At 26.9% G+C, this 43,888-nt stretch carries 40 protein-coding genes and 1 pseudogene; 11 read left to right on the top strand and 30 right to left on the bottom strand.

Going from position 1 to position 43,888, the window contains the following annotated elements; translation table 11 throughout:
- The first annotated feature begins 177 nt into the window (after nt 1–177).
- Nucleotides 178–723: a phosphodiesterase gene (gene yfcE / locus ACYUEW_RS16970; protein ID WP_040109370.1), complete on the top strand. Its 546-nt coding sequence runs from the start codon at nt 178–180 to the stop codon at nt 721–723.
- Nucleotides 724–1,052: 329 nt separating this feature from the next.
- Here yfcE and ACYUEW_RS16965 read toward each other — a convergent pair whose 3' ends face one another.
- The 5 genes and pseudogenes from ACYUEW_RS16965 to ACYUEW_RS16945 form a co-directional block, all read right to left on the bottom strand.
- On the bottom strand, nt 1,053–1,868 hold the full coding sequence (locus tag ACYUEW_RS16965) for an alpha/beta fold hydrolase (protein WP_460277436.1): 816 nt from the start codon (nt 1,866–1,868) through the stop codon (nt 1,053–1,055).
- A gap of 27 nt (nt 1,869–1,895) precedes the next feature.
- The gene (locus tag ACYUEW_RS16960; RefSeq protein WP_040109366.1) at nt 1,896–3,686 is read right to left on the bottom strand and encodes a methyl-accepting chemotaxis protein; all 1,791 of its coding nucleotides are present in this window, start codon (nt 3,684–3,686) and stop codon (nt 1,896–1,898) included.
- A gap of 399 nt (nt 3,687–4,085) precedes the next feature.
- Nucleotides 4,086–4,517, bottom strand: coding sequence for a ferritin-like domain-containing protein (locus tag ACYUEW_RS16955; protein ID WP_003489320.1), 432 nt, complete (start codon nt 4,515–4,517; stop codon nt 4,086–4,088).
- A gap of 388 nt (nt 4,518–4,905) precedes the next feature.
- Nucleotides 4,906–7,035: a DNA helicase RecQ gene (gene recQ, locus ACYUEW_RS16950; RefSeq protein ID WP_460277433.1), complete on the bottom strand. Its 2,130-nt coding sequence runs from the start codon at nt 7,033–7,035 to the stop codon at nt 4,906–4,908.
- Nucleotides 7,036–7,310: 275 nt separating this feature from the next.
- Nucleotides 7,311–7,736: pseudogene (locus tag ACYUEW_RS16945) on the bottom strand (DUF4184 family protein); the annotation flags it as partial.
- Nucleotides 7,737–7,941: 205 nt separating this feature from the next.
- On the opposite strand from ACYUEW_RS16945, the gene ACYUEW_RS16940 reads away from it, so the two are divergent.
- Nucleotides 7,942–8,244, top strand: coding sequence for a hypothetical protein (locus ACYUEW_RS16940; protein WP_460277431.1), 303 nt, complete (start codon nt 7,942–7,944; stop codon nt 8,242–8,244).
- Between the two features lie 391 nt (nt 8,245–8,635).
- Here the strand turns inward: ACYUEW_RS16940 and ACYUEW_RS16935 are convergent, their stop codons facing one another.
- Nucleotides 8,636–10,795: a YhgE/Pip domain-containing protein gene (locus ACYUEW_RS16935; protein ID WP_003489316.1), complete on the bottom strand. Its 2,160-nt coding sequence runs from the start codon at nt 10,793–10,795 to the stop codon at nt 8,636–8,638.
- A 25-nt stretch (nt 10,796–10,820) separates the two neighbouring features.
- The gene (locus tag ACYUEW_RS16930) at nt 10,821–12,989 is read right to left on the bottom strand and encodes a YhgE/Pip domain-containing protein (protein WP_460277429.1); all 2,169 of its coding nucleotides are present in this window, start codon (nt 12,987–12,989) and stop codon (nt 10,821–10,823) included.
- Nucleotides 12,990–13,883: 894 nt separating this feature from the next.
- Here ACYUEW_RS16930 and add point away from each other — a divergent pair.
- A complete protein-coding gene (add, locus tag ACYUEW_RS16925; protein WP_042386368.1) occupies nt 13,884–14,891 on the top strand; it encodes an adenosine deaminase in 1,008 nt (335 codons plus the stop codon).
- Between the two features lie 427 nt (nt 14,892–15,318).
- On the opposite strand, the gene ACYUEW_RS16920 is transcribed toward add, so the two are convergent.
- The 15 genes from ACYUEW_RS16920 to ACYUEW_RS16850 form a co-directional block, all read right to left on the bottom strand.
- Nucleotides 15,319–15,810, bottom strand: a complete 492-nt coding sequence (locus ACYUEW_RS16920; RefSeq protein WP_265204255.1) for a hypothetical protein — start codon at nt 15,808–15,810, stop codon at nt 15,319–15,321.
- A gap of 35 nt (nt 15,811–15,845) precedes the next feature.
- Nucleotides 15,846–16,385: a signal peptidase II gene (locus ACYUEW_RS16915; protein ID WP_265204256.1), complete on the bottom strand. Its 540-nt coding sequence runs from the start codon at nt 16,383–16,385 to the stop codon at nt 15,846–15,848.
- A 55-nt stretch (nt 16,386–16,440) separates the two neighbouring features.
- Nucleotides 16,441–16,623, bottom strand: a complete 183-nt coding sequence (locus ACYUEW_RS16910; protein ID WP_003489304.1) for a hypothetical protein — start codon at nt 16,621–16,623, stop codon at nt 16,441–16,443.
- A gap of 141 nt (nt 16,624–16,764) precedes the next feature.
- Nucleotides 16,765–17,379, bottom strand: a complete 615-nt coding sequence (locus tag ACYUEW_RS16905) for a DUF2812 domain-containing protein (RefSeq protein WP_460277426.1) — start codon at nt 17,377–17,379, stop codon at nt 16,765–16,767.
- 1 nt (nt 17,380) lies between these two features.
- A complete protein-coding gene (locus ACYUEW_RS16900) occupies nt 17,381–17,698 on the bottom strand; it encodes a PadR family transcriptional regulator (protein WP_003492437.1) in 318 nt (105 codons plus the stop codon).
- Nucleotides 17,699–17,902: 204 nt separating this feature from the next.
- Nucleotides 17,903–18,757, bottom strand: a complete 855-nt coding sequence (locus tag ACYUEW_RS16895) for a GNAT family N-acetyltransferase (protein WP_163243761.1) — start codon at nt 18,755–18,757, stop codon at nt 17,903–17,905.
- A gap of 194 nt (nt 18,758–18,951) precedes the next feature.
- Nucleotides 18,952–19,284: a TfoX/Sxy family protein gene (locus tag ACYUEW_RS16890; RefSeq protein ID WP_003489295.1), complete on the bottom strand. Its 333-nt coding sequence runs from the start codon at nt 19,282–19,284 to the stop codon at nt 18,952–18,954.
- An 84-nt stretch (nt 19,285–19,368) separates the two neighbouring features.
- Nucleotides 19,369–20,211 (bottom strand): aldo/keto reductase, encoded by an 843-nt coding sequence (locus tag ACYUEW_RS16885; protein ID WP_460277422.1) that lies wholly within the window; start codon nt 20,209–20,211, stop codon nt 19,369–19,371.
- Between the two features lie 230 nt (nt 20,212–20,441).
- The gene (locus ACYUEW_RS16880) at nt 20,442–20,885 is read right to left on the bottom strand and encodes a DUF3788 domain-containing protein (RefSeq protein ID WP_460277420.1); all 444 of its coding nucleotides are present in this window, start codon (nt 20,883–20,885) and stop codon (nt 20,442–20,444) included.
- Between the two features lie 117 nt (nt 20,886–21,002).
- Nucleotides 21,003–21,596, bottom strand: a complete 594-nt coding sequence (locus tag ACYUEW_RS16875; RefSeq protein WP_460277418.1) for a DUF1349 domain-containing protein — start codon at nt 21,594–21,596, stop codon at nt 21,003–21,005.
- A gap of 168 nt (nt 21,597–21,764) precedes the next feature.
- A complete protein-coding gene (locus ACYUEW_RS16870) occupies nt 21,765–22,208 on the bottom strand; it encodes a GNAT family N-acetyltransferase (protein ID WP_434306537.1) in 444 nt (147 codons plus the stop codon).
- A 206-nt stretch (nt 22,209–22,414) separates the two neighbouring features.
- Nucleotides 22,415–22,879 carry a GNAT family N-acetyltransferase gene (locus ACYUEW_RS16865; RefSeq protein WP_257412152.1) on the bottom strand — a complete coding sequence of 155 codons (465 nt, stop codon included), beginning with the start codon at nt 22,877–22,879 and terminating at the stop codon, nt 22,415–22,417.
- Nucleotides 22,880–23,032: 153 nt separating this feature from the next.
- Complete coding sequence (locus ACYUEW_RS16860) at nt 23,033–23,191, bottom strand: hypothetical protein (protein WP_003360897.1); 159 nt, start codon at nt 23,189–23,191, stop codon at nt 23,033–23,035.
- A 156-nt stretch (nt 23,192–23,347) separates the two neighbouring features.
- Nucleotides 23,348–23,716 carry a hypothetical protein gene (locus tag ACYUEW_RS16855; protein WP_460277415.1) on the bottom strand — a complete coding sequence of 123 codons (369 nt, stop codon included), beginning with the start codon at nt 23,714–23,716 and terminating at the stop codon, nt 23,348–23,350.
- Nucleotides 23,717–23,781: 65 nt separating this feature from the next.
- Nucleotides 23,782–24,309 (bottom strand): GNAT family N-acetyltransferase, encoded by a 528-nt coding sequence (locus tag ACYUEW_RS16850; RefSeq protein ID WP_460277413.1) that lies wholly within the window; start codon nt 24,307–24,309, stop codon nt 23,782–23,784.
- A 366-nt stretch (nt 24,310–24,675) separates the two neighbouring features.
- On the opposite strand from ACYUEW_RS16850, the gene ACYUEW_RS16845 reads away from it, so the two are divergent.
- The 6 genes from ACYUEW_RS16845 to ACYUEW_RS16820 all read left to right on the top strand — a co-directional run bounded on the left by ACYUEW_RS16845 (nt 24,676) and on the right by ACYUEW_RS16820 (nt 32,560).
- The gene (locus ACYUEW_RS16845; protein ID WP_257412132.1) at nt 24,676–25,713 is read left to right on the top strand and encodes a PocR ligand-binding domain-containing protein; all 1,038 of its coding nucleotides are present in this window, start codon (nt 24,676–24,678) and stop codon (nt 25,711–25,713) included.
- Between the two features lie 508 nt (nt 25,714–26,221).
- Complete coding sequence (locus tag ACYUEW_RS16840) at nt 26,222–27,352, top strand: glycerol dehydrogenase (RefSeq protein ID WP_003489279.1); 1,131 nt, start codon at nt 26,222–26,224, stop codon at nt 27,350–27,352.
- Between the two features lie 10 nt (nt 27,353–27,362).
- Entirely contained in the window at nt 27,363–29,123 is a 1,761-nt protein-coding gene (gene dhaK, locus ACYUEW_RS16835; protein WP_265204262.1) for a dihydroxyacetone kinase subunit DhaK, read from the top strand.
- A gap of 563 nt (nt 29,124–29,686) precedes the next feature.
- Nucleotides 29,687–30,709 (top strand): ABC transporter substrate-binding protein, encoded by a 1,023-nt coding sequence (locus ACYUEW_RS16830; protein ID WP_085333198.1) that lies wholly within the window; start codon nt 29,687–29,689, stop codon nt 30,707–30,709.
- A gap of 12 nt (nt 30,710–30,721) precedes the next feature.
- Nucleotides 30,722–31,789, top strand: coding sequence for a FecCD family ABC transporter permease (locus ACYUEW_RS16825; protein ID WP_265204263.1), 1,068 nt, complete (start codon nt 30,722–30,724; stop codon nt 31,787–31,789).
- The gene (locus ACYUEW_RS16820) at nt 31,790–32,560 is read left to right on the top strand and encodes an ABC transporter ATP-binding protein (protein WP_265204264.1); all 771 of its coding nucleotides are present in this window, start codon (nt 31,790–31,792) and stop codon (nt 32,558–32,560) included.
- Nucleotides 32,561–32,772: 212 nt separating this feature from the next.
- On the opposite strand, the gene ACYUEW_RS16815 is transcribed toward ACYUEW_RS16820, so the two are convergent.
- The 5 genes from ACYUEW_RS16815 to ACYUEW_RS16795 form a co-directional block, all read right to left on the bottom strand.
- Nucleotides 32,773–34,194: a sensor histidine kinase gene (locus ACYUEW_RS16815; RefSeq protein ID WP_265204265.1), complete on the bottom strand. Its 1,422-nt coding sequence runs from the start codon at nt 34,192–34,194 to the stop codon at nt 32,773–32,775.
- On the bottom strand, nt 34,184–34,906 hold the full coding sequence (locus tag ACYUEW_RS16810; protein ID WP_003489267.1) for a response regulator transcription factor: 723 nt from the start codon (nt 34,904–34,906) through the stop codon (nt 34,184–34,186). The genes ACYUEW_RS16815 and ACYUEW_RS16810 overlap by 11 nt, the downstream gene beginning before the upstream one ends.
- Nucleotides 34,907–35,419: 513 nt before the next feature.
- Nucleotides 35,420–36,196: a hypothetical protein gene (locus tag ACYUEW_RS16805; RefSeq protein WP_265203639.1), complete on the bottom strand. Its 777-nt coding sequence runs from the start codon at nt 36,194–36,196 to the stop codon at nt 35,420–35,422.
- A gap of 3 nt (nt 36,197–36,199) precedes the next feature.
- Entirely contained in the window at nt 36,200–37,087 is an 888-nt protein-coding gene (locus tag ACYUEW_RS16800) for an ABC transporter ATP-binding protein (RefSeq protein ID WP_265203638.1), read from the bottom strand.
- A 20-nt stretch (nt 37,088–37,107) separates the two neighbouring features.
- Complete coding sequence (locus tag ACYUEW_RS16795) at nt 37,108–38,127, bottom strand: hypothetical protein (RefSeq protein WP_265203636.1); 1,020 nt, start codon at nt 38,125–38,127, stop codon at nt 37,108–37,110.
- A gap of 405 nt (nt 38,128–38,532) precedes the next feature.
- On the opposite strand from ACYUEW_RS16795, the gene ACYUEW_RS16790 reads away from it, so the two are divergent.
- Entirely contained in the window at nt 38,533–39,558 is a 1,026-nt protein-coding gene (locus ACYUEW_RS16790) for an ABC transporter substrate-binding protein (RefSeq protein ID WP_265203635.1), read from the top strand.
- 338 nt (nt 39,559–39,896) lie between these two features.
- Here the strand turns inward: ACYUEW_RS16790 and ACYUEW_RS16785 are convergent, their stop codons facing one another.
- Both ACYUEW_RS16785 and ACYUEW_RS16780 read right to left on the bottom strand, forming a co-directional pair.
- On the bottom strand, nt 39,897–40,925 hold the full coding sequence (locus ACYUEW_RS16785) for a hypothetical protein (protein WP_265203634.1): 1,029 nt from the start codon (nt 40,923–40,925) through the stop codon (nt 39,897–39,899).
- Between the two features lie 213 nt (nt 40,926–41,138).
- Complete coding sequence (locus ACYUEW_RS16780) at nt 41,139–41,891, bottom strand: YiiX/YebB-like N1pC/P60 family cysteine hydrolase (RefSeq protein ID WP_042386356.1); 753 nt, start codon at nt 41,889–41,891, stop codon at nt 41,139–41,141.
- Nucleotides 41,892–42,122: 231 nt separating this feature from the next.
- Here ACYUEW_RS16780 and ACYUEW_RS16775 point away from each other — a divergent pair, with 231 nt between their 5' ends.
- Complete coding sequence (locus ACYUEW_RS16775; RefSeq protein ID WP_003489249.1) at nt 42,123–42,470, top strand: hypothetical protein; 348 nt, start codon at nt 42,123–42,125, stop codon at nt 42,468–42,470.
- A 147-nt stretch (nt 42,471–42,617) separates the two neighbouring features.
- Here the strand turns inward: ACYUEW_RS16775 and ACYUEW_RS16770 are convergent, their stop codons facing one another.
- Nucleotides 42,618–43,640: a molybdopterin-binding protein gene (locus ACYUEW_RS16770; RefSeq protein ID WP_265203633.1), complete on the bottom strand. Its 1,023-nt coding sequence runs from the start codon at nt 43,638–43,640 to the stop codon at nt 42,618–42,620.
- Between the last annotated feature and the right edge of the window lie 248 nt (nt 43,641–43,888).

Genomic DNA, 43,888 nt, shown 5'->3' with positions numbered 1-43,888 from the left:
ACAATAAATTATATTTCTTATACTATACAATATAATAATTTTTTAAATACAAACTCTCTTATAAGTAATTACTACTTTTTTTCTTATTATATAAATTTTTCAACAATTACTTTTAATAAAAATAAAAAAAATATATAATTATATCTATACTTTGTTATTAAGAAAGGAGTTCTTTATATGAAATTATTTTTTATATCTGATATCCATGGTTCAGCCTATTATTTAGAAAAAGTTTTACATATATTTGAGGAAGAAAAAGCAGATTATCTAATTATATTGGGTGATGAACTTTATCATGGTGCTAGAAATCCCCTTCCTAAAGGATACGATCCTAAAAAGGTAGCAGAAATTTTAAATTCCTATAAGGATAAAATTATAGCTGTAAGAGGAAATTGTGAAAGCGAAGTAGACCAAATGGTTCTCAAGTATCCTATTATGAGTGATTATTCTATAGTTTTATATAATGGTAAAAGATTATTTTTAACTCATGGTCATATTTTTAATAAAGATAATATACCTAATATAAGTAATGGAGATGCTTTAATATATGGTCATACTCATATACCTTTAGTCGAAAAAACAAACAATATATTTATGATTAATCCTGGTTCCATTACATTTCCAAAGGAAAATACACCTCATTGCTATGGAATACTTAATGACAATCTATTTAAAATAAAAACCTTAGAAGGAGATATTTTTAAAGAGATTTCATTAATATAAATTCCTAAATGAAGTGATTTTTAAATTTAGTGAAAATTTATTTTAAAAAATTATATTTTTTATTGCTTCTTCTACCTTTAGGTTAAGAAGTTATCTAGTACCACAGAAATAGGATAAAATTTTTAAAATTTTAGATAGTACCTAGAAATAGAATAGATTTAATTTTAATACAATAAAAATAAAAAACATAAGCAATAAGCATATGAGTAAACTTTAGTAATTTTTAATATACCCACAGTAAAAATTACTAGGGAAATAAATTAATTTAAAAAGTATTTTTTATATCTTTAGATTAAAATTAAATCTATTTTTATACACAAACAATAATTTTACTTTTCAATAAATTCTACTATATCTTTATTAAATTTTTCTGCCTCTTCCATAAACAATATGTGACCACATTTTGAATAATCTATCCATTTTGCATTTTTAATTTCTTTTTTCATATACTCACAAGTTTCCTTTGTACAAAAAGCACTTTCTTCTCCTCTTGTTATTAACGTAGGTACTGTAATTTTTGAAAGTTCTTCTCTATAATCTTGATTTGACATGGACACCCAACAATCTACTACTACATGAGGAGTATTTTTTCTTACTTCTTCAAATACCCAATCCATATCTTCTTTTATTCTACAGCCTGAAGTTGCAAATAAAGATGGAACAAAACTTTCTATAACCTTTGGCCAATCTCCTGCTACATTAGCTATATGATTTAAATTATCTTTATGGCTAAACTCTCCGAAAAGCCCCATATGCCAATTTCCTTCTGCTACAACTTTTGGTGTCATATCTATAAAACATATATTAGATAGTTTATCACAAGCAAATTGTCTTACATATTCAAGTATTATAGTTGTTCCCATAGACCAACCTGCTAATGCTACATCAGAAAGATTTAAGTGTTCTATAAGATCTCTTACATCCTTTGCCATTCTATCCATAGTTAGACCATTTTCAGGTCTTTCTGATACTCCATGACCTCTTAGATCATAAGTTACAACTTTATAATTTTTACTTAATGTTTCTACTTGTTTTTTAAAAAAGCTATGATTACAAGTCCAACCATGTATAAATATTATTGGTTTTCCTTCCCCTTTTACTTCATAAAAAATTTTAACATTATCATTTGCTAAAAAATATGCCATAAAAAATCCCCCTTTAATATTTTTAAACTAATCTAAATTAAATTTATTTACTTCATCCTTTAAGTTTTTAGCTAACCTTTCTAATTTTGCCGACATTGTAGCTAAATCATTTATAGTAACTGTTTCTTGTTCAACTATAACACTTACTTCCTCAGTAGAGGATGCTGTTTCTTCGGATACACTGGATATATTCTCCACAAATGTATGTACACTATTTTTTTCTTCATCTATATTCTTTATACTTTCTATCAATACATAAGTTTCATTAATCATTTCATCTACAGATTTATTTATCACCTGAAATGAATTTATAGCTTCATTAGATGCTTCTGATGTATTTCTTATTATTATTTCTGATTTTTCTTCATTTTCTTCTGCTTTTGATATTTCTCCTTGCATTTCTTCTACTATAGTTTTTACATTTTTAGTAGCTACTTCTGTCTGTTCTGCTAATTTCTTTATTTGATCCGCAACTACAGAAAAACCCTTACCTGCTTCACCTGCTCTAGCTGCTTCTATACTTGCATTTAAAGCTAATAAATTTGTTTCATTTGCTATATTATTTATAGTAGCCACTATATCACCTATAGACGAGGATTTTAAAGCTAAATCTTTTATATTATTAGATATATATTTAGATACCCCTATATTTTCCTTTAGCCTTTCTACTAAGTTATCTATAGCACTTATACCACCTTTTGATGCTTGTCTAACTTCATTCATATAATTTCTTACATTATTAGAATTTTCACTTGTTTTATCTATTTCTTGTCCTAATGTAGACAATTTTTCTACAGCCTGCTGTGAGTCTTGTGCTTGGATAGAAGCCCCTTTAGCTAAATCTTCTACAGAAGTTGAGATTTCATTCATGGCATTAGTATTTTCTTCTGAAGTTTTAGTTAAATGCTGAACAAAATTAACTGTTTCTCCTGACTGTGTTAATATATTTTTTATAAAACCTTTAAGATTTTCTTTCATAACATCTATATCTCTATTTATATTTCCTATTTCATCTGAAGTTATTCTTGCCAGTTCTATAGATAAATCTTTATTTGATATTTTATTTATAGCTTTTTCCATTTGATTTATATTAGTTCTTATATTATTTGAAAATATATAAGAAAATACTGCTACCACATATATCATCATTGCTAAACAAGCGCAATAATAAACTAATGGACTAACTCTAATAGTGTTAATATATATGTTGTATGATGTATATAAATATGAAAAACTAACCAATATTAACATACTAAAAATAGCACCATATATTTTATTACCAATAGTAAATTTTATATAATTATTTTCATCTATTTTGTATGTATTTAATTTCTTTTCTATAAATATATCTATAAGTAATTTTTCTGAATTTAAATAATTAGTCATAAAACCTGTGAAAGATAAGCTCAAACCTATCAAGAAAGCTACAAAATACTGAGCTAAATCTATTTTCATAAATAAATTAGATATTAACATTATGCTAGGTACCCCTAGTAACCATCTAAAAAACATAGTTATTCCCTCTTTTAAAGGGAACTTTAATAAATCCTTCTTTATTCGCCCATATTCTTCTTCTGTAAGATTTTTTTCCCCATACAAGATTTTCAAATTATCATATAAAGTCTTTTTCCTTATATATATTCCTATAAGTATATTAATAATTATAGCTGATATTAAAGAAAAAACTCCTGACCAAAATCTTTGTCCATAAAATTTTCCTATATGCATAGTGCCTATAATTGCTACTGGCATAACTACTGCATAGGTTATACTCTCTAATTTTAGAGTTAAATTCCAAAATAACTTTTTAGCCCTCATTTTTTCGCCCCTTTAAACAATGTATTTTTTTCTAAATTATTTTTCTGTTTTAAAACACAATTTTAACTAAACCACGCTTAAACAAATAAACTTTTACAAAAAACTAATATTATTTTTATCTAGAGAAATGATTTTTATTTTTTGGCAATCAAACCTCAAAGTTACTTAATATATCCAAAAATCCTTTATTTAGTTATAACTTTACAATATGATTCAATTATTGTCAATATTTATATTTTTTTCTTAATAATTACTTATATTATTAAATTTTATATTTAATAGTTAAAGTAAGTAATCTAACTATATTTGCTTAATATTAGAGAAAGGACTCTATCAAATTTTCAAAAATAAATTTGATAAAGTCCTTTTTAATAATCATTATAATTTTTTATTCTTAATTTATTGAAAATATCTATCTAATAATCCCTTTAACATCTTTGCATGTCTTGCTTCATCTCTAGAAGCTTCATCTATAAAATCATGTACTTCATCTATATTTTCTTCTTTAGCCTTTACAGCTAAAGATTTCTTCATTTTGTTTGATCCTATCTCGCCCTGTAGCATTTTTTGTAAGTTTTCTTTTGTACAGTCAGAAATTTTTCCATTTAATTCTGCATATCTCGCTGCATGTTCTGCCTCTTCTGTAGCAATTACTTTTAATACCTCTGCTATTTCTGGGAACCCTTGTCTTTGAGCTACTCTTGCCATTGCTATATATAAACCAACTTCCCCAGTTTCAGCTCTAAATTGCCCTTCTAAATCAGTTTTAATATTTTCATTTTGAGCGGCTATACCTAATTGATTTTCATTTATTATGTCTAATTCATCCATTAAAATACCCCTTTCTCATTTAACTTTATTTACTAATTACTTTATAATCAAATATTAATTAGCAAATCTTTTACTAGTTTTTGAAAAAGGAGCTAAAATTATTCTACACTGTCATAAAAATAGATTTAATTTTAAAACCGCAAATATAAAAAATATATTCATAAACTAATTCATTTCATTAAGAAGTTCTAAATCTGGCTTCATTAAAAATTTTTTACCCAATGGAGGTACCCTCCTTGGTTTCATCATCGGCTCCTCACGTCCTGTGAGGAATTATAAAAATTTCAAATTCTGTCGGACTAAGAACTTCTAAAATTTATTCATATGTCTATTACATATATTTTTATATTTGCTATATTAAAATTAAATCTATTTTAAAAGCTTTGCTTTAAATTATATCTTTATATTTATACCATACGGATTTTATACACATATAATCCACTTCTGGTGGTAATTCATCTTTTACTGGTTTTAGCTTTGTTCCACCAACTTTTTTTATAGTGTCTAATATGAGCCTCTCATAATCTTTTTTTATAAAATTATCTAAATCAACTTCCATACCTTCTGACAGACACTTAAATAAATGCTCTTGTATAGTTATAGCCTTTAGGTTCCGCTCATCTGCAATTTCTTTTATGCTTTTTCCTTCTTTATATAGGTTATAGCTTAATACATGAGTCTTTATTTTAGACTCCTTATTACTTTTAGTACCTTCATAACTATCCATATTATTAATATCTATTCCCTTTTCATCCATATATTCTGTAATAGCTTTTATAAACCTTTCTCCATAAACCTCAGCTTTTCTTTCGCCTATACCTTTAATTTTTAATAAATCTTCCTCTTTAGTAGGCATGTATTCACTAAGCTCTTTTAAAGTAGCATCTGGGAATATCATAAATGGTGGTACAGATTCCTCTTGAGATATTGCTTTTCTTAACTGCTTTAGTCTATCTAGCAACTCATTGTCTGCTTTTACTTTCTTCTCTATTTTACTAACCTTTATAGCTACAGTTTCTTTTCCTTTTAACACATCATAGGATTTTGGTCTTAATCTTACAACGGGGAATTTATCATCTGTAGTTACCATATAATCATCTGCTATTAGTTTATTCATTAAAGACACTATATCCTTCTGAGTAAATTCCTCCATAATACCATAAGTGGATAAGCTATCTAAATCTAAGGATAAGAGCTTTTTATTTTTTGACCCTCTAAGTACATCTGCTACCATATTTACACCAAAACGTTCCTTCATTCTATAAACACAGGAAAATATCTTTTGTGCTTCTAAGGTTATATCCTTTTCTTCTCTATTGTCATTGCAAGTACTACAATTATTACATTTTTCTTCTAAAGGTTCTTCACCAAAATATTCTAATATATAGGACCTTAAGCATTTTGAGGTGTAGCAATAATCCACCATAGCTCTTAATTTATTATATTCATTATTTTTTCTTTCCGGAGATAAAAAGCTTTCATCTATAAAATATTTTTGAAGGCGAATATCATTAGGAGAGAATAATAATATACATTCACTTTCTTCTCCATCTCTCCCAGCACGACCCGCTTCTTGATAATAGGCTTCCATATTTTTAGGTATATTGTGATGTATAACAAATCTTACATTGGATTTGTCTATCCCCATACCAAATGCATTAGTAGCTACTATTATTTCTATATTATCAAAAGAAAAATCTTCTTGTGTTTTTTTTCTTTCTTCATCATTTAGCCCTGCATGATATACTCCTACTTTATAACCTTTTTTATTTATCTTATTATATAAACTTTCCGCTTCTTTTCTTGTAGATGTATATATTATACCTACCTTACCCATATTATTTTCCAAATAATCAAATATAAATTTTTCCTTGTCTTCTCCCTTTATAACAGAAAAGCTTAAATTTTCTCTATCAAAGCCTGTTACAAATACCTTAGGATTTTGAAGTTCTAAACTATTTAATATATCCCTTCTAACAGTTTCTGTGGCTGTAGCTGTAAAGGCTGCTACAATGGGTCTTTTAGATAATTTTCTTATAAAATTACTTATTTTTGTGTAACTAGGTCTAAAATCATGTCCCCACTGAGATACACAATGTGCCTCATCTACTGCTACCAAAGCTATATTTAAATTATTTAAACTTCTTACAAAACTATCAGATTCTAATCTTTCTGGAGCTATATAAATAAGCTTATAAAGTCCTTCCCTTGCATTAAATATTCTTTCTTCTATTTCTAAATTATTTAGAGAACTATTTATGTATGTAGCTTCTATTCCAACTTCTTTTAAGGAATCCACTTGGTCTTTCATAAGAGAAATAAGAGGAGATATTACTACCGTTACCCCTTCAAAAATCAATGCAGGTATTTGATAACATATAGATTTTCCTGCTCCCGTAGGCATAATAGCTACTGTATCTTCCTTTTTCAAAATACTTTCTATTACTTTTTCTTGAGCCTTCCTAAATTCATTATATCCAAAATGTTTTTTTAGTAAATTTTTAGCTCCCTCTAACATAAATTCACTTCCATTTCATATATTTATCCCATTTCAAATACTCACAGCTTTTATGAAATTGGGTGATGTTATAATTGTTTAATTGTTCAGTTTCAGTTATTTAGAATTCTTATACTGCAATAATCACTGCCAGAACATAGATAAGTTCTTCTTATAAAGTACAATTTTAGTATAAATTTATTAATAAGAAATTTATATTGTTCTACTTGTCTAAAATTATATCCAACTTTTTTTAAATATTTCTATAAAAAAATATTTTAAAATTTTCTATCTATTTTTTTTAATCCTTCAAATAGTATAACAAATTTTCCACCTTTGTGGGTAAAACTATCCCAAAGTACATGAGTAATCATACCTATAATAGCTGAGTAACTAAATACTAGAACTTGTGTTAAGAAATTTATTCTCCATGGTTTTAATGCAGTATTATAGTACCAACTATCTATTGGTTTTGGCATATGAACTATTAATGGTTTTTTTATTATTTTATGAAATAAATAAGCCAAAATAAAACATAAGGGTAAATTATATAAAAAGAAACCTATTAATCCATGTCCTATGGTAGCCATAGGTTTAAATCTTATAAAATATTCAAAATCAGGACTCATACTACCTAATATTAAAGCAGTAAAACTAAAATATTTATTCCATTTCTTTTCTAAGGGTAAAACTATTGCTGGATGTGAAAAAGTAAAGGGCATTATTTCTGTCCTCCTAAAATCTATATAATTATTTATTATAATTATTTTTATTAAGTCAACTAATTTTTAGCTTTTATAAATATAGTCTATTTTAACACATTATAAAAATATAATTTTATAAAATATAAAAATAAAATCTGGATTTTTAAACCATATATAATGTATAATTTAAATATAAATTAATAAATACAAGGAGTATAGTTATATGGAAAAAAAGCCTTCAGTTAAACGTTCCGCTACTCTACTTGCAATTGTTTCTTTAATTGTGTCTATAATTGTTATTTTACCAATATTAAATTGGCTTTTTAAAATAACTCCATGGCAAAAATGGGAAGGCCTCCCTTTGTTCTTTGGAATATTTATAAGTCCTCTTGGCTTTCTTTTGGGAATATCATCAGTAAGAATTGAAACTAATAAATGGGGTAAGCTAGGTATTGTTATTAACACTTTATTATTTCTATTACCTTTTATCTATATGACTTTAGGTGTTTTAATTTTCGGACCTTAATATATAATCAAAACTTAAAACTTTTCTATCTTGATTTTCCAACTCTAATCTATTTTTACATATTATAAGGAAAGTGCTACGCACTTTCCTTATTTAGAGTACAGAGTATAATGAACAGAGAACAGATTTAATTATGCTAACTTCTCTTGGTTTAAAAAATTAGGATATGTGGTGTAAAAGGTATTCGAGTAAGATTAGATCTTCTTATTTGTTTTTGCAAAATATATGTATGTTTCAAATTATTGTTCGAGCGTTCATTAAGTTTAATTTGAAACCATATATTTTAAGGAAAAACAAATTAGAAGTCTTTATGGTCACGAGTTACCTTTCTAGCCACATATCCTTTTTTTAACCCAAGGGTGATATAAGACCCTTTTAAGTCATAATTTCCTTATAATCCTGTTTCTATAAATTTATCATTCATATATTCAGTAACCTTATGTAAAGGCTTCTTAAGAACAACTAATAATAATGAACCTATAGAAAATATAAATAAAGCTCCTAAATTTTTAATTACAGCAGCTCGTACAGGCCCTGCTATAGCTTCTCTAAATCCTGCTATGGCATAAGTAAAAGGCCATAAAGGCTGTAATACACCAAATATTTTAGGATTAGTTTGTATTGGATATATTCCCCCTGCACCAGCTATTTGAAATACCATTATAACTACTGCAATAGCCTTTCCAAGGTTCCCAAAAATAGATACTAGAGTATATATTATAAAAGTAAAAGTTATAGCTGTTACTATAGTAAATACCATCAATAATCCCATACTTGCTGGTTTTATTCCTAAAATAAATACATCACCTAAAGTTACAATAACTCCTTGTATTATGGCTATTGATAAAAATAAAAGCAACTTTCCAAAATATACTTGAAGATGAGTAAGCTTTTTCTCTCCTTCAAATTCTTCTGCTTCTACAGATATCAATGAACTCATTAATAGAACCCCTACCCATATAGCTAAAACTGTATAAAATGGAGTTAGCCCTACTCCAAATATGCCTGTGTTATATATCTCCTCTTCTTTAATATTTATTGGAGAAGATATAAATGAGGCCATTTGTTCTGGATTTTTCTGAGTTAAATTTATTATTTTGTCTAAATTATCTTCAGTTAAAGAAGATGTTTTTTCCTGTAGTTTATTTATTGTTTTTTTAAATTCTGCTAATTTATCATTTATTTTTTTTCCATCCTTTAAAGCTGCATCACTAGTTCCTACTCCAAAATCACCCAAGGCCTTTAATTGAGGCATTACTAATTTGGTAGTATCTAATATGTCATTAGCTGTATCTAATCTATTGTCTAATCCTTTAGCAGTATTTTCTATTATCATAGTTGTTTGATTATAAAAAATATTGGATGTATTTCTCATATTTTTATTTATCTCATCATTTAATAGAAATATAGATTCTACAACCTGATTTATATTTTGTTTATTATTGTTTGAAGTAGAAACTTTATTCTTTAGTTCGCCTAATTTATTTTTTTCACTATTAACTTTTTCTTTTAAATTTTTTAAACTACTTATTAATTCCTCAATTTTTTTATTAGGTTTTAAAATATTTACTACTTCTAATGATTTTATAGTCCCATCTATATTAGTATTTATAGAATCACATAATTTTGATGCTTCATCTACAAGTTTAATCATTTCTGAATTATTACTAACATTGTTATACTCTTTTAAATTTGTTAATATGCTACTAATTTTATTATTTGTGCTTTCTCTATATATCATATCATTATTAATATTTTTTGCTATACCATTTAAATCTCGTTCCGTATCATTTACTAGGTTTTTGCTAGCTTCTGTTGCCTTCTGTAAATTATTTATTTGATCTGTTATAAGTGGTAGCTTGTCCTTTGTATCGTTAAAATACTGTTTCAAGTTTTCTGAATTTTTACTAGCATCATCTATTATATTTTTTACTTCTCCAATACTTTTATTTCCAAGCTCTAAAGTAGATTTTATGCCAAGTATCTTAGATTTATTCTTTTCTAATTGACCGCCTGTAGTATTCAATAATTTAAAAGCTTCTTTGTTTACTGTATAAACAAAATTAGTTTGAATTTCTTTAGCCAAGCTTCCTTTTGCTGCATTGGTTATTTTAGTTGCTATAGCATTTGATTTTTCATTAACTCTATATATAATATTTGGTTTTTGGGGATCTGTAGTTTTTAAACTTGCTAGTCCACTAGTAAAATTAGAAGGTATTTCTATAAGAGCATAATATTTACCTTCATTAAGTCCATAATTTGCTTGCCACTCATCTACAAAAACCCAGCCCATTTTTTTATTTCCCTTTAAATTTTGAACAATACCATTTCCTACATTTGTATATTTCCCCCTAACCATCATACCTTCATCCTTATTAACTATAGCTATAGGCAAATTTCCTGTGTTAGCATAGGGATCCCAACAAGCCTCTATATTAATCCATGCATACAAAGAAGGGATAAAGCATAATCCTAATACTACTATAATGGCTGCAGGATGTTTAACTATATTTGTTAGATCTCTTGAAAATATTCTAAATACCTTTTTCATATGCTCACCTCTTTATTTTCTCTATTTATTCTGATATTCCTGAAGCCTTAAAGTCTTCGTCAAACTTACTAATTTTATGATGTAATGGAGATTTTAAGAAAAATCCTATTAAAACAAATATGCCTCCCATTAATATAAGCATTATAAAATCTAATATTACACTAGATACAAGAGGTCCTCCTATTGCCTCTCTAAAACCCCCTATACTATAAGTAAATGGGAAAAATGGTTGCAGTATTCTAAATATTAACGGATCCACTTGTATTGGATAAGTTCCACCACTACCTGCTAATTGTAATATCATAAATACTATTGCTAGAGCATTACCAAACTTACCAAATATGGCCACCAAAGTGTACGTTATTATAACAAATATAATGGATGACACTACAGAAAACGCAAGCATAAGCGGAAAATTAACTGTATAAACTCCTAGTATAACCTTATTTCCCACAGCTACTATAAACCCTTGCATAGCAGCTAAAGTTATAAATGTAAGCATTTTACCAAAGTATTTTTGTCTTATAGTTATATTCTCACTACCTTCAAAATCCACCACCTCTGTTTTTAACAAAGATACCAGTATTAAAGTTCCAACCCAAAGGGCTAACACACTATATACTGGAGTCATTGCAGACCCATAATTAGGTATAGTATATACTGCTTCTTCCTTAATGTTAAAAGGATATGCTGCGGTCTGTGACATTAGCATAGGATTATTTTGAAGTACACTTATTATTTGTATTAAATCATCATTACTAACCAACTCTAATTTTTTACTTATTTCACCTATTACCCCTTTATATTCTGTTAGCTTATCAATTAATTCCTTGCTTAGCTTTGCTGATAAATCAGCTCCCTTTGTAGATGTAGCTAATAACTTTTCTATTTGTGTATTTAATCCATTACCTGCCTTTATAAGTTTACTAGCATCTTGAATAGAATTTTTGAAATTATTAATTATAGAACCTAATTCCTGTCTTATATTTGAATTAAAAACATTCATTACACTTTCAATTTGTTTATTTGTATTAGATATATTTCTTTTTAATTCATTTATTGAATTTTCATTTACTTTACTAGAATTTGAAGCAATTTCTTGTATCTTTAATAATTTTTGTTTTTCTTCATTTAAAGCTCCTTTAACATTATTAAGGGATACTATAAATTTTGACACTTCAGTATTTGGCTTTGTGTTGTTTATTTTTTCAAGGAATTCTATCATAGAATCAACATTTTTATTTGTACTATCTATATCCATAATTAAATTTGCTATAGAGCTATTTGCTTCGTTACTTGAAGATTCATTATTTAAAACTATTAAATTATCTAATACTGATTGAACACGATTATTAGTAGATATAGCCTGCCTTAATATAACGTTTATATTATTTAAGGAGTTATTAAATATATTATTAGTTTGATTTATTGTTTCATTTGTATTTGAAGATCTAGAATTAATATTTTCTAGCCCCTTAGTTATTTCTGGGAAAGTAGTTTTAACTACACTTAAATATTCATTTAGATTTTTAGAATTAGTATTTACACTTTCTAATCCTGTTAAAATTAAATCCATGTTTCGATTCATTGAAATAATAGATTCTTTAAGTTTTATTATTTCATTTTTGTTTTTTTCAAGATCTTTACCTATTCCATTTATAGAAGAAAATACAGTTTTATTTACAGTAGTAATAAAAGTGGTAGTTATCTCATTTATTAGTGTATTTTTAGCCATTCCAGTTATTTTCGCCGCAACAGGATTTTCTTTTGTATCAACTTTGTAAATTATTTCTGGATGTTTAGGATTATCTGATAAAACACTAACTATATCCGCTGAAAAATCCTCTGGTATTTCTATACTGGCATAATATGTACCATCTATAACACCCATATCCGCTTCCTTTTTATTAGTAAATTTCCATCCAATTTTATCATTACTCTTAAGTTTTTTCACCATCTCATTTCCTACATTTAGCTCTTTACCTTCAAAATCTGTACCTTTATCATTATTAATTACAGCTATAGGTACTGTACTTGTATTTTCATAAGGATCCCAACAAGCTTTAATATTGACCCAAGCGTAAAGTGATGGTAATACACAAACTCCTAATATTATGATTATTGCAATAAAATTCTTATTTAAACTTTTAATATCTCTCTTATATACCTTAATTATGTTTTTAAATCTATTCATTCCAAATTATTTCCTCCCAATTCTTTATAAAAACCAAAGTAGATGAATATATCATAGTTAATAAATTTTATATTTAAGTTATAAACAGCCGTGAAACGTATAGCTTGTTCACACATTTACTGACTGATTAATTAACCTTAATCTTAAAATAATCTTTTTTCTTATATAATTAATTATTATTCTTTGATTTAATCTTACTGTACTTACATAAATATTCTATCATTTCTTAGCTTATAGTATCTAATATTTTATTTATATATTTAAAATAATTTATGATACTTCCACATGCATTTTATATGTACTAAGCTCTAAGCCTTAAATTATTACCTTTACTTTATTTTTGATGGCTTCAATACTCATTAATTATATCAGAAATATGATATAATTGATTAAACTATTAATCACACCCTAATAGCTGTCATTTTTTTTGGATTTCATGTATTATTACACTGTAAACTTTCTAAAACAATAAATAATATTTTATTCTTTTTAATAGAATATCCGCTTCAATAGCATCATCTTTTTATAATATTACATATTTTTTCTTTATTCAACAGCCTATTGTTAACTTATATGATTAAATTCAAAATAAATGCCTATAACTATATATTTTTTATATTATAGTTTACTTATATGTAAATTATAACTATTTATGGATTATTTATTCCTAGCAGATTATAATAAATAGTATTTAGTTTCTTAACACAGATAAATTTAAAACTTCTTATAAAACTGAGTTATTTAATTAAGTATATTAGGCTTAAATTTAAATATATTTTATTTTGGAGAGCTATCCTTTACACAATTTCAATAATAAATTATAATTAAGCTTAACATTTTAATAGACTTATTATAAAAAATTACCTCAAAAGGTAATAGTAAGGAGTGACTAATTTGAATCTAAAAAAACTTCCTAAAATAGAGTTGCATTGCCATCTAGATGGTTCATTAAGAGTAGACACAATATTAGATATAGCTAAAAAAAATAATATTCCTCTTCCCAGCTATAATAGAGAAGAGCTTATAAATTATGTTTCTATAATGGATGATTGTAATTCCTTAGATGAATACTTAAATAAGTTTTTTATCCCTAATAAAGTTATGCAAACAAAGGAAAATTTAAAAAGAATAGCCTTTGAGTTATTAGAAGATGCTGCAAAAGATAATGTAAAATATATAGAAGTAAGATTTGCTCCTCTTTTACATGTTGAAAAAGGGTTAACTATTGAAGAAATTATAGAAAGTATATTAGAAGGAATTAAAGAGGCTGAAAAACTTTATGATATAAAAGGTAATCTAATATTAGGTTGTATGAGAAATATGGATATTCCCTCAGCCTTTGAAGTTGTAAAAAAAGGAGCTAAATTTATTGGCAAAGGTGTGGTTGCTATAGATCTTTGCGGTGGTGAAGAACCTCATTTCCCAGGAAAATATGTAGAGGTTTTAAAACTAGCAAAAGAATATGGATATAGAATAACTATACATGCCGGTGAAGCTGGTGTGGGGGAAAATGTTTTAGAGGCTATAAATCTTTTAAATGCTGAAAGAATAGGCCATGGAATATATATTAAAAATTCTCCTGAAGCTTATAAACTTGTAAAAGAAAAAAATATTCCACTGGAAGTGTGTCCAACAAGTAATCTTCATACTAAGGCTTCTGAAAACTATAAAGCCCATCCTTTTATGGATTTTCTAAAAGATGGCATTAAGGTTACTATAAATACAGATAATATGACTGTATCTAATACTACCATAACAAAGGAACTAGAAATGCTTAATAAATTTTGTGATTTATCTATAGAAGATTATAAAATACTATATCTAAATGCAGTGGAGGCATCCTTTGCATCCTATGAAACAAAACAACTGCTTAAATCATATTTTACAGAAATTACGGCTTAAAAGAAAGTTATACTACCCTTGGTTTAAAAAAGGAATATGCGGCGAGATCGGCAACTCACTTCAATAAGAGATTATAATTTGTTTTTTCTTAAAATATATGGTTCTAAATCATAACTCGCTGAAGGCTCAAACAATAATTTGAAACATACATATATTTTGCAAAAACAAATAGGAATCTCTAATCTTGCTTTAATGCCTTTTATACCACATATCCCCATTTTTCAAACCAAGGGAAGATAGAATAACTCCTTAAAATTTATATAAATTAAATTTGCGCCAAATCCATTTGCGTTAGCAACCAAATTTAATATAATAAAGCCAATAACCTCAGCAAGTTTTATTTTATATAAACTTACTGAGGTCATTATGTAATATATTATTTTTATTTTTGATTATTAATAAAATTTAAATAATACAACAAGTTAAATTAACTAAAAAAATCTATATGAGAAATATCTATATTTTTATCAGAATTTACACTTATATCAAATTTTCCTCCTGCATTTAAACCTACAATTCTAATAAAATATTTTCCATCTTTAGGTGTTGTAAAATTTATATCTCCTTTTTGATTTGTTTCATCTTTCTTGGTTATGATATTGTATTCTGAATCTAGAACTACAATAAAAAGTTTACCCTTAGTTATCTTTGTATTATCCTTAATATTTATTTTATTACCTTTATTGGATTTAACCTCCATCACAGACCACTTACCATCAAATTTCTTAAAATCAAAACTGTAGGCATTTTTGCTACTTATATCATTTTCTAGACTGTAAACATTTCTTTCAGACTCATCTCTAGTTGATAAATAGTTATTCGAATCAATATTAACAAAATAATTTTTATATACTGATCTTGATCCTGCAATTATTATAAATACTAAACAAGAGATAATTAGCTTGGTTCTTTTTTTCATTTTCTTTGCCTTCTTTCACGTATTTACAATTAAACTTAGTTTTTAAAACATCTTAATCTTATATATGATTTGAAATCATTATAAATAGTTTTTTCATTAATAGACTTTAATTTTTTATAATTTAATATGACACATAACATTGCTACAATCTGAAAAATACTAATATAAACATCTTTTAAATCAAATATGAAAAAATTTTTGAAGAAAATAAAATCTAAACTTCCTCCCCAAAAAACTTTATCTATTAAGGAACAAATTGATGCTGCACATACCAAAACAAATAAACAATACACTATTTTGTGAGCAGTATATCTTTCTTTAATAAAATCAAAGATTGCTATAAAAAGTAATAGTATTACTATATTTAAAACTATATGAGCAAATAAACTTATCCCCATATTACTAAAAGAATTAAAGTATGAATATTTTATATTAATAATTGGTTTAAATCCAAGTATGCTGCCAAATATATAAAATTCTTTATCCATAAAATTATTATGTATATAAATTTTTATACTTTGGTCAATTAAAACTAATGTTAACACTAGCAACATCACTCTTAGGCTTTTCTTCATATTCCTATTCCCCTACTTTTTAGTAATTAATAAACACTAATACTAAAATCACTACTTATTGTACAGCTGTCATTCCGTCTATAAAACCCCTTATAAAATCTGGAACAGCCATTGCTAAACAAACTAAGATAATAACTTTTCCTATAGAATTTACGTGCTTATATTTTTTTATTTTCTTACTTACAACAAGCATAACAACACCAATTATTAGTCCTGAACTTATGATAATATCTTTCATTTTCTACTCCCCCTAACATTGTAATATCTTGTAATTAACAGCTTAATTATATACATTACTACCTTTAATTTCAATATAATCTATATGTTTACTAATAAAAATATTATGAAAGGTATTACTAAATAATTAATTTTCTAATCTTTAATTAGATTTTTTCCCTTTGTTATATAGCATCCTAGCTTTAATTGCTAAATAAACATAGAAAACCGCTATTAGAGGAATTAAGAATACAATACTTCTTCCAAGTGCAAAGGGTGTTTCAAATAAGAAACCTCCCCAAAATGGTACACCAGTTCTTTCCCATAATCCTGGTGTATAATACAGTAATTTAGGATTAAGTATTAAATTAACATTAATATTCCCGTCGGATATGTAGGCTACAGACATCAATAAAAAACACACTGCTGATATAATGGACTTATTAGATAATCTTTTATATCTTGCTGCTTTGGATATATCATCTGAAAATATATCTTCTTGGCTGTTTTCATGAATTTTTTTGAAATATTGAACTCCTGAATTTTTACTACCAGCTAGATGTTTCCAACCACTATCTTCAAATAAAGTACAATAATCAATAAAGCTTTCTTTCTTATTAAAAATTATATAATCAATTCTAACTGTAGTATCTTGTGGTTCTATAGAATAAAATTTATACCCAAAAGATATATTTTCTAATTCATAACCCTTTTTATACATTTCATTTAACCACTTTTCTTCTCTATTATAATCAGCAAAAATCCTAAATTTCCTCATATTAATTCCCCCCAAATTTACTTTCTGCTATGTTAATCATATGATGCATTCTTTCAATGTCCAAAAGCAAAATTTCTTTTCCCTTTTCAGTAATCACATAAACTTTTCGCCTATTATCTTCTGTACCTACAAATTTTATTAGTTTTTGTTTCAACAAATTTTCAATGGCTCCATAAAGAGTTCCCGCTGCTATCTTAACTTGATAGTTACTTAATTCTTCAACTTTTTCCATTATAATATAGCCATAACCAGGCTCTAATAATGCTAAAAGAATATAATATGTTGTTTCTGTTAGTGGTAAATTTTTATTTCTATTCATAAATTCCTCCAATTATACATTTTACAGGTGTACAGTTGAACTATATACTTTTACTATATACAGTTTAACTGTATATGTCAATATTAAAAAAGCTTTATGACTTTTTCGTCATAAAGCTAATATAAATATTACTCTATTTTATAAAAATCTCGATACACTTTGAAAAGGCTATTTTTAGCTTTTCAATAAAGACTTTAATAAAAGTTATAATTTTAAAATCATTTCATATTGACTAACTCCACATTCAAATCCTAATTTCAGTAAAAAATCTTTCATAGATCTAGATTCTCCATCTACATTTATAACATTAATATTATATGATTCTGTATTTTTCATTAAATCTGTAAGGATACTCCTTGCAATTCCTTTACGTCTGTAATTTTTGTTTACTGCTATTTGTGGAATATCTCCTGTTTTCTTATCAATAACTCCGTAGCCAACAATATTATCATCCAACCGTACAATAGAATATATGAATGCATCTGATACAACATTAATGGAATCAATAGAGTTCTGCCAAGATGGTACGAAGTCCCAAAACTCTGTTAGTTCTCTCCAATCATTTGAATTAATCGTATTAACATGTTCAACCTTATAAGTTGTTATAGGATTATATTTATTTTTATCTAAATGAAAACATTCAAAATCCCTTAAAATCTTAAAGCCTTGTTTTTTATAAAGTTGAAGTGCAGATGTATTTGATTGAATTACTTCAAGTAAATACTGCTCTACTCCCATTTCTTTAAATAATTGTCTTACATTTAGTAGCATATTACTTGTTATGCCTTGTTTTCTATAAGTTTCTATAACACCTGTTCCTGTATCATAAGCAGTTAATTTCCCATCCCAATTTCTCACTCCATTTAAAACGAATCCAACTAATGTCTCATCATTAAATGCCCCTATAGAGGCTTTAGCAACATAACCTCTTCGTTGAAGCATATATTGAAATTTTAAAATAGGTAAATCCATTTTTACTTGATAATCAGAAAATGCATTTAAAAATGTCTCGTGCAACTTTTCAATACCTATATTTTCCAGGGTATCATAACTAAACATTTCTTATTCTCTCCTATCTAAAAATTATTATATAAACATGGTTCTTAATGCTTCTTTCTTAAGCACCTAAAATATATAATTATTCTTTTATATCCAGACTCTATTCTCTTTAGATATATAATTATAAAATATTATATTATTGATAAGAAATTATGCTAAATAATACTATAATTGTTTAAATTGTAAATTTTAATTTAACTATTTTTAATTCTTTTCTTTTTAGATTTTGGCATAGGAAGTTCTTTATAAGTTGCAAACACAATTTTATTTAAATATTCCCTATTATCTAAGGATTCAATAAGAAATGAGGGCTTGGCACCTTCATAAGCAGGTGCTTCTATGACTTCATTTAATAAATCTCTACCTGCCTTTGTTATCCTTAAGAAAAATTGATTATCGCATATTAATCCTATTATTTTGTTATTACAATAAACTCCGTAATCACCAAACATTTTCTTATAAGTTATATTCCCAGCGTCACCTATTTGATCACAAACGTATTCTACAAATTCTATATTCGAAGCCATATTCATCCCCCTATTATCTAAAACTTTTTCATAGTATAACTTTTATTCATTATATAGACTAAAAATATTAATTTTATACAATATTTATTTAGATATATTGGAACATGGGAAAACTTTATTAGGATCTGATCCTGCCCTTAATCCCTTGTCTAATTGTTGAATTCTATCCATATCTTCTTTACTTATTTCAAAATCAAATATATCTGCATTCTCTTTTATTCTTGATGGAGTTACTGATTTAGGAATAGTAACTACACTCATTTGTAAATCCCATCTTAGTACAATTTGAGATATTGTTTTCTCATATTTTTTAGCAAGATCCTGTAAAAGTTCAATTTCGAATACTTTACCTCTCATTAATGGGGACCATGCTTCTAACTGTATATTATTTTTGCTGCAGAATTCCATTAGCTCCTTTTGAATAAGCTGAGGATGGAATTCTACCTGATTTACCATTGGCATAATTTCAACATCTTCTAATAACCACTTTAAGTGATCAACTAAAAAATTACTTACTCCAATAGCTTTTACACGTCCTTCTTTATAAAGTTTTTCTAAAGCCTTCCATGTTTCTTTAGTCAAAGATTGAGGCCAATGAACTAAATATAGATCAAGATAGTCTGTGCCAAGTTTTTTTATAGAATTTTCGAAGGATCTTAAAGTTTTTTCATAACCTTGATCTGAGTTCCAAACTTTACTTACTAAAAATATCTCTTCTCTAGGAATTCCACTTTCTTTTATTGCGGTGCCAACTCCCTCTTCATTACCATAATAAGAAGCAGTATCTATATGACGGTATCCAATTCTAAGTGCTTCTTTTACTGACTGAATAACTATATTTCCATTTTCAGCCTTATAAGTACCAAATCCAAGCCATGGCATTTTTACTCCGTTATTTAAAATTGTATAACTTTTTATATCTTGCATTAAATCACTCCTTACAATTTTTATATTTCTGTTTTCTCAACCTATCGAAATATAATAGTTTCAGCAAAAATCATTACTTCCCAGAAATAAGAGAAAAATCAATATCAAAAACTTACAAATAGTAATTGTATGATTTTTAAAGCTATTTTTTCATAATTACTTAACACAACTTAATAGCCTGCATAAGTTAGTTTGTATACTACAATTCTATTTCAAAAGCATACTCTCACTTATTCAATATGTTTTTTCTTTGGTTTTTTCTTAATTTTTATCATTTCTATTAATTCATTTATATATTTATCATCTTGAATCCTTATTAATAACCATTTCCCATCATGATAATGCTTAGTATCATTAAAAATTCGCTTCATATAATCACTAAATTCATCTCTTCTACTTTCAAATTGTTCAATCTCTTTTTTACCATATACAAGAACACAAGAAAAACCATTTTTTTCTGGGAATAATGATAACAGTGTTTTGCCACTTCTCCTAAACCTTATCAGTACTCCATAATTTTTTCCACCATAATGTATTTCTTTATTAAAGTCATAATTTTCCTCAATAAAGGTAACTATTTTATCAAAGTTTTTTACTGCACTATTACCAATAAAACATCTCATTTCATCATAGGTTGGTAATGGTTCTTTATTATACATTCTTTCAATATCCATTTTTGTATTGCCCCCTTAATATTATAATTTTCTTGTTTATATAATATCAAATCAATTATGACAACATTATGTCATATAAGGAGCAGTATTATATGTTCATATCATCCCTTCCTAAAATTATGCTTTGTGTTCTCCCCATAGACAATCTGTTACTTTTATTTCAGTAAATGTAGCTTTAAAAGAATTTTTGCTTGGCGAACATGCAAGCAAACCAAAATTAATTTCTTTTGCTCCTTCAAATAAGTGAAAAATTCTCATTTGCTTAAAGTTTACACCATCAAAGGAATTTTCAAAACAGTAATCACTTCCTCTCCTACTTAACCTATACCACATAGATTTTACAGATGATCCAATATCCATAGTTGCCCAATCAGAATATCCTTGATTAGTTACAACACTTCCAAGCCATGAAGTATTATTATCATGAAATTCAATGCATGCCTTTGCCCAATTTTCGCTATTTTGATAAATGGCAAGTCCACATTGATCAAACAATGCTGTGCTATTAAAATCTGTCTTTACTGTAAAGGAAAAATATTTTTCATCTGTTGTAACATAAAGAATATGAGCATTATCATTTCTAAATCCATAATAAGTTCTTTGCCAAAAATCAGTGTTAGGCTCTGTTATTATTTCAACCTTATCCTCTTCAATTAAATAATTCTTAGGTTCAAAAAACCATTTGGCTTCTTTCGTATTAAATCTAAACATAATTTATCTTTAGTTAGAGAGTGTATTACAAGTACACAACCCTACTAAATACTCACTTCCTTTCTTTTTACACTATTTTATGTATATAGCCTATTGTTATAACTTTGTCCATAATTATAAAAATAAGAACAATGAACACAAATTTAATAAGGATTATTCTCAAAATCTTTAGAAATCTTTTTTTAAATAAACCATATCAATTAGTTGAACTCCATTTTCATAAATAGGATGATCATAATTATCAATAAAAAAATTTTTAACTCTATGAGAAATTTTAAATCCACAATGCTTATAAAAGGGAATCGTCAATGGGCTATCTCCAGTCCCTACAAGCATTATTTTGCATTTATCCTTATGATATTCAAATACATACTTAATTAACTGGCTTCCATACCCTTGTCCCTGATATTTTTCATATGTTGCTAAATTCTTTATCTCATATATGCCTTCCTCTTCATTGGTTACTACACAAATACTTTTTAAATCTCCATCATATAAAGCAAACATTTCCCCACGGTTTAAATATTTATCAATCATACTTTCTTGCTCATCTGCTAAAAGTAATAAATCTAAAAAACTCTTTTTATTCTCTTTTATTATTTTAATTTCCATGGTATCCCCCTATTACGTAGATAAACTTTACTTCTTTTTATTTTACAAGTACATCTTAATCGCCTAAAAAACTAATTATTTCATCCATAAATAAATCTACATTTTCAAAATATCTTGTTTGTATTTATTCCATTTTTATCTTCATGAATATATTTATAATTAAACACAAATATGTACTAAATCCTAATTTTATTATACTATGATCATTATCTTAAGACCTTCTTCATAATAAAATTTTTTAAAAATTGTCCATTCCGTTGAACATATTGTTCTTTTACAACCTCATAACCTCGTTTCTTGAAAAAAGGTTTGGCTGTAATAGAGGCATTAGTTGTTACAATACTGATATGATTTTCCTGTGCATAACTTTCTAACTCACTAGCAATTGTAGTTGCTACACCAATACCTTGATAATCCTTATGAACATATAGTCTATCAAGATATCCAGTTGCATCTAAATCTCCAAATCCTATGATAACACCGTTTTCCTCAGCCACAATAGAATAATGTTGTGAAAGAGATTTATCCCATAAAGCAATATCAATTTCTTTAGGTGCCCATACATCAAGTTGTTCAAGGCTATAATCCCTTGAATTTATTGAATGAACAGTATTATAAAATAATTCTACGATTTCTCTACAATCCTCTGATTTATACATTCTTATGTTCATTGTAAGTTCCTCCTTACTTTTCAAAAACATATTGTTTGCAATCATTTTAGCCCTCACTAGCATGCCTCTTGTGCCAATTAACTTTTAAATAAGTCATAACTTAAGAATGTTCCCGTCACAACTATAAATGAATGTTATGCTGTTATTCAACGCTCAATCATTCATTCTAACACCCCGTATACATTGAGCAAGTCCTATTATCAAAACAATTAATTCACCATATCCACCCAAACTACTATCTTCACTTATAATAAAAAAGCCTCCAATTAAAATTATTGCAATTCCTAATAAAATGTTCTTAATTCCCTTCAAAAGTTTCACCCCCGATAATTATAAAATAACCTTTCAATTACTCTATTAAACTTGCTACGCATTTATCTACAAATATATACTAGATGGTAGTTTAAATTTATGCAGGTTCTTCTTCAATGATATACCAACTATCTCCTGTGACTTTAACAGTAAGAGTTATTGGTATATATCCCTTGGGCCTCCTATCACTTTATTTTGTGAATCTTTTATTTCAACTGAATAGTTCATTTTTACATAAACTTTATTATTTATTTTCTTTTGAGAGTCCTCTCTTAATTTGAAATCTACTTTAAAAGGCTTCTTATATTCAGGATCATTTACATCATAAGTATCATATATATTTATATATTCAAACACTTCCTTTGATATATGCTTGGACAATTTATCAGAATACCCTCCATCTGTTAGAAAGGCTTCTTTTACTACATCATAGACATGTATATATTTATTAATGTTATTAACTTTATTATTAACTTTTTGGTAATATATAAATGATATAGGTATTATTAAGATAAGTATAATCAAATATATCTTTCTTTTCTTTTTAATAACAAACACAACCTTTCATATATATATTTATGCTCATTATCTCACAGCATTTTTTCGTATAATCTAAACCAGTTTAACCCATAGTTTCCAAGTCCTAAGTCAACTGTATCAATATATTTAAAACCACATTTTTCATATAGCTTAATGGCAGGTATATTGCCTTCGTAAACATCCAACCTAATTGATTTAGCTCCTAACTTAATACTGTGTTCAATAGAAAAATCCATTAATGATTTTCCTACACCACATTTCAAAAATTTAGGATGCACTACAAATGTATATACAACGAAAACATCTGAATAGTCAAACTCAAATTCCCATTTAGCTTTATGATATGCAGATTCAGGCTCATGGCTCAAGATAACAGAACCAATAATTTTTCTATTATATTTTAATACATATAGATTACCATGTTTAATTCCATCAATTGCATTTTGCCTAACTGGATATATACCCTTTATCCATCCAGGATAGTTTACTCCTTTTTCTAAATAGTCGTTCAAATCGTTATAAAGCTGTTCTAATTCATCAATATCATTTACTTTTCCTAGCTCAAAAATCATATCCATATGTATATCTCTCCAATCAACGTAGAATATAAATAACCCTTGCACTATTTTACAAATATGTATTAAATCATAGCTTAATTGTATACATTATAAATATTAATTTCAATATAATGTATATATTTACTCATAAAAGCATTTAATCCACAATTAATTACTTTAAGTATTTTTAAAATTAATTGATTTTAAACTATAAATCTATAATTAAAACACACATAATATATAAATATAATTTTATGATTTATAATGTTATGATAAAATATAATACAATGATACATTCATTACAAAAAAGTACTTTATATAATTAAAATAATTAATTATATAGAGTTATTTTGTTAATATATAATGAGTTTATGGGAGCAAATAAAATTGATTAAGGAAAATTTGAATTTAGATAAGGTCATAGATCTAAAAAAATGGGTTAAACTACAGGACTCTTTATCATTAGTTACTAAGGCAGCTATAATAATCGTGGATTATAAGGGAAATCCAGTTACAAAACATAGTGGTTGTAATAGGTTTTGCAGCGCAGTAAGATCAAATCCACATCTTGTCAAGTATTGTCAAAAATGTGATTCAAGGGGTGGATTAGAAGCAGTTCGTTTAAATAAACCATACATATATTTATGTCATTATAATATAGTGGATATAGCAATTCCAATAATTGTAGATGGCAAATATATTGGAGCAATTATGGCTGGGCAAATAAAACTATCTGATTATAATGCTTCAGATTTTTTAGAACAAATAGTTATAACACCTAAAAATTCTATAGCTAGACACGCCTTAGAAGAATTTAAAGAATATTATGATGAAATTCCTGTTTTATCATTAAAAGAAGTGAAAGAAATAGCTAATATGTTATTTTCTTTATGCAATTATTTAGTAGAAGAAGCTTTAAATAAAAATTTAATTTCAGAAATATATCAAAAAACTGTAACGTCTGAATCAAAAATAGATTCAAACACCTTAACAGGATATACAATGAAAAATATTGAACATGCAAAAAAAGAAATATCTAATGCTTTACTAAATTCTTATGTAAAAGAAAATCTTTCAAGTGATAATTTAGATATTTCAGTAAGCAATACATTAAAGCCTGCTATTGAGTATATCTATAATCATAAAAGCGAAAATATTACTGCAAAAAAAATGGCAGAGGTTTGCCATATAAGTCCTAGTTATTTTAGTAGGCTATTTGCAAAAGAAACAGGAAAAAGCTTTTCAAGCTTTGTTTCTAATCTAAAAATAGATTGGGCAAAAAACTTATTAGAAGAAACAGATATGCATGTAAATGAAATCAGTGATGAACTTGGCTTTAACGAAACAGGCTATTTTATAAAAATATTCAAAAAATATGAAGGTGTAACCCCTTTTGTATATAGAAAATACTGTAAAAAAAATTAAAAAATATTAATATGTAACACTTTCTATATACAAATTACTATAAGAATTAAAAAGTATTAAAATATCCTATTTATATTTATATATATAAATCATTGAAAAAGCAAAAAAATATTCTTCATACATTACCTATAATAGATTTAATTTTAATATATAAAATACATTTAATGAACCTACTAATTTAGAATTTCTTAACAAACTAAAGTAGTTTATAAATGTATTTTTTGTCTTTAAAATTAAGTCTTTTTTATTTTTTCCCTTTTTTATATATTCTGAATATTTCCTCTCAATTGTAACCTTTTACATATTTACCCTTTAATATTTTTACATATATCCCATTTTAAACAATGAAAAGATATGAAATTACAACAAATTTACTCAACCACAAAAAAATACGATTTTTAATCATAATTTTTTGTCATGTAAGTCCAATGCATATTTATGTAAACGATATTACAATAAAGACAAGTTAAAAAATAAAAATATTTTTACAAATTAAGGGGAGATTATAATGAGAAAAGCATTTATTTGTCCAACTAAATATGTTCAAGGTGAAGATGAATTATTAAACTTAGGTTATTTTGTAAAGAGCTTTGGGGAATCAGCTCTATTAATAGCTCACAAAGATGATATAAAGCGTGTTAAAGATAAATTAGATTCAACTGCCAAAAAATTTGGAATTACTTTTGTAGAAAGTGAATTCTGTGGAGAATGTTCAAGAGAAGAAGTTGCAAGATTACAAGAAATTGCAAAAAATAATAAATGTGCATGCACTATAGGACTTGGTGGTGGTAAAGCTATCGATACAGCAAAATGTGTTGCTAAAGGTAATTCACTAATAATTGTTCCAACAATAGCAGCTACAGATGCCCCAACTAGTCACTCTGCTGTACTTTACACACCAGACGGTTCCTTTGATGATTACGCTTATTTCTGGCAAAGTCCAACTGTAATTTTAATAGATACTACAGTTATTGCAAATGCTCCAACAAGATTCTTAGTTTCAGGAATGGGTGATGCATTATCAACATATTTCGAAGCAAGAGCAACTTCAAATTCTTTTTCAAATGTTAATGCAGGTTTACCTTGTGGTGTTAGAGAAGGATTATGTCCACCAGCAAAAGGAACTAACACAGCATTAACACTTGCAAAAGCTTGTTATAAAACATTACTAGAAGATGGTGTAAAAGCAAAAATAGCATCAGATTGTAATTTAGTAACACAAGCATTAGAAAACATAATAGAAACAAATATTCTTTTATCAGGCCTAGGTTTTGAAAGTGCTGGTTTAGCAGCTGCTCATGCAATCCATGATGGATTAACTATACTAGAGGGAACTCATAAATACTTTCATGGAGAAAAAGTTGCCTTTGGAACAATTGCTCAATTAGTTCTTGAAAATGCACCAAAAGAAGAAATCGACGAAGTAATAAACTTCTGCTTAGAAATTGGACTTCCTGTTTGTTTAGAAGATATTGGTGTAGACAGTATTACTGATGAAGAACTTATGGAAGTAGCTAAAAAATCTTGTATAGAAGAAGAATCAATGCACTCTATGCCGTTTAAGGTAACTCCAGAAGCAGTGGCCGCAGCAATAATAACAGCAGATACATTAGGTAAAAAATATAAATCAAATAAATAGAGGTGTAAATATGAAAAAAATAATAAATAAACCTGAAACTGTAGTTATGGAAATGTGTAATGGAATAGCTATGGCACATCCAGAATTAGAGTTTGTTAGAAAATATAAAATAATGAAAAAAAAGAATATAAACAAAAATAAAGTTAGCTTAATTAGTGGTGGTGGAAGTGGTCACGAACCAGCTCATGCCGGATTTATTGGAAAAGGAATGCTGGATGCAGCAGTATGCGGAGATGTGTTTGCTTCTCCATCCCAAATTCAAGTGTATAAAGCTATAAAAGCTACAGCCAGTGAAAAAGGAACTTTATTAATCATAAAAAATTATAGTGGAGACATTATGAACTTTAAAAATGCCGCACATTTAGCTAGTGAAGATGGTATTAAAGTTGATTATGTAAAAGTTGATGATGATATAGCTGTTGAGGATAGTTTATATACTGTAGGACGCAGAGGGGTTGCTGGTACCGTACTAGTGCATAAAATAGCCGGTGCAGCTGCCGAATTAGGTTTATCTTTAGAAGAAGTTAAATCAATTGCCGAAAAAGCCATAGCTAATGTTAGAAGTTTAGGTTTTGCATTATCATCTTGTACAGTTCCTGCTAAAAGAACTCCAACTTTTCAATTAGCAGAAGATGAGATGGAATTCGGTGTTGGAATCCACGGTGAACCTGGAATAGTGAGAGAAAAGATTGCTACAGCAGATGAATTAGCTAAAAAAATTGTTGATTCCATATTAAAAGACATGAAAATAGATGGATCAAATAATGAAGAAGTCGCATTATTAATTAATGGTTTTGGTGCTACCCCTCTACAAGAATTATATCTTTTTAATAATTCAGTTACTGCTGAGCTTGCAAAGAGAAATATAAAGATAAATAGAATATTTGTAGGAAACTATATGACTAGTATAGATATGGAAGGTGCTTCAGTATCTATTATGAAACTAGATAAAGAGCTTAAAGAGTTATTATCAAAAGAAAGTGACACTCCTGCATTTAAAGTTTCAGGACCAGTTGAACCGGTTGAATATATAGCTTTAGAAAACAATAATGATGCTATAAAAGAAGTTACTTTTGATTTAGAAACATGTGATTGTCACAGTGAAATTAAAGATGAAAAAATCACTTTAGATAATATGATTTATATTATAGATAAGATGAGTGAAGTAATAATAGCAAATGAAGTTCATTTCTGTGAATTAGATTCTCATGCTGGTGATGGTGATTTTGGTATGAGTGTAGCAAAAGGCTTTAAACAATTAAAAAGAGAATGGAAAGCTATACTTAAAGAAGATAATATGACTATTGGTAAATTCTTAAACGAATGCTCTTTAATAATTATGGAGCATTGTGGTGGAGCATCAGGTCCAATATGGGGATCAGCATTTAGATCCGCTGGAAAAAAGGTCGGAGATAAAAAAGAATTATCAGTTTCAGATTTTGCTGAAATGATGCAAGCAGCAGTAAAAGGAATACAAGCTACAGGAGAACGTTCTTTTGGAAGAGGAGCAGTAGTTGGAGATAAAACTTTAATTGATGCATTAGTTCCTTGTGCTGATTTGTGGAGTGAAAGTGCTAATAACAATACTTCTATCCATGAAGCCTTCCAAAAAGGTGCCGCTGCAGCAGTTAAAGGTGCAAAAATGACTGAAGAAATAGTAGCACGTATGGGTAGAGCAGGCACAGTTGGTGAAAGAAGTATTGGTTACCCAGATGCAGGTGCTTATGGATTAGGAGTTATATTTACAGAAATATCAAATTCATTAAAATAAGCCTTCTAATATTATAATAACTCATACAATTATTATAATTTAAAATTTAACCTAAAGACTCCAGTAAATACCTTATTTTTACTGGAGTTTTTATTTTTACCCTTTTTTAAAATATTTCATTTATTTGATGACTGATTACTAGTCACTCTAATACTTCCATCCTCTTAAAAGTATAAGTATTAAAGTGGGCTATCATTTTCTAAGCTTTACTGGAAGTAAAAATTCTATCTGAAACTTAGAGGTCCTTTTATTTATACTATTTCAAGCTGTTATTTTTCAACAATAACTTTACTAATTAATTTAAAAATATTTCATATTTTATTTACTATCACTATGACAAATTTAAGTTAAAATAAGTTAGGATAACTTATTAAATTATTTTAATAACCCATTGCTTTCCTATGATAAAGCAATGGGTTGATACTTCTTATCTGCTATGATAAAATTATTTTTGGCAATGTAAAATTCCTGTCATTTATTGACGATTAATTATATTTTATGCACACATTTTATGATTGATTGTTAATCAAAAAACAAAGTAAAGGTTTTTGGGAGGAATTTTTATGAACAAAAAATTAATTGCTATCACATTATCTACATTAGTATTGGTAGGAGGTATTACTGGTTGCTCTAATAAAAGTACTAGCACAAATAGTGACAGTACTAAAACTGAACAATCTGCTGATAAGCCACTAAAACTAGATTTTGTACAAACTAGTAGACATGATGATAGTGCAAACAAATTTTCAATGGTTTATGATAAAAAACCAGAAAAATCTTTAGCGGTAACAAATTGTATGATCGAAATGATGTTATCTATGGGATTACAAGACAAAATGGCTGGTACTGCATACGCAGAAAACAATATACTACCAGATTTAAAACCTGCCTATGATAAGGTACCCGTTATGAGTAAAACTTATCCATCTAAAGAACAAATACTATCAAATGGAGTTGACTTTATAATAGGTTGGGGTGGCGACTTCAATGATAAAGGTGTTGGTAGTATAGACTGGTTAAACGAAAATAAAATAAAAGCTTATATTCCAAGATCTGTAAGTCCAGATGCAACGGTTGATTCTATCTATGAAGATTTTAAAAATCTTGGAATAATCTTTGGCAAGGAAGATAAAGCTAAAGAATTAACAGAAAAAATGAAATCAGAACTAAAAGAAACTACGGACAAAATTAAAAACGTTGATAAAAAAGTAAAAGTTTTAGGATATGACTCTGGAAAAGATAAAGCTGTAGTTGTTGGAAAAGGTATAAATAACGAAATAATTAAACTTGCACAGGGTGAAAATGTCTTCGGCGATATGAAAAAAGATTACCCTGAAGTATCTATGGAAGAAATAATAAAAAGAAATCCAGATGTAATAATGGTTTTAGAGTATTCTGTTGGAAACGGTGGAGATACCTTTGAAAACAAGGTTAAAGCTCTTAAAGCAAATCCTGCTTTAAAGGATGTAAATGCTATAAAAAACAACAAGTTTATAAAAGTTGAATTAACTGAATTATATCCTGGTGTAAGAGTTCCTAAAACTGTAAATAAATTAGCTAAAGAATTCTACCCAGATAAATTTTAGTTGGTGATAAAAATGAATAATAATAAAAAAACTTTAAAGTGCAAAAATAATTGCACTTTAAAATTTATTCTATTAATTATAGCCTTGTTTATAATAACTACTGTTTGTATAACCTTTGGTTCTGTAAAAATAGATGTAGGTGTAACCTTTAAATCCCTTATAAATAACATATTAAACAAAGAAATTTTTGCTAAAGATTGGCCAAATAATATTGATAATATAGTTTTTAAATTAAGACTTCCAAGATTGCTTCTAGCTATAGTTTCTGGTGGTGCTTTAGCCCTTGTGGGAATTTTAATGCAAACTTTAACTAGAAACTCACTGGCAGATCCATACATATTAGGTATATCCTCTGGAGCATCTGCAGGGGCTACACTATCTATAATATTAGGTGTTTTAAGTTCTTTTGGACATCTTGGAATAGCCTTGGGAGCATTTTTAGGTGCTCTAATCGCATCTATTATGGTATTTAAAATATCCGGAGTAAGTAAAGTATATTCTAAAACTAAATTGATATTAACTGGAGTTGCTGTATCTTCTATATTTACTGCAGTAACAAACTTTATAATAACATTTGCCAAAAATGATAGCTTAGTTAAAAGCGCAGTATTTTGGACTATTGGTAGTTTAGCAGGAGCAAACTATAATCAGGTAAAGTTTTCTCTTGTAATAATGGTTATAACCGCTATTTTAAGTATGTTATTATATAAAGATTTAGATGCTATGCTGTTAGGTGAAGCCGTAGCAAAAAATATAGGTATAAATACTAAATTTATAATTAGATTTATAATGATAGCTTCTACACTTTTAACAGGTACTATAGTAGCTTTTACAGGAGTAATTGGATTTGTAGGCCTTATAGTTCCTCATATAGCAAGACAAATGGTTGGCTCCTCTCATAAAAAATTAATACCTTTTGGTATTGTAATAGGATCAATATTAATGGTAATTACAGATACTATAGCTAGAACCGTATTATCTCCAGAAGAAATTCCTATAGGAGTAATAACTGCATTTCTAGGAGGTCCTTTCTTCCTATATTTAATGCAAAAGAGCACCTATAGATTTGGAGGTAAGTAAATGAAACTAAAATTAGAAGGTATAAAATATGATATAGGTTCGAAAGAACTTTTACGTGGAATAGATTTAAATGTAGAGAAGAACCATTTTGTTGGATTAATAGGCCCAAATGGCTGCGGAAAAACTACATTATTAAAAAATATATACAGATATTTAACTCCTAAAGAAGGATCTGTGTATATAGATGATAAAAATATCTATGGAATGAAAAATAAAGAACTTTCTAGACTTATGGCTGTAGTTATGCAAGAACATTCATTAGAGTTTGATTTTAGTGTGAAAGAAATAGTAGCTATGGGAAGATTTTCTTCCAACAATCGATTTGCCAGTGTAGATGAAGAAGATGAAAAATTTATAGAAAAATCTCTAAAAAATGTAGGCCTTGAGGAATGCACCAATAGAAGTTTTTTAAGTTTATCTGGTGGTGAAAAACAAAGGGTTATGATAGCTATGGCTTTGTGCCAAAATACAGAGCTTATAGTTTTAGATGAACCTACTAACCATTTAGATATAAAATATCAACTTCAAATAATTCATATGTTAAGACATTTGGATATTACAACTTTTACAACCCTTCATGATATGAATATGGCCGCTACTTTTTGTGATTATATATATGTAATGAAAAATGGTAGTATAGTTGCAAAGGGCTCTGTAGAAGAAATATTTACAGAGGAAATGTTTAGAGAAGTTTTTGAAGTAGAAGCTCATATATATAGAAATCCATATAATAACAAATTAAATGTAAGCTATTTAACTTGTTGTAAATAAAGCTTAACTCAATTAAAATAAAAAGCATTTTTAATCAATAAATAGCTATAAAAATAAAGAATACTAATATTTGTGCCCTAATATTTAAGCTAACGCTCTAATGCCACGTCCTGTAGCAACAGAGCTAAATAAACTTCCTGTTTATTTCACGCTTAAATATTAGTTCACAAATAAAGTATTCTAATTATTTTTCTATATATTTATTTTCTTAATTATATTAATATATTTACTTTGGTTCCTTTGCCTAGTTCACTTTCGATTGTTATATCCCCCCCATGGGCAACAATTGTTTCTTTTGATATAGCCATTCCTAATCCAGAACCTTTATGTCTCTCTCCTGTATTAGTTCCTCTATAATATCTATCAAAAATTCTATTTAACTCTTCTCCTTTTATTCCCCTACCATTGTCTTCAATAATTATACTTATCTTATCCCGTTTTTTTAGTGTAACATCTATCTTTACATCTTCACTATTGTGCACAATAGCATTAAATAAAATATTAATTATAGCCCTTCTTATAAGAATTTTGTCTCCATTTATTTCAATATTGTCATTCTCACAGTGAAAATCTATTTCCCTATTTTCATATCTAGTATCATTTAATATATCTATTATAATATCCTTTATCAAATTAGCTAAATTAATCTTTTCCTTATTTAAATTTAAAGTATTATTTTTTAGTCTAGTAGATAGATTTAAATCTTCTACTAATTCTTTAATATATTTAGATTTATTTTCTATTATTTCAGCATACTCTCCTATTTCCTCTTTTGTAAAATCATAATCTTCATCTTTTATTATTTCTGCATAGCCTTGAATAGAAGCTAATGGGGTTTTTATATCATGAGAAATGTTTGAGATCCATTCTTCTCTCATATTATCTAGCTTTTTTCTATTCCTTTTATTCTCTTGTAATCTATCTGATAAATTATTTAAACTATAATATAAATCATTATACATTCCTTTAGGCTCATAATATAAATCATATTCTTCATTTTCTAATTTTTTTACGCCCAGCAATATCTCCCCTAAGGGATTAGTTAATTTTCTAATAAAAAGGTATCCAAAAATTAAGGCTATAATTCCATCTACAATAATAATTATTATTGTAGCAGATTTTATAAGTTGGATTACTTCTGAGTTCCTAGTAGTAATTACATATTTGGTTATGTCATTATCCTGAAATCCTATAATATAAGTTAATCTTTTATTTCCTATATCTTTTTCAGCTACAAAATTAGTAGACAATTCATTTTGTTTATCAGAAGTTTTATATTTATGTAAATTTACTATTTCTGCAGCAGTTGGTTTATTTTTTATATAAGAAGGCTTTTTATAACTATAAACTTCATTATTGTTAGCATCTACAATCTGTATCCAACCATTGTTACTATCTAATATAGCTTTGCCTTTATCATCAATATATATTTTATTATCTGCTTCTTTAATATTCGAAGAAAAATTTCTAACTGAATCTTCAATTTTATATTTTTTAGAGCTAATCTCATTAGCATTTCTATAAATTGCGAGTCCAATTAAAGATACAATATTTATTATGACTACAGTTATAACTACGCAAATAACTGTTACTAAAAATCTGCCTGTAATTCTCCACTTCATATTATTTTTCATTTTTTATCACCAATTTGTATCCTAATCCTTTAACATTTATTAAATATTCTGGTCTTGATGGCTCTTTTTCAATTTTTTCTCTAAGTCTTCTAATGTGGACCATTATTGTATTGTCAAATCCATAATAATCTTCCCCCCAAACATTATCACAAATTTTTTCTTTACTTATTATTTGATTTGGATGTTTTGCAAAAAAAGTTATTAATGCTAGTTCTTTAGGTTTTAATTCTATAATTTCCCCATCTCTTTTAAATTCTGCCTTACTTATATTTAGCTCAAAGGGCCCAAAGGATAAAATATTTTTTTCTTCCTTAACTTCATCTACATAAGAATATCTTCTTAAATGGGCTTTTACTCTATAAGCTAATTCCTTTGTACTGAAAGGCTTAGTTATATAATCATCTCCCCCTATAGCAAATCCTAATATTTTATCTATTTCTTCACCCTTAGCAGATAAAAATAATATAGGTACCTTAGATTTAGCTCTTATGGTTTTACATAATTCATACCCTTCCCCATCTGGTAGCATAACATCTAAAATTAAAATATCTGGTTCTACTTTATTAAACTCTTTTAACCCATCTTCTAAGTTTGTAGCATAATATATATTTTGGAATCCTTCTTTTTTAAGTACTGTTCTTATTAATCTAACTATATCCTCTTCGTCATCAATTATTAGTATTTTTTTATTATTTAGAGATATTGTATCCATGTAACTCCCTCTTTTTCTTTTTAAATTTAGTATAAATTTAAATTTTTATTAGCTTAAATTTATTATAACAAACTTATTTTTAGTATAACAAAATTTTAAACATTATATCAATTATATTAAACCGTAACAACATATTTTTATAAAATCTGCAACAAATAATCCTTATGTTGAATTGGAATTTGTTTAAAATAATTCCTTGTCTCCATATGAATTTTATAAACAAAGCTTTTAGAAACTTTGTTTCTTTTTATTGTAGTTCTTATCCTTTAAGCGAAATCCTTATTTTTTAGGATAAAAATTTACTACGATCCATAGCAGTGCTTATGCACAGTATAAAAATTATAAATCTCTGTTACACTAAAATAGATTTAATTTTAATGTAAGAAAAGATAAAAAAATACACGTAATAAACATATGAGTAAGCCTTTTAACTGCTTAGGGAAAGGAGTCTGTTTATTAGTGTATTTTTATTTTTACAATATTAAAATTAAATATTTTTTAAAACATAATTTTTTATTTTGAAAAGGCCTTATTACTTGCTTTTGATAATACAGTCATAACAATTACAAATATTAATGCTAAAGTTCCTAATGCCATACCCATAGAAGCGTTATGTCTTACAATTTGAGAAGAATACATTCCCCAAAGTGGTGTATAAGGTAAAAAACTCCCCTTATTACCTGCGCGTACAAGAAATCCTTCTAATAAGTAAGGTACTCCCATTATTAATCCACCGAATATAAATGGTATAACTGCTGATTTACTTATTGATGACAAATACAATCCAATTTGTGCAAATATAAAAGATCCTACTATTATAGTTAAAATCATAAGAATCATCATTTGATAAACTTTAATATTTGATCCGCTCTTCTCAAAATACCATAATGATTTTAATGGAAGATCTAATCCATTTCCACCAGTTTTTCTTAAGGCACTTAAATATATTATTAAAATAATTGATAGATTAACTATAGAAGTAGATATTCCAGCTGCTATTGCTTTAGCTTTTACTATATTCCTCTTACCATTCTCTGTACTATTTATAAGTCCTACCATATTATTATCATATTCTTTAGTATAGGATCCTGAAACAATTGTAAAAGTTAATAACCCTATTAATGGAGCTATACCATAACTTTTATCAAATACACTTGCATAAATTTCAACAACATCATTTCCTGCAGTACCCAATAAAATTGTTGAAAGCATGGCTACTAAAATCCAAGGAATTATAACTCCTAATCTTAATAACATTTTTTTCATTTCAAATTTTATAATTCTTCCCATGAATTAAACCTCCTTAGTATCTTCTAAATCAAAGTAAAACATATATACATCTTCAAATTTTGGAGTAGCAATATCTACATCCTTAAAACTAGGTATTGTTTCTGACACGACTCTAACTTCAGTATGGTCTATTCCCCTTTGGAAATTAACTATTTTATATTTTTGTTGTATTTGTGCAATTTCTCTTTCATCTTTAGTTCTTATTACATATACCCTATTTTTCATACCTCGTAATATATCTTCATGGGTTCCTTGCATTAAAAGTGCACCATTTTTTATCATTATTGTCTCTTTAGCTACAGATTCAATATCTGAAATTATGTGAGTAGATAAAATTATTATTTTATCTCTTGATATATCTGCTATAAGATTTCTAAATCTGCTTCTTTCTTGTGGATCTAATCCTGCTGTAGGTTCATCTAATACCATTATTTTAGGATCATTTAATAAAACCTGTGCAATTCCAACTCTTCTTTTCATACCACCTGAAAATTTTCCTACTTTTTTATTTCTAACATCATATAATCCAACTAAGTGTAAAAGTTCATCAATTTTATCCTTAGCTTGTCTTTTATCTAATCCCTTTAATGCTGCCATATAATTTAAAAATTCTTTAGCTGAAAAATTCTTATATGCTTCGAAATCCTGTGGTAGGTATCCTATATATCCTCTATATTCATCTTCATTTTCTTTAACATTTTTCCCATTGAAAATTATTTCTCCGCTATCTGGTGTTAATAAAGTTGTTATTTGTTTCATTAAAGTTGTTTTTCCTGCTCCATTAGGTCCTAATAATCCATAAACTCCATTTTCTAAAGTTATTGTTATATCATCAGTAGCCTTTTTTACTCCAAATCTTTTATTTAAATTTTTTATTTCTAATTTATTCATTTTTCATTCCTCCATACAATTTAATTAGTTATAAATTTTTTAAAGTTTATTATTATTAATAAAATACTAAGTAATATTATTAAACCAACTATTCCTATTGAAAAATTTATGAGATCAAAATTATTACCCATTATAGATATATTGCCCCAGTTCATTCCTATATTTATATCAAAATAACTAAGCATATCAATATAATTAACTTTGTCTAATATCATTAATAGCTTTTTAGGTAAGAACTTTAACAACATGCATACTTTACCCAATACAATAAATACAGCTCCACTACTTATTACTGCTAAAGAATTATTTAATGTAGATGAAAATAAGAATATAACTAAAGATATACTTATTAATACTAAATACATTACAGAAATTTTTGATAAAACATAATTTACTATTGTTGGGTCACCCTTTAGAAGAATAAAATTATCCACTATTCTAAAGGCTTGCAAATTTCCATTTACTGGTGTACCATATTGAATTACACTTATTAAAAATTCTAATCCTAAATATACTGAATAAAATATAACAGGTATTAATATAGCTAAAAACATTTTTGAGTATAAGCATTTAAATTTATTTTTAGATGATAAAATCAAATTATCTACGGATGATATCTTTTCATTAATATAAATATTACTAACAATTAACATAATCATTATTAATATAAAGAAACTAGCAACTGAATGAGTACTTCTATAGCTAAAAACTTTCCAAAAATTAACCTCTTTATATTCATTATCTTTTATATTTTCTATTTTCTTTTTAGAATCCTCTGCCATCCTTTTTTCCATAGAATCTTTTCCTTTAGATTTAGAGGCTTCTACTAACCCATCAATTTTTTTATTAAAATTTTCTTTACCAATTACAATAGGTGATCTTTTATCTACAACTGTTTCATGTTGTTCATTTACATGCTTTATTTCATCCTCCAAAGTTGGTTTTACTATTGCCATTATGGATGTTAAAAGAATAAAGATTGCCATTGCAATTAAAGCAATTTTTGATTTTGCTATTTTTTTTATCTCCCAACCAATCATACTTTTTCCTCCTAATTTATTAAGTTCATTATATTTTATAATTTTTTATCTTTTTCCCTCGGAACAATTATTATTATAGTTTCACTAACTTACAGCTTATTAAATCTAATCTTAAATAAACCTTACAAATAAAAAATTAGGATTTTAAAGAGAGTTATTCTACCCTTGTTTTAAAAAGAGATATGTTGTTGAAAAGGCGACTCAATTTGATGAAAGATTCTAATTTGTTTTTTCTAAAAATACTTTTATTTATCAGTAATGATTTGCCTTTTTTTACAGTGCATGTTAGAATCGGTATTGTCATGTGATATTTCTTTCTTTAGTTAACAATTAACTATATTTTATGCACACTTTATAATTGATTGTTAATGTAAAACAAAGTAAAGAATTTAGGAGGATTTATTTATGAACAAAAAGTTAATTGCTATAACATTATCAACATTAATATTAGTAGGAGGTGTTACTGGTTGTTCTAATTCAAAAAGTACTAGCACAAATAAAGAAAGTAGTAAAAATGAACAATCTGCTAATAAACCACTAAAACTAGATTTTGTACAAACTAGCAGACATGATGACAGTGTTAGCAAATTTTCAATGACTTATGACAAAAAACCTAAAAAAGCTTTAGCTATAACAAATTGCATGATAGAAATGATGTTATCTATGGGACTACAGGACCAAATGGCTGGTACAGCTTATGCTGAAAACAATATACTACCATCTTTAAAACCTGCTTATGATAAGGTGACCGTTATGAGTAAAACTCACCCATCTAAAGAGCAACTACTATCAAATGGTGTGGATTTTATAATAAGTTGGGGTAGCAGCTTTAACGATAAAGGTGTTGGTACTATAGATTGGTTAAATGAAAATAAGATAAAAGCTTATATTCCAAGATCTGGCGAAGCGAATGCAACAATAGATTCTATATATGAAGACTTTAATAATCTCGGAATAATATTTGGAAAAGAAGATAAGGCAAAAGAAGTAAATAATAAAATAAAAGCAGACTTAAAAGAAACTACAGATAAGATTAAAGATGTTGATAAAAAAGTTAAAGTCTTAGGATATGATTCTGGAACAGATAAAGCTGTAGTAATTGGAAAAGGTATAAGTAATGAAATAATTTCATTGGCTCAAGGTGAAAACATATTCGGAAATATAGATAAAACTTATCCTGAAGTATCTATGGAAGAGATAATAAAGAAAAATCCTGACATAATAATGGTTTTAGAATATTCTGTTGGGAACGGCGGAGAAACTTTTGAAAACAAAGTTAAAGCCCTTAAAGCAAACCCTGCTTTAAAGGATGTAAATGCTATAAAAAACAATAAATTTATAAAAGTTGAATTAACTGAATTATATCCTGGTGAAAGAGTTCCTCAAACTGTAAAGAAATTAGCTAAAGAATTCTACCCTGATAAATTTTAATTGATACTAATATATAATAAATAATCAGTACTTTTAAAAATTGTGCAACCCCTGATTTTTAAAAAGAATGTATTGTCATAAAGGCATTGAATAAGAAGTTCTTATTCAATGCCTTTTACGCCGTATCTCTCTATGTTTTAAACCAAAGGAAGCCAGTTTAAGTTTTAAAAAGTATAATTTTTATTAATATTTATTCCATGTTTTAAAAGTAATAAGAAAAAAGATAATATCAATATTACCTTATTATCTTTTAAAAATTTTATTGATTTGGTTTTAATATAAAAATTTATATTTAATTTAGATCATTTCCCTTTTCCTTAAAAGCAATAAGAACATACTTATTTATAAATGAAAATATCTTGAGGCATAGTATTTCTTATAGGTCCTACTGATATTTCTTTTATTTGTTTTAAAGTACTTGCATCAAGCACATTTACTCTAGCAACTTTTCTATTTTCCTCATCTTTATTTAATAGGTATAGTTTATTATCTTTTATATCCGCACCGATTATTCTTCTGTTATATAGAGTTTTAACATCAATTATAAGAAGTTTTTTTCTATCTAATTTGACAATATCGCCTGTAAGGGAAACTAAAAATATATTATTGTCATCATAAACTATTTTACTTATGTCTAAATTATTTTTAATTAATTTATTATAATTAATTTTTTTTATTTTTTTATCTAAAATATCATAATATAAAAAATAATCTACTTTTGTATCAACACTGATAAATAATTTATTGTCTATTAGTTCTGTTGAAATTACTCTCACATTAGTAGGCATTTTCTTTTCCTCTACCAATTTAAAATTAGATCTATCTATAATAAATAGATATGTTTCTGTATCCGTATCACTATCAAATTTTGCACCTACAACATATATATATTTATTATCAAAATCTCCACATAATAATAGGGAATTTTTAATATCAAGTGCATTCTTTTTATTATTGCAAGAAAAATACACTCTATTATTATCCCCATTGATTTTATTTCTTGGAAGATTAAATAATATAAGTTGTCCATCTTTTTTAGTTCTAACAAAGCTTGCTCCATCATCTACTTTTTCTTCAGATACTTTTAAATTATTATCTATATAAAACAATTTATTATCAAGAGAAGTGGGAATATATACTGAATTGTTAATATATGATACCATAGGAGCATCCATAGCATTTAATTTGATACTTTTTTTATTATGGAAATTCTCATTTAAAATTTTTAGTTCACTGTCTTTAGTTGATGCATCAGAAAAAAGTATGCCAATAAAAGCTTTATTATTCTTATAATAATGTATTCCTAAACTTGATAATAATATTAATATTCCTAATAAAACTAATATGCATATCTGCTTTTTTTTCATAATGTTTCACCTCTTTTAAGCATATTCTTTACTAATATTAAACTACAATATTTTTTATAAAAAATATTTATAAAGGCTGATTTAACAAACTTTTTATAGATTTAATAAAAAAAGAAGATGTCCCAAATAGATTTAATATCTATTTTATTTTAAGACATCCTCTTTTAATAACAAAAATAAGTCTAAAGAAACTCATAAGTTAAATATTTATTTTTACTTAGATGCTTTTAATATTTGTAATTTATCACTTATTAGATCGTTAGGAAGAACAGCACTTCCGCCATCTTTATCTAAATCAAATCCTTGTTCCATCCAAGCTCTCCAAACAATTTGTGAGCAATAAAATCTATTTGTGGTCCATTTATTTAATATATTATAATTATATCCAAGGCCTATTTTTTCTTCTGCATATTTTATAGCATTTCTATAATGAGGCTCATCTGCCCCATTAACCCCAGCAAGTATAACTTTATCATATCTATCTTTCCAATTATTTACCCTTCGTTGAACTCCTTCTACTTGTTTTCCTATAGGGTAAGCTTCAATAGTATATTGATTATCAACACACACTATTCCAGCATGTCCTGTAAAACTATCATATTTTCCCATAGGAGTAATCAAAATATCTCCGTATCCACCTAAAAAATCTTCATAATCTCTAAGATATTCTTCTTGAGTCCTATTAGTATTATCTCCTGCACTAAAGGATCTTACATTATTAGGTTTAAACTTTGATTTCTTTTCTTTTTCTATTTTAATAAATTCTTCTGGTGTAGCTTCTTTTATTTTATCCCAGTTATTAATTAATTCTTTCATTTCTTTATCGTTTTTTTCTATAACTTGTTTTTCTTCAATAGTATATTTCTGCTTTCCTTCCATATTATTTTCAGCAGCCTTAACATTACTACTTGATATGGCAAAAATGGAAATTGCTAATAATATAATACCAATATTTTTTTTATTCATACCAAAACCCCTTTTATTCTTCATAGTAATGAAATATTCAGATTAATTAGTGCACATAATTAATTGTATTTTATTACAATTTATATATTATCATATTAAATAGTAATAATTTGTATTATTTTGCAACTGAATTACAATAAAATTCCGCCATATTTCTTATCCCTTACCTTATTATGTATTAAATGGTATAATTATTATATGAAAACATTTACTTCATAGGGGGATCATTAAATGAACTTTGAAATTAATAAAAAAAATTTAACTAAGGATGGTATATTTTTAATTCTCTCATTTATTTCTCTAACTTTACCAATAACTATTATATTAAATTTAAATAATAAACCAGATAATCCTTCACTTTTATCACTACTTTTTTTGGGATATCCAATAATATGTCTTATTCTAGGTTTTATATCTGGAATATTAAAAGTTAATTTATTGGTCGAATTAATATTATTATTTTTAAGTTTACTTGTTATAATGTTATTTTTTCTTAATGTTTCAGCATTAATTTATACACCCTTTTATATTTTTTTAAATATAATCGCAGTATTATTAATGAAAAATTTAACTACTTAATAAAAAAGTATATATACCTTAAACAATAATTATAAATCTTCCTAAACATTATAATATTTAGGAAGATTTTTCCCTCTAATGGTGACTTAATAAAAATACTATTATAGCAAAATTATTTCTTTATTTTCATATTTTAAAATAACTATATTACCATCCTTTACCAAAGCTGCAGTTGGGATATCTACAGACTTCACATTCTGCACAAAATCCTCCATGTCCATATGCTGCTAATTCTCTTTTTGTTACTCTTTCTCCAGCAATTACTCTTGGAAGAATTAAATCAAAAATAGTTGTTTTAGCATACATTACACAACCAGGTAATCCTAAAATGGGAATATCATCCTTATATGCAACTAAAAACATTGCTCCTGGAAGCACTGGTGCTCCATAGGATATTATTTCTCCCCCAGTATTTTTAATAGCTGTTGGAGTAGTATCATCTGGATCTACGGACATGCCACCTGTGCAAAGTATAAGATCTGCTCCTTTATCTATATAATTTTCTATAGTTTCAGTTATGATTTTTGGATTATCTGATAATATAACCTTGTCTATTATGTCGCAATTAAATTTAGATATCTTTTCTTCTATTACTGGTGAAAAAGCATCTTTTATTCTTCCATAATAAACCTCATTTCCTGTAATAACTAATCCTACTTTTAATTTTTTATATGGCTTAACACTTACTATTTTTTTACCTTTGGTCAGCTTTTCTGCTTCCAATATTTTTTTTTCATCAATTACAAGTGGAATTACTCTTGTGCCAGCTACTTTTTCCCCTTTTTTAACTGGCATATTGTTATGTCTTGTAGCTAACATAATCTCATCTATTAGATTTAATTCCATTAAAAGTTCTTTATCTATTTTTAAAATTCCATCTCTATTTGCAATAAAATTTATTTTTCCCTCTTTTACTTCTGAAAAGGCTAGTCCATCCCCTGCTGATAAATTTTTAAGTCTTTCTGCTGCCTCATTTTCATGTAAATATCCTTCTTTTTTCTCCCATATGTATATGTGATCTTTTCCTAAAGATAGTAATACAGGCACATCTTCTTCTCTAATTATATGCCCCTTTTTAAAAGCTCTATCCTTTATTTTCCCTGGAATTATCTGCGTTATATCATGACATAATACACATCCTACTGCTTCTTTTACAGGTATTTTTTTCATATAAACTCCCCCATTTTTAAACCTTATTAATTAATTCTCAATCATTAAACATTAACTGTTTTTTATAAAATCCTATACTACTTTTTTGTGTTCTTTATAATTTATCCGATGACTACCCGCTCTAATACTCCCATCTTCTTCAAAGTGGGAGTAAAGAGCGGCTATGTCCCTGGATAACGATTTCCCCTAAAGGATAACGACTTCTAAGGAGTAAAACTCCTAAGAATTCTGTTAATAAGCTTTAGTGG

The sequence above is a fragment of the Clostridium sp. CTA-1 genome (assembly GCF_054768215.1).
Note: the sequence above shows the minus strand (reverse complement) of the source record. Positions and strands in the feature narration are given on the sequence as shown.

Coding starts and splice junctions, on each gene's coding strand:
- yfcE (WP_040109370.1), top strand. CDS start 178: ATGAAATTATTTTTTATATCTGATATCCATGGTTCAGCCTATTATTTA.
- ACYUEW_RS16965 (WP_460277436.1), bottom strand. CDS start 1,868: ATGGCATATTTTTTAGCAAATGATAATGTTAAAATTTTTTATGAAGTA.
- ACYUEW_RS16960 (WP_040109366.1), bottom strand. CDS start 3,686: ATGAGGGCTAAAAAGTTATTTTGGAATTTAACTCTAAAATTAGAGAGT.
- ACYUEW_RS16955 (WP_003489320.1), bottom strand. CDS start 4,517: ATGGATGAATTAGACATAATAAATGAAAATCAATTAGGTATAGCCGCT.
- recQ (WP_460277433.1), bottom strand. CDS start 7,035: ATGTTAGAGGGAGCTAAAAATTTACTAAAAAAACATTTTGGATATAAT.
- ACYUEW_RS16940 (WP_460277431.1), top strand. CDS start 7,942: ATGGAAAAAAAGCCTTCAGTTAAACGTTCCGCTACTCTACTTGCAATT.
- ACYUEW_RS16935 (WP_003489316.1), bottom strand. CDS start 10,795: ATGAAAAAGGTATTTAGAATATTTTCAAGAGATCTAACAAATATAGTT.
- ACYUEW_RS16930 (WP_460277429.1), bottom strand. CDS start 12,989: ATGAATAGATTTAAAAACATAATTAAGGTATATAAGAGAGATATTAAA.
- ACYUEW_RS16920 (WP_265204255.1), bottom strand. CDS start 15,810: ATGAAAAAAAGAACCAAGCTAATTATCTCTTGTTTAGTATTTATAATA.
- ACYUEW_RS16915 (WP_265204256.1), bottom strand. CDS start 16,385: ATGAAGAAAAGCCTAAGAGTGATGTTGCTAGTGTTAACATTAGTTTTA.
- ACYUEW_RS16910 (WP_003489304.1), bottom strand. CDS start 16,623: ATGAAAGATATTATCATAAGTTCAGGACTAATAATTGGTGTTGTTATG.
- ACYUEW_RS16905 (WP_460277426.1), bottom strand. CDS start 17,379: ATGAGGAAATTTAGGATTTTTGCTGATTATAATAGAGAAGAAAAGTGG.
- ACYUEW_RS16900 (WP_003492437.1), bottom strand. CDS start 17,698: ATGAATAGAAATAAAAATTTACCACTAACAGAAACAACATATTATATT.
- ACYUEW_RS16895 (WP_163243761.1), bottom strand. CDS start 18,757: ATGTTTAGTTATGATACCCTGGAAAATATAGGTATTGAAAAGTTGCAC.
- ACYUEW_RS16890 (WP_003489295.1), bottom strand. CDS start 19,284: ATGGCTTCGAATATAGAATTTGTAGAATACGTTTGTGATCAAATAGGT.
- ACYUEW_RS16885 (WP_460277422.1), bottom strand. CDS start 20,211: ATGCAAGATATAAAAAGTTATACAATTTTAAATAACGGAGTAAAAATG.
- ACYUEW_RS16880 (WP_460277420.1), bottom strand. CDS start 20,885: ATGGATATTGAAAGAATGTATAATAAAGAACCATTACCAACCTATGAT.
- ACYUEW_RS16875 (WP_460277418.1), bottom strand. CDS start 21,596: ATGTTTAGATTTAATACGAAAGAAGCCAAATGGTTTTTTGAACCTAAG.
- ACYUEW_RS16870 (WP_434306537.1), bottom strand. CDS start 22,208: ATGGAAATTAAAATAATAAAAGAGAATAAAAAGAGTTTTTTAGATTTA.
- ACYUEW_RS16865 (WP_257412152.1), bottom strand. CDS start 22,879: ATGAACATAAGAATGTATAAATCAGAGGATTGTAGAGAAATCGTAGAA.
- ACYUEW_RS16850 (WP_460277413.1), bottom strand. CDS start 24,309: ATGGATATGATTTTTGAGCTAGGAAAAGTAAATGATATTGATGAATTA.
- ACYUEW_RS16840 (WP_003489279.1), top strand. CDS start 26,222: ATGAGAAAAGCATTTATTTGTCCAACTAAATATGTTCAAGGTGAAGAT.
- dhaK (WP_265204262.1), top strand. CDS start 27,363: ATGAAAAAAATAATAAATAAACCTGAAACTGTAGTTATGGAAATGTGT.
- ACYUEW_RS16830 (WP_085333198.1), top strand. CDS start 29,687: ATGAACAAAAAATTAATTGCTATCACATTATCTACATTAGTATTGGTA.
- ACYUEW_RS16825 (WP_265204263.1), top strand. CDS start 30,722: ATGAATAATAATAAAAAAACTTTAAAGTGCAAAAATAATTGCACTTTA.
- ACYUEW_RS16820 (WP_265204264.1), top strand. CDS start 31,790: ATGAAACTAAAATTAGAAGGTATAAAATATGATATAGGTTCGAAAGAA.
- ACYUEW_RS16815 (WP_265204265.1), bottom strand. CDS start 34,194: ATGAAAAATAATATGAAGTGGAGAATTACAGGCAGATTTTTAGTAACA.
- ACYUEW_RS16810 (WP_003489267.1), bottom strand. CDS start 34,906: ATGGATACAATATCTCTAAATAATAAAAAAATACTAATAATTGATGAC.
- ACYUEW_RS16805 (WP_265203639.1), bottom strand. CDS start 36,196: ATGGGAAGAATTATAAAATTTGAAATGAAAAAAATGTTATTAAGATTA.
- ACYUEW_RS16800 (WP_265203638.1), bottom strand. CDS start 37,087: ATGAATAAATTAGAAATAAAAAATTTAAATAAAAGATTTGGAGTAAAA.
- ACYUEW_RS16795 (WP_265203636.1), bottom strand. CDS start 38,127: ATGATTGGTTGGGAGATAAAAAAAATAGCAAAATCAAAAATTGCTTTA.
- ACYUEW_RS16790 (WP_265203635.1), top strand. CDS start 38,533: ATGAACAAAAAGTTAATTGCTATAACATTATCAACATTAATATTAGTA.
- ACYUEW_RS16785 (WP_265203634.1), bottom strand. CDS start 40,925: ATGAAAAAAAAGCAGATATGCATATTAGTTTTATTAGGAATATTAATA.
- ACYUEW_RS16780 (WP_042386356.1), bottom strand. CDS start 41,891: ATGAATAAAAAAAATATTGGTATTATATTATTAGCAATTTCCATTTTT.
- ACYUEW_RS16775 (WP_003489249.1), top strand. CDS start 42,123: ATGAACTTTGAAATTAATAAAAAAAATTTAACTAAGGATGGTATATTT.
- ACYUEW_RS16770 (WP_265203633.1), bottom strand. CDS start 43,640: ATGAAAAAAATACCTGTAAAAGAAGCAGTAGGATGTGTATTATGTCAT.